The following is a 47,010-nucleotide window of genomic DNA, read 5'->3' on the forward strand; positions in this document are numbered from 1 at the left end:
GCTTTTTTTACGAAGTTGTGTTGTGAATACTGAATTTAAGTATTTGGTATTTAATAGGTTGTATGTGTTTCAACCAATGAGAAGCTTTTCCTGTTTTAAGGAGAGGCTTTTTTTGTTTATAGTTGGTAGTTTACGGTTTACGGTTTTCAGTGGTCAGTGTACAGTTGACAGTATTCAGAGATCAGTTTTTAGTGAACAGTTGGCAGTTTTTGTGAGATCATAGATTTTAGAGTATAGAATCTAGACTTTTGAATTGGGTGAGGGAGTGTTCAGTTGACAGTTTGCAGTGTTCGGGTATTGGGTTTTGAATTGTCATGCAGAACGAAGCGATAGTGTAGTGAAGCATCTTTTGATCCTTCGACAAGCACAGAATGACGTTGGGAAGTTGAATTCGAAATTAAAGTTGAAATTGAAAGATTTCTCGACTCCGCTTGAAATAACGGTTTTTGAGAGATTCTAGAGCATAGAAAATAGACTTTTAGAATTAGTTGAGTAAGGTGTTTTGTGCGCTGGTTCATGGGATTCCGGATTGGGATTGTTCATTTTTTTTCATTGCCCAAGGGTGCATTCCTCTCCCTTGCGGTCGTCGGATGCAATGAAATCTAGGCTTACGAATTTCGTCTAAATTTATTGTTCAGTACCTAAATTTTAGGAACTCGCCCGATTAGAATCGGACTCAAACAGCCTAAAATTTTACGGCAATTTCACTTCAAATTTTACGATAAATTTTCGGTAGGCCGTAGGTTTTCATTCGAACTCAATCTTGCTCCCCTCATTTGAAGGAGGGGTGCCTGAAAGGCGGGGTGGTTGACTTGGGGTGTTCAGTTTACAGTTTTTGTGAGAATATAGATTCTAGAGTATAGAATCTAGACTTTTTGAATTGGGTGAGGGAGTGTTCAGTTGACAGTTTGCAGTGTTCGAGTATTCGTGTTTTTGTGTTGTCATACAGAACGAAGCGATAGCGTAGTGAAGCATCTTTTGGAATTTTACGACTCATCTTCGGTAGGCCGGAGGTTTTCATACGAACTGAAACATGCTCTCCTCATTTGAAGGAGGGGTGCCTGAAAGGCGGGATGGATGTGGATTGTTGGCGGTTTACAGTTTACAGTGATCAGTAGTCAGTAGTTAGTTGGCAGTAATTAGTGAGTGGATTGCAGATTTTATTTTGAATGTTGAATTTTTTATGTTGAAAGATAGACCTATTATTTGAAGTTTAGTTTTATTTAAACAACTATCATTTTTATTAACTACCCCATGAGTATCTTAACTTTGTTTATTATTTACAAAATATAGGTGCAGGAACAATCCAACTTAATATTGCCATTATTGCAATGCCAATAATAATTATAATTGCTGCGAATTTTCGAAAACTCATGGGTTTGCTTTTTATCGAATACTATAGTTACTTAATCTTTTATAGAATTTCAGCTTTAGTTCATAAAAGCTTTTTTCAACACTTATAAATTCAGCTCGTTTCTTCTCATGTTTTTTGGCTAGCGTTAGATCATAATTTCCGTGACCATATTCCAGTTCCTTCAGTAGTTCTTGTTCATATTTACAAAAGGAGGCGAAGCTTATTGTGTTTTCTCGCCTTACTCTTTGTATCTTATTCGCTATTTCTGTTTCCTGTATTATTTGTTTCTGTATGCAGTTAATAGCATCTAACTCTTGATGATTTTCTTCTAGTTTGTTTTGCCAATATTGAAGTTCTATCAAATCTTTTTTTAGACTTAATATTTTGTTAGCACTCATTTGATCAAGAATAGAATTTGAAATCATACCATTTTTTGCGTGATTAGGTTAAACAATACTTCTTTTTTATTTCTGTAGGTAGCTGTGAATTGATCGTATTTGGCTCTATACAGTTCGTGTTCATGAATAAATAACCGATCACAAGCAATGTCATCACATTCATTCCACATAGATAGGTTATTGTGATACTTTTTTAAGGTGGTCACCAATTTATCACTCTCTTGTTCTTTTCTGTCTAACTCTAATTTTAGGGAGTAAACATCTTTTTCTACATGGTTTTTTTTACAAAGTTTTTTTAAGTACCGGATCTCTTTTTCTATAAATAATAAATGTGTAATCCAATTTTCTAGTTCTTTGTTATTTCGTTTGTGAGAAACTAAATGTTCGTTATCATGTAAAAAAATTGACTTTGATTCACTGTTCATCGTTATATGGGGATATTTGCTGTGGTATCTTGTTTGACTTCTTCTATGATATATTGCTCTTCTTTATCTTTAGAAAAGGTTAAATTTACGATGTCTCCTTTAGAATAACCTATGAGCGAGACCGGTAACGGACTTAGTATTGAAAATTTTTGCTTTTTAAGGTCTTCATCCATAGGGATTACAATTTGTAAAGGCATTACCGATGAGTTGCGAAGACATTTAATCTTTACACTACTGTTTATTCTGATAATTTCTAAAGGCATTTCATTTTCCTCTACGATTATCGCATCTTCAATTTTATGCTTTAATTTTTCTAAAGCCAGTTTATGCGCTAACGTATGATCATATCCTGAAATGTTTAGGAGTCTCTTTATATAAACGTACTCCCTTTTTTCGATGATGTAGCTTCCATATTTCATAGCATTTTAGGTATTAAGGAAAAATCCCTCTTTGTATATAGGCCTTTTCAATTCTCTTAATAGCTATGCAATAAGCGGCTTTGCGCATATCGATACTTTCTTCTTGAGAATAGGTATATACTTTGTTGAACGATTCTTCTAATTTTTGATTAAGTTTTACTAGGGTTTTATCTAGTGACCAATGCTCTCCATTTCTATTTTGAAGCCATTCAAAATAACTGGCTATTACCCCTCCGGAATTGCAAAGAATATCTGGAATGATATCTACGCCATTAGCTATTAAAATTTTTTCAGCCTCATTGTCTATTGGACCATTTGCTCCTTCTGCGATAAGTTTAGCTTTGATGCCCGAAGCATTTTCCTGAGTGATTTGATTACCTAGAGCAGCCGGAATTATAATGTTACAATTGATTGAGAAAAACTCTTCTTTCTCGATCATTTCTGCATGAGGAAAACCAGCTATTCGATTTTCGTTGATATAGTTATAATCGTTTAAAGAATTTACCTCTATGCCGTTGGAATTGTATAAGGTAGCCGAAGCATCTTGCACCGCAATTAATACCGCACCTTCATCTTCTAAGAATTTTGAAGCCCAATACCCAACGTTACCAAAACCTTGCACGATAAAGGTTTTATTTTTTAAAGTTTCATTTTGGTTTTGAAGGTATTTTTTAATGGTGATGTATACTCCGTAACCCGTGGCACGATCTCTGCCTTCCAGACCGCCAATACCATCCGGTTTCCCTGTGACTACATGCTGATTATTAGAACGTTTTGCCGGTAGTTGGCTACTCATATAAGTATCTGCAATCCAAGCCATCGTTTGGCTGTTGGTATTTACATCGGGAGCAGGAATATCGTGCTCCGGACCTATATTGTCTCCTAAAGCATAGGTGAATCTTCTAGTAATTCGTTCTAACTCTGCATTAGAATATTTATAGGGATCTAACTGAATTCCGCCTTTACCGCCGCCAAATGGTAATCCTGCTAAAGAGGTTTTCCAAGTCATCCACATAGCTAGGGCTCTAGCGGCATCTATATCTACTGTGGGATGATAACGAAGTCCTCCTTTGTAAGGCCCTAAAGCATTATTGTGTTGCACCCGGTAACCGGTAAATACCTCCACAGTTCCGTCATCCATTTTTACAGGAAAGTGTACTACAATTTCATTATTGGTGATTTTTAATATTTTCTGTATATCACGATGCAGATCAATATATTCTGCCGCGCTATTAAATTGCTCTAATACATTCTGCATCATTCCCTGAGCTACTTTTTTTCCGGTTTTTTTATTATTTATTATCGTTGCATTCATAAATTTTCTAGCTATTTTTTATTGTAGTTAAATCATATTCTTCACAAGACCATACTTGATCTTTTTGAATTGTAAGCACACAATAAGATTGGTGTAAACAATTTTTGCATATAGAATTAATTGGGGCAGTCATCATACATTTTAAAGTTTGAAGACTAAGATTCAATACGAATGCCAGAAAGATTTAGTTTTTGCTAGAAATAAAATAAGTCGCTGAAAAATAGCGACTTATTTGTTTAGGAATATTTGTTTGATTATTTTGAATCGGGGTAAAATGTATCGGCCGGGAAAATTTACCCCATTTTATTCGTTAAGCTTGAGTCTAATGGTTTTGCGATCGATCCCTAATATTTCCGCAGCTTTAGTTTTATTATTATTAGTAGTTCTCAAAACTTTTTCAATGTATTTTTTCTCCATTTCTTTTAAAGTAAGAAGAGTCTCTGCTTCAGGAAAATCAATTTTATATTTCAAATGATCTGGGAGGTGATCTATTTCAATGATTTTATCACAGAGGATTACTGCTCTTTGAATAATATTTTCGAGTTCTCTAATATTTCCCGGCCAATCGTATCTTTTTAAAACCTCTAATGCTGCAGGGTTTATTTTTATAAATCTATCTTTATATTCTAATCCATATTTGAGTAAAAATTTATCGATAAGCATTGGGATGTCTTCTTTTCGATTACGCAGCGGAGGTACTTTAATTTCTACCACAACCAGTCGATAATATAAATCTTCTCTAAAGAGCTCTTTTCTGCTCATTTCTTTTAGGTTGCTATTGGTAGCTGCAATAATTCTTACATCGATTTTTTCTGGTTTTTGAGCACCTACTTTAATAACTTCTTTTTCTTGTAGTACTCTTAATAATCTTGTTTGAACACTAAGTGAAGCATTACCAATTTCATCTAAAAAAATAGTTCCGCCATTGGCTGCTTGAAAAAATCCATTTCTATTTTTTTCTGCTCCGGTAAAAGCTCCTTGGGTATAGCCAAAAAGTTCAGCTTCAAGCAAATTTTCGGGGATGGCTCCGCAATTTACTGCTATAAAAGGTTGTTTTGAAAATTTCCCTTCGTAGTGAATTGCTCGAGCGATGAGCTCTTTACCGGTACCACTTTCTCCTTCTACAAAGACGGTGGCTTTATTGTTCTTTACTCGTTCTATCACTTCAAAAATTTCTTTGATTGCTGAAGATTTTCCTATAATTTCTTTGGGAATTTCTATAGGTGCAGATTCATTAACGTTTGATTTATAATGAATAGATTTTTCGACCGCCTGTTTAAGTTCTTCTTTAGTAAAGGGTTTGGTAAGATAATCTGCAACCCCATTTTTAATAGCTTTTAAGGAGTCTTGAACAGAAGGGTAACCCGTTACGATGAGTATTGGAATGTAGGGATAATTTTCTCTTACAAAAGTCACTAGTTCAAACCCATCTATCTGTGGCATTTTTAAATCGGTTACAAGTAAATCTATTTTTGTATCTTTTAGTATGGTGACCGCTTCTTTTACAGATATTGCTTTAAATACGTGGAACCCCCACTTATTTAAATGCCGATGTAACAGTTCTAGGATCGAAAGATCATCATCTACGACTAATATGTTTTCTTTTAATTTCATTTTAAAAAGTTGCCGGTAGCTTAATTTTAAATGTTGCTCCTTGATGAGGGTTGTTGTTCGCTGTAATTTTTCCTTTATGGCTAGCTATAATCCCATGTACCACACTTAGGCCTAGACCCGACCCTTCTCCTACCGGTTTAGTAGAAAAAAAAGGTTCAAAAAGTTTAGTTTTTGTATTTTTATTAAATCCGATACCTTCATCAATTACCTTAATAATGATGTTTGTTTTGGTTTTGTAAGCCTTGATTTTTATGGTCCCATTTACTGGTGTAAAATAAATGGCATTCATTACTAAATTAAAAATAACCTGAGTGATTTGTAAAACATCTGCTTTTAGTACTAAATGATCTTCTATGTCTAATACACAGTTTATTTCTTTTTTTCGAAGACTAGGTTTCAACAGGTCAATAGCACTTTTTAAGGTTGGTTTTATGTCTGCTATTTGCCATTCTTGTGGCATTTTACAAGAAAAAAACATTAGTTTTTTTACTACTTCTCTTGAATAGATCGCGTTTTTAATAATTTTATCTAAGTCTGTATGAAAATCACTTTTCTCTGGAAAATTTTCTTGCAGTAATTCAGAAAATCCTAAAATATTGGTTAAAGGTGTATTTAATTCGTGTGCGATACCTGCGGTTATTTCTCCTAAGATGTTTAAACGATCTGTATGTTCAATTTGTCTTCTTAAGGATTTTTCATTTTCTTTAATTTCTATACGCTCAAGAAGACTACTCATCTTTAAAGCTATACTATCGATTAATTGTTTTTCTTCCTTTAAAAATGAGCTTTTATTGCTAGTTAAGCTAGCTGTTAGTTCTCCTTTAGGTTGGTTGAATAATTGAATTTTGCTACTTATGGTAAGTTGATCATTTAATACTCCGGTTGCATAATTTACATCCTTATAAACCACTGAAATTTCTGTAGCACTTGGAAATTGAAAGGCTTTTTTAATACTTACTAAAATAGCTGTTAAACTTGTTTCTAATGAGTCTATATCTGTATTGCTGATAATGGAAGAAACTTCATAGAGACAGGTAAGCTCTTTAATGCGTTCTCTTAATTTAAGTTCAGTAGTTTCCATAGGCTGCAATTTTTCAATTTGAAGATAATTATTTTTAGCCGTAACTGATATATGAAGTTACCAATTTGTAGAATATTTTGATGAAGAAACCCCCCAGACTGAAAGTTAAGAGGAGTAAGTTTTAGAGTTTTTTTAAGGGGGAGTTTGGCTTCTAGAGAATAGAAGATAGACTTTTGTTTGTTTAACAGGGAGTATAGTTAAGTAGCGGTGGCTGTTATTCGAGAGTGGCTTTAGAATTTTTCGGGTCATCTTTATTTTTTGTGATAACTTTTTTTGAAGTCAATCGGGCTGGTTCCTGTTTTCTTCTTAAAATATCTAGAAAAGTACGCGTAGTCTTCAAAACCTAAAGTTTCAGCAATCCTCGCCAAAGGATTTTGCGAATGCACGATTAATCTTTTAGCCTCTAAAATAACCCGTTCTGCAATCAATTGGTGAGTGGTTTTGTTGAGTGTTTCTTTGGTTACTCTATTTAGGTGTTTTGTAGTGATGTTGAGTAAACCCGCATAATATTTAGGAAGTTTCTCTTGGTGATAATATTCTTCTATATATTGTTCGAGCTGTTCTAGAATTTTTAGATAATTTACACTTGCATAGTCTGCTAAGTTAAGCGTTGAAGTGTAGGCTCTAGTTAAGATAATGTAAATATCGTTGATACTATTGACCATTTTTAAATTTCTAAAGGCTTGCGTTTCATGATACTCTTGTAATAGTTCTCGAAACTTATTTTCAATACCTTTTAATGAATCAGTAAGTTCTAGTACAGGTGGGTTTTGGTAGGAGTAATAAAAAGGAAAATTACTCAATTGATGCGTGAGGTAGTACATTTCGTAAAATTCTTTTGAATGAAAAAAAATGAATCCGTTTGGAGGTGTTTTAAATTTCCAGAAATGTGTTTGTCCAGGTTTTAGAAAAAATACTTTTCCGGGAGAAATAGAATAGCTTTTAAAATCAATTTCGTGCACACCGCTCCCTTTCGTGAAGATGACACATAAATAGAAATTATGACTATGAGGAGTACTGGTTAAATGCTTATTTATTTTAATGTGATTCGCAAACGAGTTCACATATACCTGATGCACTTCTTTTGAGGATTGAAATTGCTTGATATTTAAAACGGGAATCTTCATAGATGTCTTAAAAGTACAAATAATTGAGTGAAAATTATAAGGTTAATGTTATGGGTTGTATTTAGCTTTGTCTGGTAAAGATATGAGGTTATGAATGATATTATAGGTATTTTAAAGGGAAAATGCCCGAATTGTAAGCAAGCTGCTATTTTTGAAACCAAAGGAAATATTTTTCTGTTACGTATGCCGGTGATGAATAAAAGGTGTAAAGAGTGCAATTTTAAATTTGAAAAGGAAACCGGATTTTTCTTCGGAGCTATGTTTGTAAGCTATGCATTAGCGGTTGCAGAGATGATTGTTAGCCTTGTTCTTTTCTGGCTTATCTTCGATTTACAGCCTTTATACGTTTTTTTCATTATTACGGGAATGGCTTTTTTAGGAAGTACTTTTAATTTTAGGCTTTCAAGAACTATCTGGATCTATTTGTTTTATTGATTTAATATTGAAGTAGTACAGGATGATCCTTCGACAAGCTCAGGGTTTGAGTAAGAGGGGAGATATTAGAGGCTAGAGCCTAGACTTTTTGATTTGTGTGAGGGAGTGTTCAGTGGTCAGTTTGCGGTGAGCAGTGAGCGATTAGCTTTTAGTGTTTGTCCTTCGACAGGCTCAGGATGACAGTTCTATTGGAGAGTTTAGAACCTAGAGTATAGAAGTTAGACGTTAGATTTGGTTGAGGAAGTTATTTTGTGCGCTGATTCATGAGATTCCGGGTTGAGATTAGAATGGCGGAGTTGTGAGTTCGAGATAAAACTTATCTATTAGAAAATCTAATCGTATAAAAATCTCATTAAATCTTCATATAAAACCGCCAAAGGCTTATTATTTCTCTATAAAAATTCTATTTTCGCTTTTTTAAAATTTAAATCAATTTTTATGAAAGAACTTATTGAAAACATCAAAACTGAATTCGAATCTTTTGATAACGATGCTCAAGCACAATTAGAAAGCGGTAACAAAGCTGCAGGAACTAGAGCAAGAAAATCTTCTTTAGCTTTAGAAAAGCTTTTAAAAGAATTTCGTAAAGTTTCGATTGCAGAATCGAAGAAATAAAAACAAAAACCCCTCGACAAGAGGGGTTTTTTATTGGTCTTTCTTACAATATCTAGGTGATTAGATCAAGCCTATGTCTTTGCTGAGTGCAATGAGTTGGTAGGTGTTTTTAGCGCCTAAATGTATTTTTAATTTACTTACCCGTTTTTCTACCGAGCTTAAGCTATTGGGTGAAATATTTTTTGCTTTCAATTGTTTACTGATCGCATCTTGGCTCAGGCCTTCTGCCAGGTTATTTAATAAATAAATGTCGTATTCTTCAATCTCAAAATCGGCTTTGGTTGCTATTATTTTTTGGATTTGTGGCGACAAATAGGTTCTATTGTTAGCCGTTTGTGTAATGGCTTCTTCTAATTCTACGAGTCCGTTACGGTCTTTGCAAACATAAGCTTCGATGCCTTTTTTTAGCAATTGCTCGATTTTGGCTTTGCGGTCTTCTATCGAATAAGCAATAATTTTAAGCTCAGGATGTTCTTCTTTTAATTTGGTGATCAACTCTTTGCCCGAATTAATTTGTTGCGGTCGATAATCGGTTTTAAACGATAAATCGGTAATTAAAAGTTGGTAAGGCTGTTGTTCCTGAAACGCTTTTTTAATCTTTAGATACGCCTCTTCACAATACTGTACCTGGTCTATTTCTTCAATTTGTAATTTTTTAGCCAGTTGAAGAATTCCTTCATTAATACTTCCTAGATCTTCTGCAATTATAATTTTATCGTACATCCCCTAACAAATTATTTGAACTTTAAAGCCTTTATTAATTTCTGTTTCAAAAGTAATACTTCCTTTAATGGCTCGAATACGGGATTCCGTATTTACCAGTCCGTTTTTCTTTTTTAGCTCACTTCCTTTACCGTTATCGGTATAATTGATCACTAGTTTTTTTCCTTTTTGCTGAAAGTCTAATAGAACTAAAGAAGCTTCGCTATGTTTCTTCATATTGGTGAATAGCTCTTGTATAATTCGGTATAAGGTCGCTTTTTTTAAGGCTGAAGTATGTTTCCAATCGATCGCACTAAGGTTTTTCGTGATAATTTTAATGGTTTGGGTTTGGTAGTGGCTCAACATTTCTTGTAAGACTTCCGTGAAATTTTCCTGTGTCGGAAAACTTTTATTTTCCCGAGAAATATTTCTAGAGGTATGGTAAATATCTTCCAAGCGATCTAAAGTGTCTTCTTTTTGATAGGTTGAATTTTGAAGTTTTGCCATTAAGTAATAAATATCGTTAGCTACTTCGTCGTGAATTTTTTTAGCAATGCGAGATTCTGTAGAGAAAACCTCTTCTATTTTTTCTTTGCGATGTTTAATTTTTAGGTAGGCAAAAATGGCTAGGGCTAAGATAAATACTAAGATCCCAATCAATTGAAATAAAAATGTTTTTTGCCTTTCCTTTTCTTTTTCAACTTGTAATAAAGCGGCTTCCCGCTCTGTTTTTTGAAGTTGAAACTGAATCGCCAAATAGTTGCTTTCTGCTTTCTTGTTCAGCCTATCTAAGCTATCTTTTACCCGAAGGTAGTTTTTTACTAAAGGCATTTCGGTTAAGCTTACTAATTTTTTAAGCGCACTTTCTTTATACTTTAAATTTTTGAATTGCTCTGCGATGTCTTGTGCTTTTATAAAATAGGCTTTGGCGAGTTGCTGTTGTTGCTGAAGTTGATAATATTCACCTAAATGAATGTAGCTGGTAAATAAGCCTTCTTTTAATTGTAATTTTTCTCTGAGCGCAAGAGCAGATCGCATTTCATTCAAGGCTCTTTGAGGTTGCGAAACTCGAAACAGATAGCCTAAATTATCTCTGGCTCGAGCTAAATTTTCTAGATTCTCGGTTTGTTCGCTTAAAGCGATGGCTTGGGTATAATAATCTACAGCCGTAGAATCATTTTGTTGATCGCGTGCGATATTTCCGAGGTTATTGTAAAGGATCGCTTTTTGTTTAGCAGAAGCATTTGGAACTGCTTTTTTATAGAAATATGAAGCTTGTTTAAGCTTCCCGGTTTCTTTATATAATTTACCTAGGTGATTGTATAAGGTATTTTGGTATGCTTTTTTAGTTGAAGAGGAAGCAGTTTTTTCTAAAACCTGAAGCGCCTTTGTTGCTGTTGCCTCACTCTCTTGTAAAACCCCTAGTTTTTGTTGAATTCTGGCAATATAGATGAGGTGATAAACCTCTGAAAGCTCTGATTGATCGTTCTTTGCTTTTGCATTAAAATACCTAAAAGCTTCTAATAATTCTTGAGGCTTAGCCGAGTTATTTACCTTACTAACATAGTTGTTGAGACTGTCTGAAGGCGTAGTGTTCTGAGCATTAAAATTATTACTAAAAAATAGCAGTAATAGCGATATAAGTAGGGAATATCTCATTCTACTAAAATAGTGTTTATTAGTAAAGGCATTGTAAAAACTAAGCTTTTGTTATTGCTATCAGCTTAAATTGAATATTTTAATGAGTATATCTTTCTTACTTCAACATTTCCGGAGTAGCAACGGTTCTAAAGCCAACGTGGTCAGATCCCGAATCCGGACTCATTCCCATTTTTGCTGAAATTCGAAAACTTGCACAGTAAGAAGCATGGCATAGAAAACTACCGCCTTTAATAATTTTTTCCTGTTGATAAGGGTTTTGTGGGCTATATCCTTTTTCGGCTCCACGTGGATTATTAATTACTTGTGCTGTATCTAGTTCTTTATAATAGTTTACATTATAATAATCACTCGTCCACTCCCACACATTTCCTAACATATCATAAATGCCGATACTGTTTGCAGGGTAAGAAGCTACCGGTGCAATATAACTGTAACCGTCTTGTGATTTGTTTTGGGTAGGGAAAATGCCTTGCCAAGTATTGGCTTGATCGTTTAATACCGAAACATCATTTCCCCAAGTAAAAATCTGATCGTTGTTGGAACCTTGAGCAGCAGCTTCCCATTCAGCTTCGGTTGGGAGTCTTCGGCTAGCCCATTTACAATACGCTAATGCATCTTCGTAAGCAATATGTACTACCGGTAAATCGTCTTTATTTTCAATAGTGCTTCCTTTGCCATAAGGTTGTTTCCAATTTGCACCTAATTGCCACGTCCACCATTGCATATAATTATTCATTGAAGCTACTTTTTCGATCGATTTATCAAATGTCAAGCTTCCCGGCTGTAAGACAGAGTCGGCAGGTTTAGGCGTATTGGGTGGGAGTTGCTTTTTCATCGCTTCCCAATCAATAGGTCTTTCCGCAACAGTTTTATAATTAGTCGCATTTACAAACGCTCTAAACTCTTTATTTGTGACCTCGTGAATGTCTATAAAAAAACCATCGACAAATACTTGATGCGCAGGTTTTTCGTGTTGCATTGCATACTGATCATTTTCTTTAGCACCTTGAGTAAAAGTTTTGCTTGAAACCCAAACCATACCATTTGGAGTCTCGATATCCGTAGGTTTTGCAATTGTTTGAGATAAAGATTCTTTAATTGTTTTTTTTTGAGAAGTATTATGATCTGATTCTTTTTGTTTGCAGTTTGTGAGTACAAGAGCAATTAGAATTAATAAATTAATTCTTATATAGAATTTCATAGAGAGAAGTTTTTTTGAAAAAATAGTATTCAAATATAATGTTAACTCGTTAGACAATCCTAATCGAATTTATTCACATCCTACAAATTCTTTTACCTTTGAAGTTGCACTAAGAAAAATTGCATTTTATGCGCCTTCAAAACGCTACACAAAATAACCTTAAAAATATTTCTTTAACACTTCCTGAAAACCAATTAATTGTGGTTACGGGGCTTTCCGGTTCGGGCAAGTCTTCGCTGGCGATGGGCACGATCGCTAACGAAGGTTATCGTTATTTTTTAGAAAGTTTACCGGCTTATTATCAACAAAACAGTATCGCTATTCCTACGGCAGAAGTCGATGCGATTAGCGATTTGCCTCCGGTAGTGAAGGTAGAACAATCTAAACGCTTTCAATCCATCAAAGCTACTTTTGGTACGTTGTCTGAACTCGCCCCTATTTTTAGAGTTTTATTTGCGCGTTATGCCGGTAAAGAGAAGATGAGTAGATCGTTATTTTCTTTTAACCATCCCAAAGGGGCGTGTGCCCAATGTCGTGGGATTGGAGAGGAAGAATATATTGATATCAACAAACTGATCGGTGATGAAAATAAAACCCTGCGTGAAGGTGCGATTGTCACCACTTTACCTAACGGTTATATTGTCTATTCGCAAGTCACCGTTGAAGAGCTCAATAAAGTTTGCCAAGCGCACGGTTTTCACGTCGATATGCCTTGGAAAGACTTAAACAAAGAACAAAAAAATGTAATTCTCTACGGCAGTGATCGCCTTCAGGTGTTTTATGGCAAACACAGTATTGAATCGCGTTTGCGTTGGCAAGGCTTTAAGGCCAAACCCCGAGAAGAAGGCTATTACAAAGGTGTAATGCCCATTATGGAAAACATTCTTCGACTCGATCGTAACAAAAGTATTTTGCGTTTTGTGAGTTCACGAACCTGTCCCAACTGTGGGGGAGCCAGAATTAAACCGGAACATTTAGCATTTCAGTGGCACGGATTAAATTTTCAAGAATGGATGCAACTTCCGTTAACCGAACTGTATGAGCGCTTGCAAACGTTAGAACTTTCAGCAGGCGAACAGGTTTTGGTCGATAAAATGAATACCCAATTGTTCGATTTTATTCGATTGGGAATGGAGCATTACCGTTTAGCTACGCCGAGTACTGAGATTTCTTCGGGCGACGGCCAGCGCATCAAACTCATCAAGCAAGTGAACAGTAGCTTGCAAGGTATTTTATATGTATTTGACGAACCGTCGATCGGACTTTCAGAAGCTTATCAAAAACATCTCCTTCATATTTTACGCCGACTCATCCGCAACGGAAATACCGTGATGGTGGTCGAGCACGATCTCGAATTTATTCGATCGGCAGATTGGGTGGTCGAGTTAGGTCCGGGAGCGGGAGTTGAAGGCGGCGAAGTCTTGTTTAATGGTCAATTAAAAGATTTTTTAGCTGCGGAAGAAATCACTACTCCAACGAAAAAAGCTTTTGATCGTGATCGTTTGACTGTTGAAAAAGTTAAAGCGGTACAGCTAAAAGATTTTCAACCTCAGGTGGAAGGTTTGCATGTGATCAGTAAAAAAACGAAAGCGGTTACCGAGAAAATAGTTTCTTTTTGTACGAACAATGATTTTCAATTGCATCAGGTCGACGATCAACCCATTGGGAAAACTCCCCGAAGCAATCCTGCGACTTATACCGGTTTGGCTGATAAGATTCGGGATTTGCTAGCCAAAACTACTGCTGCCAAAGAAGCGAAACTCACAAAAAGTGCTTTTTCTTTTAATAATAAAGCCGGGCGATGCCCGCATTGTGAAGGCGCCGGTGTGATCACTTTATCGATGAGTATGCTGGGAACGGTGAATCAAACTTGTCCGCATTGTTTAGGAAAACGCTTTCAGCCTGAAGTCTTAGCAGTCACTTGGAACCAAAAAAACATTGCCGATATTTATGAGCTGAGCATCGATGAAGCGCTCGATTTCTTTTCCGAAGAAAAAAAATTAGCAGCCATTTTATCGTTAATGCATCAATTGGGCTTGGGTTACCTCAAGCTCGGGCAAGCCTCGAACACCTTGTCGGGAGGAGAAGCACAGCGTATTAAACTCACAAAGCATTTTGCCAAATCGGCTAAGAAAACCTTGTTGTGGTTAGAAGAACCCAGTATTGGTTTGCATCAGCAAAATGTAGCCCAATTACTGGCAGCCTTGCAGCAATTAAAAGCCAAAACAGCCGGGATTATTTGTGTGGAGAATCATCAACTTTTTCAGCAAGCGGCCGATGTTTGGCTCAATAATGCTGAAGTGATTTCGTATCAAGAACCAACCCTTCCTTCGGTTCAGCGGCAAGATGTCATTTCGGTAAGAGGAGCGCGAACCCATGCTCTGAAAGATTTGAATGTTGAATTTCCGAAGCAAAAATTATCGGTGGTGACCGGTATTTCAGGTTCAGGTAAATCGTCATTGGTGATCGATACCTTACACGGTTACGGTTTGCAAGAAATGACCAAGCAATTTTCAAGTTACGAGCAATCTCGTGTTGGTGTTAATTTTCAGCTAGAAGTGGAACATATTGAAGGTTTAACGCCCAGTATTTGCATTAGCCGAAAAGAGAAAAATTTTACCGAACGCTCCGATCTTGCTAAGCAAACCGATATCGATAAAAGTTTACGTTTTGCCTTTTCGAGAAAAGCACAATATGAAGGAAAAGATTGGACGGCGAGTCACTTTTCTAATCAGCACGAATTAGGAAAATGTGTGGTTTGCGATGGCTTGGGAGAAGAGCAATTGCCCGACCCGCAAAAAGTGGTGATCGATGCGCAGAAAAGTATAGCAGAAGGTGTTTTTACCCATAATAAAGCGCTGGCGTATTATGGGCAACCTGATAGTCAATATATGGCGGTGTTGAAGGAAGTAGGGAAGGCGAATGCTTTCGATTTGCAAACGCCTTTTGAAGACTTAACGCCTGCGCAACAAGAAATCATTTTCAACGGAATTCCCGATAAAAAGTGGAAAGCTACTTGGGAGTTTAAAACCAAAACCCGAACCGGAACCCAAGAACTGCAGATGGTTTGGGAAGGATTGTTTACCTATTTGCGTGATGAATATCTAAAAACGCGAAAGAACAAACGCATAAAAGCTTTGCAGGCTTTACTTTCTGCACAAACTTGTAGTCATTGTCAAGGTAGCGGCTTAAAGCCGGAGCGATTAGCCATTGAAATTGGTAGCAAGTCGATGCACGATTTAAAATCGATGAATTTTGAAGAATTTGCTGAATTTTTAAATGAAACTTCTTCATTTTCCAAAATCGATCGAGATCTAGTGAAGCGTTTAGCCGAACATTTACAAACGACACTTTTACGCGCGCAGCAATTACATATCGATTATTTACAGTTGAACCGAAAATCGAAAACACTAAGTGGGGGTGAACAGCAACGCGTCGCATTGATCAAGCAATTAAATAGTCCGTTGCAAGGCATCACCTATTTGTTAGATGAACCTTCGGCCGGTTTATCGCAAGCTAATATTCCCGATTTAATTCGGTTGTTGAAAGAATTGGTAACGAAAGGGAATACGGTGATCGTGATCGAGCATCATAAAGATATTATCTTGGCGGCCGATCGCTTGTACGAGATTGGCCCCAAAGCCGGAAGTTTAGGTGGTGAGTTGATGTTTGAAGGGAGTCCGCAAGCATATTTGAAAGCCGAACATTGTCATCCATTTTTGAAACAAGTTCCCGAGGCGATTCAGCTTCAACCGGGAACGAAACAAATTCAGCTTCAGCAATTAGAAAAACACAGTTTAAAGAAAGCAAATTTAGCCATTCCTGTGGGCGGAATTACCGCCATTTCCGGAAAATCGGGCGTAGGAAAAACCACGTTGGTCAAAGAAATTTTAATTCCCAGTATGGAACGAGGAAAACCGGTGAATTGTGCGCAAATTGAATTTCCTACTAGTTATGCCGGCGTTGATTATTTTGAACCTAAAAAATTACGCGCGCATCACAAAACCTTGTTGGTCGATTATTTAGATCTCCTGAAAGTAATCACCAAAGTATTTGCTGATCACAGCGAACAACCGTCTCGCTATTTTTCTTATAAAACCAAGAGCAGCCAATGCCCGAACTGTAAAGGCAAAGGATTTGTAGAAACCAGTTTAGATGTGGTGGCTAATGCTGTGGAAGTTTGTGAAGTTTGCGAAGGCAAGCGCTATCAAGCGGAAGTTTTGGCTGTGAAGGTCGAAGCGAAAAGTATTGCCGATGTTCTTGCGTTTAGCATTTCAGCATTAAAAGATTGGCTGCAAAACTTTGCTGTAAAATCTACTACAGAAAAATTCCTGCAGCAGCTCACCGATATTGGTTTAGGACATTTAGCGATCGATCAAGCGGTTACTTCACTTTCTTCCGGAGAAAAACAGCGTTTGTTATTGCTAAATTGGCTTCAGCAACCTGAAGAAAATCAATTGTATATTTTAGATGAACCCAGTACCGGATTGCATTATGCCGATATTGATTTGTTGTTCAGTATTCTTCAGCAACTCAGTACCACTAATGATTTGCTAGTGATCGATCACAATCCTTATTTGTTAGAAAAAATAGGTGTTGGAATGATCTTGGTATAATATATCCTCAGGGAAATTTTTCAATTTCCCTGAGGATTGCGTTTAGTTTTTCAGTACTTTTTGTGACCAACTAGCTCCACTAATATCGGTGAGTTTAAGTTGGTAATTGCCTTTAGGTAATTGTTTAAACTTTTTGTTGGTAAAGCTTAAAACTGCTTTTGCTCCTAACGGAATCACTAAACTATGTTTGCCCGGTTTTACTTTAGCCACATATTTATTTTTAATTTGATGGCTGCTAAGTTGGGCTAAATCTTCTTGTTTGTAAGCCATCACTATTTTGTTTTCGGTATTCAACAGTTCTACTTTAATAAGCCAAGAGCCGTAAACATCAACGCCTTCTGTTCTGTAAACTTCAAAAGAAAGGTTTTCTTGGTTGATTTTTGCTTGGCTAATTTCTAATTTGGGTTTAACCGATTTGTTATGCAACTTGCCCCATAAGCCACCGTGAAAAATTTGATTGGTACTCAAGGTGATCGCTAAAATTACCAATGAGCCTACGAGTACAAATTTTGGTAAAAGCTTTATGTTTAACGGGAAGTCACCAGAACCTAGCCACGCAAAATATTTGGTTTGGGTGAATTTAACTTGTTGCTGAAGCCAATAGTGATCGATCGAGTAGGTGCTGCTTCCGGTGAGAAACAGTACGAAACCTGCTGCAATCCCTAAAACTCCAATTTGCCATTCGTCGAGGCAGGTCGTGCCAATCCACCCCGAACCTAAAAGAATACCCATTGCCAATGCCATCACACCGATACTCATTAATCGAGTAAATGCACCGAACATTAAACATAAGCCTACTAAACCTTCGATAATGGTAAAAATGAGCATATGTAGCCATAAGGCCTCTGGATGTTCTACCAAATATTCGATAAAGGGTTGTATACCGAGTGCGTTAGGCAAAAAGTGATTAAATTTTTTACCGATGTAACCGGCAAATTCAGGATCGAGTTTTGGAGCTAAGATGGTTCTGCGCCAAAATGCAGAAAAGTACGTCCAGCCCACGACGAGTCTTAAAACTAAAGTGAACAGTCCGCTATTGTGATTGAGATTTATATTTTTCATCATTAAATAGTTAGGGTTAAAAATCCTTGTTTTTGAAGTTGAAAAGCGTGTAAAATTCCGTTTTCGGTAATTGGTAAACCAGGCGGTACATCTTTTTTGCTCAGGTTGAATTTGGTTAATGAAATTCCGCAGGCAAAAATCTTCACCCCTTGCTTTTTTGCAGTTTTTAATAGAGCCGCAAAGTCTTGGTTTTGTGGGATATTTTGAAGGGTTTTTCCGCAGAAAATCACCTGAAATTCTCCAAATAGTTCACCATCTTCATTTTCTAATGCAGTGGCGGTTTGTAAAATAGCCGGTAGTTGTTGAATATTTTTAGAAAGCACCGCATACTTATTTTTTTCAAGTTGAGTTTGTGCTTTTAAACTTGAGGTTGCCATTCCGAAGAAAAAGAGAGAACAGCATATCATGATCGTATTTTTCATTTGATAAACGATTTAAAATTTGATATTAATAGTTGTGAACCCTTACGTGAGGTAAGCGTTTTAAAAAGTTGGAAAGTAGCTTAAGTGAGCATTGAAATTTTAGGTATAGCAGAAAGCCCTTTTTATAGGATGAATAAAAAGATATACGTAAAAAAGCTTCAGCTTAAGCTATGCGAAATAAGAAGGATGATCTTTAAAATTCTGGTAGAGAATGTAGAGCGGGACCGGTTCATTTCTCAAAATTTGAGAAGTCAGCACCGAGCCAGCTTCCGTTTTTATTTCGGTGGAATAAAAACCGGCAGGAACTGAAGATGGCAAAACGGCAAGCGTTTGAAGTGCGCTATCATTTTTTAGCGTAGTTGCAGTAACTTCTTCAAAAACTACACAACTTGCCGGACTGAGTGTCGCTTTACTTTTATTGGTAGCTTCGGTGGTTTCTACACCAATCTGATCCTGAATTAAATTACGAACCTTGCAGGGTGAAAGTAATAACAAAGCCAAGCATAACGCCATCGATGCGTTACGAAAAAAGCCGATCTGTTGATGATTTACTTTCAAAATGAAATTTTATTGATAATCTAGTTCTGCTAAAATACGAGCTTTATCGTTAATAATGCTCGAATCAGTTTTTTAATCGTCATTCTTGTTCTTCTTCTACCGTATATGTAAACTCTCGTACTTGCGAAAGCCTAAAATAGCCCAAGGCATAGTTGTCTTCATTGGTCTCATTAATAATATTGCCTCTAATATTGGCCGGTGGTGTAACAAAAGGATTTGCGCTGGTGCTTTCTAGAATAAGACTCATATAACTATGAAATTGCTCTGAGATCGCTCTAAATCTGATGGCAAGCGTATCGCCCGGTTCCAGATCTTCATTAGAAAAATCGCTATCCATTTCGTTGCCGTTGAAAAAGTCGTCACTCGTAATATCGTATTCCGGTAGCGGCAGAAAATCTACTTCGACATCGGTTAAGTAAAAGTTTTCTTCTTCAGCAGGATCATCGTAATAAAAAGTGACTTCATAATCTTCTCCTAAAAATCCTCCATCGGCTTCTTGTTCGATTCGGTTAATTTCCGGTGTAGTAATTAGACTTTCGGTTGCCGTAAAGGTTTCATCATCGACACTTACAAATAGCTGATAGGTTTCCTGAAGTTGAGGAACAAAATTGTTACATTGGTAGGTGCCGGCTTCATTGGTTTCCGTAAACGTGAAGGTATCGCCCAAAGTATTGGTGATGTAAACTTCAGCATTCGCAACCTTAGTCGTTTCGGTTTCATAATAATTGGTGAGTCGGCTTAGGTAGATTTGTTGAACATTTCCTGAAGTTGCTGTATCCCAAAGGATTTCTGCATCGATCACTAAACGATTATCACTCGATGCCAAGTCAACTTCTACCACATCTTCACAAGAAAACAGAAAAAGGCTTAAGGCGAATAACGATGAATAAACAACACATCTTGATTTTATATGATGAAAGAATTTCATAAGCTTTTAAAATTTGAAGTTATAAGAAACACTTGGCAAAATACCGAAAATAGAAAGTCGGCGAGCTTCGTTTACGCCGCTATCTTCGTTGGTGGTAAATCGGATTGAAGCGGCATTGCTCCGGTTATACACGTTATAAATACTAAATACCCAGTAGCTTTGCCAGCCTTTTTTCTTATCGGGTTTTGGAGTAAAGGTAGCGGCTAGATCTAAATGATGATACGCGGGTAATCGATTTTCATTTCGGTTAGCATAATTAGGAACCGGAATGCCGCCTAACTCATAATAGCCGTTGGGGTAGGTGACCGGTTGCCCCGATTGTAAGGCAAAATTGGCGCTAAACGACCATTTTTTGGTATGCTCGTAACTTCCTGTTACGCTCAAGTTATGGAGTTTGTCGTAAGGCGAAAGGTACCAATCGCCATTGGCAATGCCCGGTTCTTCCGGCGAGTTGCCTTCTGTACGTTGTTCGGCACGAGATAAAGTGTAGGAAACCCATCCGGTTAATTTCCCGGTGTTTTTTCTGAATAAGACTTCTAACCCATAAGCTCTGGCTTCCCCATTCAGCAAGACTTGTTCGATATTGTTGTTGGCGATAAGATCGGCGCCATCTACATAATCGATTCGGTTTTGAATGTCTTTGTAAAATACTTCGGTTTCTAATGAATATTTTTTATTGCTGAAATTTCTAAAATAGCCCAACGCATATTGATCTAGCAATTGAGGCTCGATAAACGAACCGCTCGGCGTCCAGATATTTACCGGAGTAGGCGATTGACTGTTAGAAACGATATGTAAGTATTGCGCCATTCGATTATAACTTGCCTTTAAGGAGGTGTCGTCGTTTAATGCAAAAGATAGTGCTGCACGAGGTTCTAGGTTATTAAAATCTCTAATCACTTCACCGCTATCGTAAAGAGTACTGCCAATTGGCGGAGCTTCTTCATAAATACCAAAATCAGGATTATAGATTACAGGATTATTGTTGGCATACCTGCTTATGGCTTGCGGACCAAAGCGGTAAAACATACTATAGCGCAAGCCATATCTCACATTGAGTTGCTCAGAAATTTGATGAGAAACATCGATATACGCAGAAGGCTCTAATGCATATTTTTTATCGAGTTGTCTAAAGTTTACCGAAGACTCGGCATTTGGAGCCAAGGTACCCGGATTTACTTCATAGTTAATAGCTTCTGCACCGTAATTTAATTGCACTTCTTCTGAGAGGTAATGTTGCCAGTCGTAGGTGAGTCCGTAACTTTCTATGGCGCTTTGCCACTCGAAATTTTGGCTATTCAGCTCTAGGTTAAAGCGGTAATCGCTATAGAATACAGCCAAATTGGTAAGAATATTTTCGTTAAAACGATGTTCCCATTTTAGATTAGCCATCGTATTGCCATAGGTACTGGAAAAGCTATCGCTAATATCGAACAAGTCGTTCCCGTAATACCCGGAAAAGCTCAATGCGTTTTTATCGTTGAGGCGATACTTTAAGCGTGTGTTTAGGTCGTAAAACATAGCCGAGTTTTCGTTATCGGCAAGTTTTAAGAAAAGATGTGCGTAAGAAGTTCTTCCGCCGATCATAAACGAGCCTTTTTCTTTTTTAATTGGTCCTTCAAGCATTAATTTGCTAGAGATGAGTCCGATGCCGCCGGTTGCTTTAAATTCTTGATCGCTCCCAGTGTGTTGGTGCACATCGAGTACTGAAGAAACCCGACCTCCAAACTGTGAGGGAATTCCGCCTTTGTATAATTCTAAATTATTCACCACGTCGGCGTTAAAAACAGAAAAGAAGCCAAACATATGTGAATCGCTGTAAATTGGTGTTCCGTCAAGTAGAATTAAATTTTGATCGGCTGCACCACCCCGAACATTAAAGCCAGAAGAACCTTCGCCGGCATTGGTGACACCCGGTAAGGTAAGTAGTGATTTTAAAGGATCGGGTTCTCCCAAGGCTACGGGTATTTGTTTGATCTCGTTCATATCGAGCGTATTCATGCTCATTTGCGGTTTTTTAATATCTACCGCTTTGGAGTTTTGTGTGATCACCACTTCTTCTAAACTTTCGCCATCTTCTTCCAACTGGGTAGTAATGCTAATGTTTTGATTTAAATTTATCGTTTGGGTTTGGTTCATAAAACCAATATAGCTGATGTTTAGCGTATAGGTTCCTGCCGAGAGTTCTAGAGAGAATTTGCCGTTTTCATCGGTAGAGGTTCCGGTGCCGGTTTCTTCTACATAAATATTTGCTCCTAATAAGGGTACGTTTGCAGGATCGGTAATCGTTCCCGATAAGGTATAGGTTGTTTGAGCATTGTTTTGCGCTGCTTCTTTCACCGTAATGGTATTGCCAATAATTTCATATTTGTAAGCATTTTTCAGGTTCAATTTTTCTAAGAGCTGTTTTACTTCCATACTGGCAGGGAAAGCTTCAGCATCCAGAGCCCGATTGGTTTGAATGTTATTGCTATAGGCAAAGCTATACGAGGTTTGTTCTTCCACCAGACTCATTAATTCTTTTAAAGTGGTAGGAGAGGTTATAAACTGTATGGTTTGCGCTTTTGTTGGTAAATTACTAACTATGAAGAGCAGTAATAAAAGCCATTGCTTCATAAGAGGTTAAGTTTTTAGAGGTTGTTAGTTGTTGGTGGCAAAATAAATTTTTTGATCAGTGTTGCTTTTTTGATAGCTATATTGATAAAGCTGTGCTACGATCGCTATTATATGCTCGAGCGGTTCTTGTCGGTTTAATTTTAGTGTGATTTTTTTATGACTAATATCGTCGGGAAACACGAGTTGAAACCCGTAATTTTTCTGAATATAAGTTACAAAGTCTTTTAGAGGAGTTTCTTTAAATTCTTTAAAAAGTTCGAAACTCTCGATATCGATAGCATCATTTTTAAATACAAAAACTTCTCCCGGGGCAATGATCCAATTCTTATCACGACCTTCAACTTGCAATTGAACGCTTCCTTCGTATAAATTGACTTCGGTGTGTTTAGCCGATAGGTTTTTTACTTTAAAAATCGTTCCCAAAACTCGGGTAGTGGTTAATTGACTTTTTACCGTAAACGGATGTGCTGAGTCTTTTTTGACTTCAAAAACCGCTTCTCCCTTAAGTTCTACATTACGGTGCGTTTTAAAATTTTCAGGAAAGCTTAGTTGTGCATTTGCAGCTAAATTAACCTTAGAGCTGTCGGGTAAAAAGATGGTTTTAATATGTGTTGTTGGGTTTTCAATAATTTGGTAAGCGCTAGTGTTGGTAGTTGCTAATTTATTTTTCTGAAATAAGACTCCGGTAAGTGTTGCTGCGATTACTAGAAATGAAGCCGCGATCCCGTAATACCATTTTTTTGGTTTTTGCTGCGGAAACTTTTCTGCTTGAAATTTTTTCCAAGAAGCTTCTTTTTGCCCATCAGAAGCAGGATTGCTGTTGCCGGCTTGCCAGCTTTCATTTATTTTCTTTTCGATTTCTTCTTCATTCATCCTTTGAAAGAATTCAACCTAGATGAGGTTCTTTTAATAATAGACAAACAAGAAATAAAAAGTTCCTAAGCTTTTTTTACTTTTTTTAAAATAAATTGATGGGCGAGGTAAATATGATTGGCGATCGTTTTACGAGAAAGTCCCGTAAAGTCTGAAATTTCTTGGTAAGAATAATTATCAATTTTATGAAGCCGAAAGATTTTTTGACGCTGCTCAGGCAATTGCGCTATAAGTTGGTAAAGTTGTTCTTTTTGAAGTTGAATATTTTCTGAAATCACTTTTTCTTCGATTTCTTCCTTCAAAAAATTAGGTTCTAAGCGTATCACTTTTTGTTCACGCTGAAGGTGATTGAGAATAAGATTTTTACAGATCACAAAAAGTTGCTTCTCGAAGGCAACCTCTTCTTTTAAAAGTTTTCTGTTATCGTAAACTTTTAAAAAAGTTTCGTGTACAAAATCATCTGGAGTTAATAACTGAAAATTAAAACGTTTAGCTACGCCAATAAGGTGGTCGTAATAGTGAAAGTATGCTTTTTTAAAGCTCGCTTCTTTTCCTTTTTTTAAACCTTTAATTAGTTTTTTTTCTGAAAAAACTCGCTTCATACTTTTTTGTTCGTAGGTATATAACTGCCGTAACCGAGAATTATTTTATTACTGAAAGATAAAAATTTTTTGGGTTTAGTTGAAAATAAAAAGCCGAACTGCTATGAATTTCATAAGCATCCGGCCCTGGGGTAAATGAACAAAAACAATCAATCTAACATTAATCTTGTTTGATAAATTGAGCGTTTACAATAAGCTTCACTTTATCTGAAACGACTACGTTCCCTGCTTCGGTCACCGCGCTCCATGAAAGTCCGAAATCTTTACGGTTCAAACTTCCGGTAAACTCAAAACCTGCTTTGGTTTGCCCGTAAGGATCTTCTACAATCCCGTTGTAATCTACTTCAAGGGTAATTTCTTTGGTTACGCCTCTTAAGGTGATTTTTCCTGTTAATTTTTCTCCGTCAAAGTCTGTTGAAGTAAAACTAAGCTCCGGATGCGCTGCTGCATTAAAGAAATCTTCCGATTTTAAATGTGCGTCACGATCGCTGTTTTTAGTATTGATCGAGTCTACTTTTGCAGAAAATCTCATTTCAGCATTTTTAAAATCTTCCTGTTCTGTTTCGATAGAAGCTTCAAACTCGTCAAAATGTCCCGTTACGGTCGAGATCATCATGTGCTTTACTTTAAAAGACACTTCAGAATGAGAAGGATCTAAAATCCATTTTGTAGTTGCCATATTTTTTCTTTTTTATAGTGTGATTTAATTCATTGGGACTTCCATCAATAAAAGATGAGCGTCTTCTAAAATTTCTATGTTGAAAGCTGAAGTTTCCCAAACGCCAAGCCCATCTCTTTTAGAAAGCTCTTGATCTTCAATTTTAATTTTTCCGTCAATTAAGAAAGTATAAACTCCGTTATTCGAGTCTTGAAGTTGATAGGTGTTTTGCTCTCCTTTTTCAAAACGACCTATATGAAACCAAGCGTTTTGATGTATCCAAGCGCCTTCATCTTCAGGGTTAGGAGATACAATTTGCTGAAATTTATTTTTACTGTCTTTAGCATTCAATTGAATTTCGTCGTAACGCGGAGTAACTTCTTCGGTATGTGGGATTACCCAGATTTGTAAAAACTTTACAGGATCGTGAGCGCTGCCGTTAAGCTCGCTATGTACAATTCCCGTTCCGGCAGACATTACCTGTATTTGATTAGGCTCGATAATGCCGCCATTGCCCATATTGTCGCCGTGTTTTAAATCCCCTGCTAATGGGATGCTAATGATCTCCATATTTTTATGCGGGTGTTTGCTAAAACCCATTCCGCCGGCAACATGATCGTCGTTAAGCACTCGTAAAGCACCAAAATTTACTCTTTCAGGATCAAAATAGTTCGCAAAACTAAAAGTGTGGTAACTTTTTAACCAGCCGTGATCGGCATAACCTCTACTGTTTGCTTGGTGAAATACCGTTTTCATCTTCTTTCTCTTTTAATTTCTGGTCAAAATTAAGGTAGAAAAAAGCATTGTGCATTGACCTATGGTAAGAAGTGAAAATGCCTAAAATTCTTTATGGGCTATTTTTTTGCGAACACGACTTAAACTCTCTGGCGTGATGCCCAAATAAGAGGCAATAAGTCGTAAAGGAACCCGCTTACTTAAATTAGGGTAGAGTTTTAGAAAATCGACATATCGTTCTTCGGCAGAAGCGCCTAGCAATAAATTAATACGGTGGTTGAGGTGACGAACGTGTTTGTGTAGCAAAGCTTCGTTTCTCTCTCTAAAATTAGCGCAGAGTTTAGAAAGTTCGTCAAAAAAAGATTCGTTAAAAATACAAACTAATGAGTCTTCGATAGCTTCGACATAAAAAGAAGAACGCTCTTTAAGATGAATACTTCCGAGGTCGCCAATAAGCCAATTTTCGGGCGCAAATTGTAAAATGTGCTCTTTACCGTTGCTGGAATACGAATACGATTTTAGCAAACCACTTTCTACAAAATAATATTCATTACTAAATTCTTCTATCTGTAGTAATACTTCGCCTTTTTCTAAGCTTCTTTTTTCGTAGAAATTTTGAAGTTTTAAGGTGTCTTCTTCAGAAAGTCCCCATTGTTTTTTTATGTACCACTGGAAGTTTGAGCTCATCATAAAATTTTCAGCCTTTAAAATTATAAAATCTTTCTGAAGAAAGCCTTACTTCTATTCTGTTGAATTGAGAAATAGATTTATTTAACTTTTTCTTAGACTAGGTGATTTTACGAATGCACTATCTTTAAAAACCTTGAAAAGGTAAATCACTTCCCCACATTAGCTTATAAAACTGAATCTATTATTTGAAAATATGTAGAAATGATGAATAGAAAGTGTAGAAATATTCCTCAGTTTATCGGCTTTAAATTTTATTCAAAAAAAATACAAAGCTGTGAATGCTTGTTGTAGAAGCGATTATGTTTTGTTCTTTGATTTTTAACCAAATAGGTTTAATAATTGTTCAAGCACTAACCAAATTACTTTACTTACACGCATTATGAAAAATTATACTTACAAAAGTTTGAGCGTTTATGGTTCGATGATGATGGCCGTGATGCTTTTTACCACTTTTATTTCATGTAAAGAAGAAGAGAAACCCGATGAAGGTTTGCCTTTGCCGGTAATGGCGTTAAAAGAGCAAAATGCCGCCAAAGGGTTTGAATATATTGGTTCGATTGAAGGAGTTGAAACCGTAGAAATTCGTCCGCAAGTCGATGGAATTTTAGAAGAGATTTATGTAGATGAAGGAGATTTTGTCGAGAAAGATCAGCCGCTTTTCAAAGTAAATAGTCAACCCTATATGGAAGATTATAAAAATGCGATGGCGAACGTTGCTTTAGAACGCGCAAAAGTTGAAAAAGCAAAAAGTGACCTAGAGCGTTTACAGCCCTTAATTGATAATGAAGTAATTTCTGAAGTAAGAAAAAAATCAGTCGAAGCCGATTACCAAGTCGCTAAATCTTCATTAGAAAGAGCGCAAGCGCAAGCCGCCAATATGCGTATTAATTTAGATTTTACGACCATCAAAGCTCCTGTAAGTGGTTTTATAGGAAGAATACCAAAATCACCCGGTAATGTGGTAAAACAGACCGATAGTGAACCTTTAACCGTTCTTTCTAAAGTCGATAATATTTATGTGTATTTCTCAATGAGTGAGTCAGACTATTTGTATTACGAGCGTTCTAAAAACGATACTTTATCTAATAAAATGAATAGCAAGGTAAAACTTGTTTTAGCCGATGGTTCTATTTACGAACATCCCGGTCGTGTTGATGCCAACTCAGGTCAAATCGATAAAACGACCGGATCGATCACTTTAAGAGCAAGATTTAATAATCCCGATACTTTATTACGATCAGGAAATACCGGTAAAGTTTTAATGGAAGAGCTTTACCCGAAAGCCATTTTGGTTCCGCAGCGATCTACTACCTACATTCAAGACAAAAAGTTCGTGTTTGTTTTAGATGAAAACAATATCGCTCATCGTCGCGAGATTGAAACCGAAGGGAGATCTGGCGATAATTATATTGTGAGTCGCGAAAGCCTTTCTCCCGACGAGCGCATTGTAGTTTCTGGTTTAGATAAACTCGCTACCGGTATAAAAGTAAAACCTATTAAACGTGGTCGTCTTTTAAGTACAAGCAATTAATAAAATTATTCAACCGACTTTTTCTTCAACAAAACCATTCAACTTTTTACGATACGCTATAAGCCATGTTTAAAAAGATTATAAAAAGACCAGTACTTACACTTGTCATCACTATTATTCTCATTTTAGCCGGAGTTGCCAGTATCTCTACTTTGCCGGTAGAGCGTTTTCCGGAGATTGCCCCACCAAGTGTAAGTATTCAAGTTTATTATCCCGGTGGTAATGCAGAAACGGTAGCCAAATCTGTACTTCTTCCTATAGAAGAAGCAATTAACGGTACCGAAAATATGAGTTATGCCAACTCTACCGCGACCAACTCGGGTCGTGGGCGAGTTACCGTATATTTTAAGCCGGGTACAGACCCTAACGCTGCGGCAGTCGATATACAAAACCGAATATCTACCATCACTTCAATGATTCCGCCGGAAGTAAATGAAGCAGGAATTTCTGTAGTGAAGCGGATGAAAGGTAGCATTATGACCATTAATATTTTTAGTGAAGACGACTCTTACGATGAAACCTTCCTAAATGCCTTCACTCGTATTAATATTCGTAGAGAATTAAAACGTATCGACGGGTTAGCAGAAGCGTCAATCTTAAGACAACGTGATTATGCGATGCGAATTTGGCTGAATCCGCAAAAAATGGCGAGTTACGAGTTAACACCAAGAGAAGTTTACGAGCAGATCGAAGATCAAAATTTTGAAGCCGCTCCCGGAAAATTTGGAGAGAACTCTGATGAGCTTTTTGAGATCGTGATGAAACACGACGGTCGGTTTAACGAACCCGAAGAATATGAAAATCTGGTTATCAAATCGAATAAGCAAGGAACTTCACTACACTTAAAAGATGTTGCTCGAGTAGAATTTGGTGCTTCTAACTACACCAGTGAAAATAGATTAGACGGGAAACCTTCTGTGACGATCGATATTGTGCAGATGAATGGGGCTAACGCCAAAGAGATCGATGAGAATATTCGAAAAGTTTTAGAAGAGCAATCACGACTATTTCCTGAAGGTGTCGATTATGAAATTACCTACAGTGTACGTGATCAGATCGAAGAATCGATGAGCCAGGTTGAGCATACGCTGGTAGAAGCTTTTATTTTGGTGTTCTTGGTAGTGTTTATCTTCTTACAAGACTTTAGAGCAACCTTGATCACCGCGATCTCGATACCGGCTTCTTTATTGGGTACTTTTTTCTTTCTTAATATTATTGGCGCTTCGATGAATGTCTTAAGTATGTTCTCCCTAGTATTAGCCATTGGTATTGTGGTTGATGATGCGATCGTTGTGATGGAAGCCATTCATGAGAAAATGACGCATCAAGGCTTACCGGTAAAGAAAGCGGTTTCTTCTGCGATGGATGAAATTACCGGCGCCATTATTTCAATTACGGTAGTAATTGCTGCTGTGTTTTTACCGGTTGCTTTTTTAAGCGGTCCGGTTGGGGTATTCTATCAAGAGTTCGCTTACACGATTATTTTTGCCGTGCTTATTTCAGCTATTAATGCTTTAACGCTTACGCCGGTACTTTCTAAAATTTTCTTCGGAAAGAAAAAGAAAAAATCGAAAAGCGGAGTTTCTAAAGCGGTTTCAGAATTTCGTCAGGTAAGAAAAGCAAAAGTTACCAAGCGTAAAGGTTTACGTAAATTTGATTCTCTTTTTGAACGATTTACTAATAAATATTTAGTGATCGTGAAGTGGATTTTAAACCATACTTGGATTGGTTTAGGAGCACTTTTACTCATTATTGCCGCAACCGTTTTTCTAGGCAGATCAACGCCTAGCGCTTTTATCCCTACAGAGGATGATAATTTTTTAATTATGTCTTTAAAAATGCCAGAAGGTTCTTCACTGCACAGAACCAATGCTGCGCTTCGACAAGCCGATTCTATTTTACAGTTAGATGAAGCGGTAAAAGGTGTGAACACGGTTTCTGGTTTTAATGTAGTCGATAATGCAAATAGTCCGTCTTCTGGATTGGCTTATATTCAGCTGAAAGAAGGCAGTGAACGTGGCGAGATTGAAGATATACAAGAAGTGATTAAAAATCTGCTCAAAAAATTAGAACAGGTAAGTGAAACCGACGTGAACATTTATCCGCGCCCGACCATTCAAGGTTTTGGTAATTTTGATGGAGTACAGTTTATGCTTCAAGATCGTGCCGATGGTGATTTAGGTGAATTTGGGCAAATTGTAAACGAGTTTATCAATACGTTGGCCAACGAAAAAGAAGTTGAAAATGCGTTTACGTCTTTCAACCCTAATTTTCCACAGTATCGTTTAGCTATCGATTATGAAAAAGCCAAAGCTTTAGGAGTAAGCGTAAAAGATATGATGTTTACCATTCAGTCTTATTTTGGGCGAGTGCAACCGGGAGATTTTAACCGTTTTAGCAGGCAATATGGAGTGTATATGCAGTCTGATATTCAGTTTAGAGAATCGCCAGAATCGTTTAATAGCATTTTTGTGAAGAATGATTTAGGAGAAATGGTTCCTGTAAATACCATTGTAAAACTGAAACAAACTTATGGCCCGGAGGTGGTGAATCGTTATAACTTATACAATTCAGCAAAAATCAACGTGACTCCGGCAAAAGGTTACAGTACCGGTGATGTAATGAACAAGATTGAAGAGTTGTCTGAAAGTAAACTGCCGGCAACACTTAGTTACGAGTGGACGAGTATGAGTTTAGAAGAAAAAAACTCAGGCGGCGATACGATGATCGTTTTTGTGATCATCATCATATTGGTCTATTTTATTCTCGCCTCACAATACGAAAGTTTCTTGTTGCCGTTAGCGGTAATGCTATCGTTACCTTCCGGAATATTGGGAGTGTTCTTAGCGATTAATCTTGCCGGGATCGATAACAATATTTACGTGCAGATCGGTATTATCATGTTGATTGGTTTATTGGCTAAAAATGCGATTTTGATCGTAGAATTTGTTGCGCAAAAACGGCGATCGGGACTTCCGGCCTTCGAAGCGGTTATTGAAGCCAGTCGATTAAGAATACGTCCGATTATTATGACCTCACTAGCATTTACCGTTGGTTTAGTACCGTTGATGTTTGCCAAAGGTTCTTCGGCACAAGGAAATCATTCAGTTAGTATCGGGACCGCCGGCGGAATGATAAGTGGTATTGTTTTAGGAATATTTATAATTCCGTTATTGGCCTATTTATTTCAGAAATTACACGACCGTAATAATTTAGAACGTTTTGGTGAAGATGATGAAGAATAAGCAATTAGTTATGAAAATTCAACAATTAAAAAATAGAAGCATTCTAGTTCGTAATTCTCCTAAAACATTTTTAGGTCGAAGTCTATTCGTATTCTTTGTCTTCATAAGCATGGTAAGCTGTAAAGTAGGAGAAGATTATGAGCGCCCCAAATTTGATGAGGTTTCAGAAGATTTTTATCAAAAAGATTCGTTGCTGGCACAAACCAAAGATACGATCGATGTTACGCAAGATACCATCCCGATGTCTAACATTCCGTGGAAAGAATACATTGAAGATCCGGTGCTGGAGCGTCTTATTGATACAGCTTTGGTGAATAATATCGACTTGCAAAAAGCGTTGCGAAACTTGGCGATCAATGAAGAAGAATTAGCGCAATCGAGAGCCAATTTTCTACCTTCATTAAATTCGACTCCCGCAAGCTATCGCAGAGAATATTATTCTGAAAACTATAATAATTACGGTTCTAATCGAGCCCGAAGAAATCACGGCGAAAACGTACCCGAAAGTTTTTATACCGAACGATTAGAATATTCAACCGCGTTGCAAGCTAATTGGGAATTGGATATCTGGGGGAAATTACGCTGGCAAAAAGAAGCTGCTAATGCCAGGTTATTACAATCAAAAGAATTTAAGAAAGCCGTGCAAACCGCTTTGGTAGCAGAAGTAGCATCTACCTATTACAATCTGGTTACCTTAAAATCGCAAATTGAAGTAGCAGAGAAAAACTTTGCGCTTAACGATAGTACGTTAACCATTGTGCAGTTGCAATACGATGCAGGTGAAGCGACTTCGTTGGCAGTGCAGCAAACCAAATCGCAAAAGTTACGTTCCAAATCACTTATTCCGCAGTTGCAGCGTCGATATACCATTATGGAAAACCGATTGAATTATTTATTAGGAAGATCGCCGCAAGCTATCGAAATAAAAGAGTCGTTTGATGAGGTTCAATTTCAGAATAAATACCAAATCGGGGCTCCGTTAGAATTGATAAAAAACCGACCCGATGTTGCTATGGCAGAATATGAATTGATGGCTAAAAATGCTGAAAGCGGAATTGCTGAAGCGCTAAAATATCCTTCATTAAGTATTGGTGCGAGTGCCGGATTAAATTCATTTCAGTTAGGAGAATTTTTAGATCCGGTAAGTTCTGGTTTTGCTTTGCTGAATGGTTCTGTTTTTCAGCCTATTTTCAATAATCGTAAGTTAAAAACGAACTATCGCGTAGCCTTAACTAAAGAAGAAATAGCACAGCTCGATTTTAAAGAGAAGCTTATTGGTGCTATCGAAGACGTCTCGAATGCTTTAGCTAGAATCGATAAATTAAAGGAAGAATATAGCATTGCAGAAGAGCGTATTGAAGTTACTCAAAAAGGTTTGAAAGATGCCGGGATGTTGTTTAGAGGTGGTTATGCCAATTATTTAGAAGTGATCACTGCACAATCTGATGCTTTAGAAAGTGAGTTAGATTTAATCACCATTAAGAAAGAATTGCTTATTGCTAATGTAGAATTATACCGAAGTTTAGGAGGCGGCTGGCAGTAAAACTTTAAGAAACTTTTATTTTAGGTTTTACAGCATTTTGCAAATAAACTTTAAAGTTAGAGCCTTTATTTACTTCACTCTCTACCTCAATTTTTCCGCCTAAAGCTTCAATCTGATTTTTGGTGATAAATAAACCAATACCTCTCGAGTCTTTGTGCTCGTGAAAGGTTTTGTACATTCCAAAAAGTTTTGATTCGTGCCTCTCTAGGTCTATTCCTAAACCATTATCTATGATTTGTATTTCAACATTATTATTTACTTCTTCAGCAATAATCTGAATACTTAAATTACGTTCTGGCGCTTTGTATTTAACTGCATTGGTAAGTAAATTAAGCAGAATGCTTTCTAGATAAGCAGGAATAGCTTTTACTGTTATCGTTTTATCTACTACGATATCTAATTTAGCTTCAGAAGATTTGAGCAAAGCAGAAATATTTTCAATCGTTTTTTCGATATAATGATGCAGGTTTAATTGTTCGATATTTTTATCATCACTATTGTGCATCGCAACCACTTCATTTAAATGCTCAATAGTTTCACTTAAGTTATCTACTGACTGACCTAAGAGCGGCATTAACTCGTTTTCTTTAAGCTCAGGATAATCGATATCCATCAACTCTAGTAACATTGATAAGTTATTCGAGTGAGATTTTAAGTTATGCGAAACAATATGCGCAAAATTTAATAAGCGCTGGTTTTGATCTGAGGTAATATCTAAATACGAAGTGAGTTTTTGTTTACTTTCGTATTGCTCGGTAAGATCTATTATTTGCGCTAAATAGCTAATAGGTTTATCATTTTGATCTTTAATAGAAGTTAAGACCAAATGCACATACACCAAATTACCATTTTTATGAACGTATCTTTTTTTAGTGGTGTAAGTTTCAATTTCGCCCTTCTTTAATCTTAGTACACCATTTTTAAATCGCTTTGCGTCTTCGTGGTAAATAAGGTCATTAATGTTAAACTTTTTAGCTTCTTTTAGATCGTAACCAACAAGTTGGGTAAATCCGTGGTTAATGTCTTTGATCATGCAATGCTCATCAGAAAGTACAATACCAACACTTGTGTTTTTTAAGACGTGGTTGATAAATTGAACTTGCTTATGAAGTCGTTCTTGCTTTCTTTCTTCTCGATCTATGTCTTGAAACAAACCATAAACACTCGTACATTCATTGTCTTCAAAAACAGGAATACCAATGGCACGTACCCAAATTTCTCTACCTTTCCCCGTCGTGATCTTTATTTTAACATCGTATTCTTTATTCTTACTAATAGCTTCTTCAATACTTTTAGTAATAAGTTCTAAAGATTTAGGATCTTTGTAAAAGCTTAGGGCTTGTTCGAGCGTGTAATTATAATCTTCCTCTACTTCGTGTATAAATTTAGTCACCTTACTCCAATAGACTTTTTGTTCGCGCAGGTCTACTTCCCAACTACCCATTTTAGCGTAAGTAGCTGTTTTTTCTAGTAACGATTTATAGTCTTTGTGGTGGTGCATAAATGTTTTTTGTTATAAACGAAGTTTTTTGAATTTAGGATTTAAAATTTAGTTTCGAAACGGTAAATATCCATATTAAAATGTTATTATTTTAAGCCTTAACAATACTTTTTAATTATTAAGAAATATGGCTAATGATGATTGAAATATTTAGTCGGAAAATTTACGTCGAATAGAAATACTGACGTAAAAAACAGATGAATGACCAATTATCTGTGTTGAAATTCACAAAAGCCCATTTTAATTGGCTAAAATGAATTAATAGGAAGAAATTGTAGAGTAATTTTGAATGTTTCTAAATGCAATTTAAGTATCAAAGAATATTAATAAAATTAAGCTTCAATTTTATAAGCGCAACGATGAGCACCGGCAAGTATATGATTAACGCGTTTAATTTTTAGGTCTTCGCCTAAAACAGTTTTAAAGGTTTGAAGCTCTGCTTTACAAAAGCCTTGACAAATTTTTGCAGCAGCACAAATTGGGCAATGGTTTTCTACCAGTAAATAACTGCCATCATCTTGTTTTTCATAATTTGCCATATAGCCTTCTTTAGATCTTGCGGTTGCTAATTTTTTAATTTTTTCTTCTAGATCATCGTGAGCGGTGATCTGCTTTTGGTATTTTTCGGCATTATCTTTACCGGTAGATGCTATAATTTTGTCTAAGGCTTCTTCTCCTAAATTCTCTCTTATTTTTTCGATAAGTTTAACCGTAAGTCCGGAATGCGTATCAGGGAATTTTGCGTGGCCTTGCTCGGTTAGTGACCAAATTTGTTTAGGACGACCACGACCTTCAGACCTGCTTTCAGATTTTACAAAGCCTTCATTAGCTAATTTGAGTAACTGAAAACGAGCACCTTCTGTCGTTACTGCTAATTCTTTCGCCATTTCTTTCAGCGTCATTTCTCCTTCATTTTTAAGGATGAATAGCGCTTTTTCATTTTCAGGAATCATATTATTCATAATAAACAAAGTGTTTATTTGGTTTATTAAACAAAAGTAGTATATTTGTACCGTAATTAAAAGTTTAATTTTTAAATCTACAAGTTATGAGTTATAAATTGCCAGAATTACCCTATAGTTATGATGCATTAGAACCACATTTTGATGCGGCAACCATGGAAATTCATCACAGTAAACATCACCAAGGTTATACCAATAAATTAAATGCTGCTTTAGAAGAAGCAGGTTTAACCGATAAAAATATTGAAGATCTTTTTGGGACCACTTCTAAACTTTCTACCGGTATTCGCAATAACGGTGGTGGTTTTTATAATCACAGTTTATTTTGGAGTGTTTTAAGTCCGAACGGAGGAGGAGAGCCTAAAGGTAAAGTAGCCGAAGCGATCCAAGAGACTTTTGGATCTTTTGATGCTTTTAAAGATACCTTTAATAATGCTGCGGCTACTCGTTTTGGTTCAGGTTGGGCTTGGTTAATTGTTGATGAAAACAAGAAACTTAAAGTAACTTCTACACCAAACCAAGATAACCCATTAATGGATGTTGCTACCGATAACGGAACTCCAATTTTAGGATTAGATGTTTGGGAGCACGCCTATTACTTAAACTACCAAAATAAGCGTCCAGATTATATTCAGGCATTTTGGAATATTGTGAACTGGGACGAAGTTGAAAAGCGTTATTTAGCAGCTATTTCATAATTTTTATTCCACTTCTGGTTAGACTCGGCTTTTTCTGTTAAGTCGGGTTTAGCTCTTTTTATATTTTTAATTGAATGCTTTTCTCTATACCTAGAGAAAAGCAGTTTTTAGAAATTCTATCGATAGAATTTCACTCTTCCTTTTTTAATTCAACATATATTATGAGTGATTTGCCCATCCGTAATCGAGTGGCAGAAGCGGGGATCTACGAGCTAAATTTACTGGAACTTCAGCCTGAACTTGATATAGAAACTTTAGATATAAGTCAATTTCTACACGAAGGTTTAATTCTTATTGAAAAAGAGTTTAAAGCTGCTATGCAACAATTTGACTGGTCGGTTTTTTCTGAAAAGATCGTGTGTTTAACCTGTACCACCGATGCGATTATTCCGCAGTGGGCGTATTTAATATTTGCTGAAAAGTTAAAAGGTATTGCGCTAGAAATTAGTTTAGAAAAGCCGGAATCAATTCAGCATAAAAAATGACAGAACGCTATTAGAGATGAAGATTTTTCAACCTATAAAGATCAGAAAGTAACTTTAAAAGCGTCGGCAGAAGTTCCCGAAGCCATTTATCTCACGGCCGCTTTACAACTTATGCCTATCGTAAAAACATTAATGTATGGCGAGCCGGGATTACCAAAAGTAGTTTTTAAAAAGAAATAATATGAAAGTTTTACTCTTTAACGGAACCTTGAGTTCTGCACAAGATACTTCTGAACAAATCACCGATTACCTCAAAAATCATTTAGAACATTTAGGTTTTGAAGTTGTTGTTTTTCGACTTGCGGCGCACGATATTCCTTTCTTTGATCCTCGCATAAAAGAAACTCCGGCGGCTGTAAAGCAAATGCTAGAAATTTTTCGTGAGTGTGATCGCCATATTCGGTTAACTCCGCTTTATCACGGCGGGATGGTTGGTGCCATGAAAAATTGTTTAGATTGGTTAGTGCTAAGTGCACAAGAAAATTTTCCTTATTTAACATCAAAAGTCGTCGGTTTAATTTGTTGGGCTTATGGCGGCAATGCTGCTACAGGAATCGATGCTTTACGAACGATTGTTGCTAATTTACGTGCCTGGACTTTGCCTTATAGCATCCCGATTGTGCGCGAAGATCTATATGAACATCAAACCGCTAGTTTCACTGTTCTTTACCAAGAACGTTTTAAACGATTGAGTGAATTATTAGTAGAAGATACCTTACCCGTTTATGGCCGCTAAAGTAAATTTGAACTACCTGCAACAATTAATTAGGGAAACGATTTTGTATCCTAGTTTGGGAACTTTACCGTACACGATTATTGTTTTTTCTGCGGAAGAGGTTGAAGAAAAATACCCTTTTCAAGAAGAAGTTGCGTTTTACTTGGCATTTTATTTTTGGGATGAATATAATGAGGAAGACCTGGTCGACTTTTATAAAAACACCAAAGAAGCGCTACAGTTAGAAGGGCTGCAAAAAGCTTTATATGTAGAAAAAATTTTTCTTCAATTGCAAAACCCTGAAGAATATGAATTTTGGTTATCTAAACAAATTGCCTCTGCGATCGGGAGGTTAAGCGGAAAACTTCAGCCTTATTTTCAATTAAAAGTCACCAATCCTAAAGAAACTTCAATTTTAGAAAACGAACAATTGCTCACTCAACATCCAAAAATGAGTTTGTGCAACGTGTTGTGTTTAAAAAATAAAAAAGAGCTATCTGTAAATTAGATAGCTCTTTTTATTCAGTAGTAATGGTAGTTGAATTTACCTCTTACTGAAAAAGTATTTTAGAAACCCCGTAGTTGGTTTGTTCACTGTTAATCTTTAAAAAGTAAACTCCGGTTCCCACATTTGGAGTAATGCGAAGGTCGTTTCTTCCTTCTTCTAAATTCATTTTTTGTACATAGACTTGTTTACCGGTAATGTCGAACAAACTAATCTCTGCAGAAGATTTTTCTTCACTATATAAAAGACAATTTAATTCTCCGTGTGAAGGGTTTGGGTAAACAATAAACTCATTACTCATATTCAGTAATAAATCTTCGTAACCAGATGGAGCTGTTTTTGCAAAAGCTACATTTTCGATCGTAAGATCTAAATCGTTCGTTCCTGCTTCCATGGGTAAAAAGGTAAAGCTAAGCATGGTGAGATCGTCTGCTGTGAGCTTTTGGTTAGTTCCTGTAGAAGTGAAAAACTCAAATGGAATGTAATAAGTTTGCTCGCTACTTTCTACATTTATATTGGCTTTGTATTGTTTGCTCCAATCGTCGATCGAAGATTTAATTAAGCCTAATTCTAATAAGCCGCTACCTTTTGCTGTAAACGTAAGGTAATTGTAATCGCTATAATCGGCAGCTAAACTTCCCGGTAATAAAGATTTATAAAGCGTTAGGTAATCATATTCACTATGCGCTTTGATACGCACATTTCTATGAACAGCTAATTGATCTTCTTCGTAAACTCTTTCAAAATTGTTAGAAACCCTATATTCTTCAATCGTGGTATAAGTTGCGTCGTAATCTAAGCCCCAGTTACCATCGGCGTGATAGAATACATCTTGAATTTCACCATCAACCCTAATTCTTCCGTCGTATTCGTAACCATCTTTAATGTCGATGCTAATGTTTTGAACAGCTTCAGATTTAAACGGATTGTAACGCAGCGCAAAACCGTTAGTTTCACTATAAACTTCATCCATATCAATTTCTACACTTTTATCAAGTTGGGTACTTTTCAGCTTTAAATTTAAAAGTGTATTGTCACGAGAAACTTTTGCGGCATAAGTGCGCGGCAGCTTTTCTTCTTCGTTTTGGATTACCGGTTGGTAAGCATTTAAGTTATCTAAAATATCTTCAACCAATTTTACGGTGTAATCCGGTTTTGTAGACCATACCTGAAAATTATAAACCTCATTTGAGTTGAAGTAGCCATTTACATACCAATTGCTTTGCAGGCTGTAAAAGTCGTCTGTTAAATTTTCACCAACTGCAAAAGAAATAGCATATTCGGTAACTCCGTTTCTTTGCTTGATGGCTTGCATAATGAAATGATAACCTTCAATATTTTTTTGTTGAATAGTTAAAATCTCAGCTCCTTTTAATCGGTCACAAGAAGCTTTAGTATGGTTGTAAACATCGTCGATGGTTTTGATGCCTAAAACAACTCCTTTAGTTTTTTCTTCAACAGAAAAATCTACACTTAATACTTCGTCGGCAACCGTATAATCTAAAATGTCTGTAGGTGAAGAAATATTCGCAATATTGCCGGGTGTTAATTCTTCCGGAAACATTTCTAATAACGTAAGACCGCTTTGTCCACGATGGGTTAGTTTAGAAGTAAGTGCCTTTTTGTTGAATTGAGCTGCCTCAGCTTTATTGAATTTCGTAGGAACACTTTTTTTCTTACGTTGTAGGTACTGTCTTGCAACGGCATCACCTAAGCTTTCACTTTCTAAACCACCGTCATTTCCGGTATTTACCTCGTCAGATTCGATCGTTACAGGAATGGTTGTAGTGTTTTCGCATCCGTTATTGTCGGTAGTATGTACATCAACTTCAAAATATCCTGCTTCTGTAAAATCGAAAGTTACCGTATTTTGGTTTGGGAAAAAGTTGCTATTTCCGTTAGAAACTTCCCAGTAATAATTGCTGAATTGGTTACTGTTCGTAAGTACAAATTCTTTAGTGACAACTCCAGAACCACTAGCGATAGTCGTTGCGGTAACCACAGCTTCTACTGTTGGAAAAACTTCAACCTGAATAGTTTTTGTGTCTGAACCATAGGTGTTCGTCGTGGTAAGTGTAACCGTGTAAGTTCCTGCAGCGGCATAAGTTTTTGTTGGGCACATTAAAGAGCTTGTGGTCCCATCTCCAAAATCCCAATGATAAGAAAAAGGAGCTTCAGGTTGATTGGTGCTTTCTGTATGTGAAGTATTGTCGAATATAAATTCTTGGTCGTTAAAACATTGCTGCGTAGCGTTAATATTGAAATCTGCCGTTGGCGGAACTCCAGCTACCGGAGCGCAACCCGGTAAAGATGGTTCAAAAACCGCGTAATGCATCTCACCACCACTATGGATTAAAGATCTACCGATAACTTGCCCTTCGATATTCGATTGATTTACTGTTTTTACAATGTCTGCAAATGGCGCGTAAACAGTACCTTCGATCGTTGAGTTTCCTTGTATGTTTAAGGTGGTTGTATTATAAAAGTTATAAAGAATATACGGGCAGTTTTGTAAACCAATTCCGGCTTGATTCCATACATTCCAGTTAAATGTACCGGCAGCATCTACATTAATAACAAGTACTTTAGAAGCACTTGGTTGATGGTTATAGGTGAAAACTTGTACATTATTTAAATCGTTACCGGTAACATTTAGGTAATTGATGCCGTTCTGTAGATTGATCTTTACCTGATTGGGTAGGTTGGTTGTTGGTATTGATTGTCCGTTAGGATTAGTAAGTTGAGCGTTTTCTGTACACTGAGCAATACTTGAAGATAAAGTACGCATTTCTTGAAAGGCACTTGCAAAATCTACGAGATTACCTTCGAAAACGGGATTATTGTTTACGCCAACATTTAACTGATTAGAATTTGCTTGTAACATAATTTTTGGAGAAGAATTATAGTTACTATTAGGCGTAATACGAATAGGAGATGCGGCATTATTTTGATCGTAATACCAAACGTAAGAACCTTGGCCGTCTCCAATTTTAATATATGTGTTTTGGTTGACCTGAAGTGCATTTCCTGAATTGTAATTCACTTTACCGCCAACAAGTAATCCTATGTTATTTCCGCCAACTTCAAAATTACCGGTATGGTTGGTGGCGACTTGATAGTTGCCTTGTAAGGTTAAATCTTTTCCTAAAGCTAGCGGTCCGTCGGTTTCATTAGTAGCTAATGTAGCATTTTCTTCAATAAAAACATTAAAGCCTTTGGCAGGATCTGTAGGTGATTGGCTATATGATGGAAAAGATAAGCCAATTGCGAAAAGGGAGAACGTAATTAGCGTTTTGGTAATGTTGTGCATCTTAGATTGGTTAATTTTTCACAAAAATAACTAAAATAGTTATGGGGTAAGTTACCTGATCTTGAAATGTTTATTGGTCTCAGAAATGGGTTTAAAACCCTGCAATTTTATTGCAGTACTTTAGTAATGCGAAAAAATATGTATAAGTTGCTTGAAATATTTCGTGTTGACAGTTTTTAAATAATAGGACTTTCAGTCCTTAGTCAGTACCAACCTCTGCACTTTTAGTGCAGAGTGATTTAGTTATGAAGCAAAAAGTTAATAGATGCGTTGTTGTTTTTTAGTTGATGGTGTTTCGTTTGAAGAGTAATTTATATATTCAGGAACCAAAGATTTTAAAGATTTTATAGTTCGTTCTTTTTCATTTAAGTTGATGAATTCTTCCAATTCAGCTAAGAGTGAACTTTTAGAAATATCAAATTCATAAGAAGACTTGGCAATCATTATTTTTTGATGATGAGTAGCAAGTGTAGTTTCTTTGTCTGCGAGTAATTCTTCATATAGCTTTTCACCAGGACGTAAACCAGTAAATTCAATTTTAATATCTTGGTTAGGAACTAAGCCTGTTAATCGGATCATATGTTGAGCGAGATCTATAATTTTAATAGGAGACCCCATATCGAATACATAAATTTCGCCTCCTTTACCCATAGCTCCTGCTTCTAGCACTAATTGGCAAGCTTCATCAATCGTCATAAAATAGCGTGTTATTTCTGGGTGAGTGACAGTAACCGGGCCGTTATTTTCAATTTGTTTTTTAAAATGGGGGATTACTGAGCCGTTAGACCCAAGAACATTTCCAAATCGGGTGGTAATGAATGAAACTTTATTTTCAGGATTGCTTGCTAGTGATTGTATATATAATTCTGCAGCTCTTTTAGAAGCCCCCATAATATTGGTTGGGTTGACAGCCTTGTCTGTAGAAACGAAAACAAATCGCTCAACTTCATAAGCCATTGATAGATCTGAAATATTTTTGGTTCCTTTAAAGTTAACACTTAAAGACTCTAGAGGGTTGGCTTCCATCATCGGTACGTGTTTGTAAGCGGCACCGTGAAAAACTACTTCTGGAGTATGAGTTATGAATACCTCTTGGAGTCTGCTCTTGTCTCTAACGTTTGCGATAATCGTTTCAAAATTTAGAGTAGGATGTAATTTTAAAAGTTCAAGTTTTAATTCGTGTAAAGGAGTCTCTGCTTGATCTAAAAGAATTATTTTTTTAGGAGTGAAATTTATTAATTGTCTTACAATTTCACTGCCTATAGAGCCTGCCGCTCCAGTTACTAAAATTGTTTTATCCTTGTAAATTTTGAATAACTTTTTGTTATTTAGTTTAATAGGGTTTCGTTGAAGTAAATCCTCAATATTAATTGCTTTCAGATTTTTAAAATCGGTGTGATCCCAGTCTTGTAATTTGGGGAGTTTGTAAATTTTAATTTTTAATTCTAAAAAATCGGTAATAATGGTATTTGAAGATTTTTGTAACTCCTTTAGTTTATTATCACTTACAATGATCGATTTTGCATAATGAGTAGAATCTCTTACTTGTTTAAGATCATAGATCGGAAGATTAAAAATACGGTTATGTGATTTAGATTCTTTTTTAGTCGGGTTTATAAAACCAATAATATCAAAGGAGCCAGAATTTTGCGATATTAAACCTTCTGCCATCGCCACATCAGAAGACGAAGTGCCTAAAATATAAGCTTTTGTAGATGGTTTTTGGGTTGCATTTAAAATTTCATAAATACGTTTAACTACAATACGAAAGAAAAATAGTAGTGAGTAAGCTATAAAACCGTAAATAAAAACCCCCGCATCTACGATGAGTTTGTGTTCAAAAAAGTAATAATCTATTCTGTTAAATATTAAAACTGTAAGAGCGCAGCTCATAGTTACTTGCAATTGCTTTATAGCATCTTTAAAGCTAGAATACCTAACCAAGCCCATATAAGACTTGTAAATAACAAAATAGAAAGATTGAATTACCAATAGAATTAATAATTCCCAAGTAAGATAAAATATTTTAGAAGGAGAAGAGTCAACCGTAGAGATTAAAAAATACGCGCCGTTTGCGGCAACAAGACAAAGAAAAAGATCAATTAAGAAAATAATCCATCTTGAGACGTAATTTTTTACAACTCTTCGGGCAATTTTAATAAGCCCTTGTTTTATGTATTTAAAAATCTTCACTGGACGCTAATAAAATCGAAAAGTACATATATTATTTATGGTTTCAAAGGACTTTACGGCTTATAGATTATTTTGCGGTTAATTGTAATTTTTCTAATTAATGATTTATCACTTTGCTAACTATAAAACTTACTTATATTTGCTTTTATGAAAAAACTTTTGCTATTCGTAGGTGTTTTGTTTTTAGTAAGTTGTGCTTCACGAAAAAATGTAGTTCAATTTCAAGATGCAGAGAGCTTACCAGAAATTAATATTGATAGTATTTATCACCATCCGGAAATACAGGTGAATGATATTTTGAAAATAGATTTAACGGCTTTAGAGCCTGAAAGTTTAATGCCTTTTCAATTTGAAAAAAGTTTAACGGGATCAACCGGAGCAAGACAAATCGAATTATTGAAGCTGGAAGGTTATTTGGTAAGTAAAGAGGGAGTAATTAATTATCCTGGTTTAGGCGAAGTCGCTGTTGAAGGGAAGACTACCCAAGAAGTACAGGTTCTATTAAAAGAAAAACTTTCAAGTTTTGTGAAAGATGTAGAAGTGAAGGTACGTTTATTGAATTTTAAGTTTACGGTCATGGGAGAGGTGAAAGCACCAGGAACGTATACGATTTCAGAAGAAACCGTTACACTTCCACAGGCATTAGGGATGGCTGGAGATTTAACCATTCAGGGAGAACGAAAGAATGTGTTGATTTTTAGAAATAATCAGGGAGTAATTACCTCTAAGCGTATTGATTTGACTTCTGTAGATTGGATGAATTCTCCGTATTATTTTCTTAAGCAAAACGATATGGTATATGTAGAGCCTAATAATCCTCGGGTTAAATCTGCAGGTTTTATAGGTAACGTGGGGAACTTAATTTCTGTGGTGTCTATTGTAATGAGTGCTGCGGTTTTAATCTTTAGATAATTGATTTATGATGAATGCTGAAAATCAACGCCAATATACAGAAGAAGAAAATGAAGATTTAAAGTTTTTGATTTTCAAATACTTAAAAAATTGGCCTTACTTTTTAATATCAGTGATTATATTTATTCTTATTGCTGTATTTTATCTTAAATATTCGACTCCAATTTATCAAACTTCTACTTCGGTTAAGGTGTTGAAAGATGATGAAGGTGGTGTTGATTTGTCGGGTTTAAGTGCTTCTACAACCTTATTCAATTACAGTAAAGTGAATCTTGAAAATGAAATTCAGATTTTCAAATCAAGAAGAATGTTAGGAAGGGTTATCGATAGTTTACAGCTGACGACCACTGTGTATAAAGTAGGGAGTTTGCGAGATGAATTACTATTTGGTGAAGAAATACCATTTAAGATTGAGTATATAGAAAATGATGTTGAAGAAAGATCAACAGCTACATTTAATTTTAGTTTGAGATTTAAAGCTAATAATAGCTTCGAAATTCATAATGATGAAAGGAATATTTCAGTCTTAGCATCTTTAAATGATACTATACGAGAATTTGATGAAGATTTTATAATTAAACCTACTGTGTTTAACCATAAAATTAATAATTCAGATGAATATAAGATCTATAAAATTGATAGAAATTCATTGCTGTCACGGCTTTCAAATGAAATTAGTATTGAAGCGGTTGGAGATAAGAGTGATGTACTGAGGGCAAGTGTTAAAGGTGCAAATAAAACTCGAAATGAAACCATTTTAAATACGCTTGTAAAGGTTTTTAATCAGGATGGGGTAGAAGATAAGCGATTAATTTCTAAACGAACCAAAGAGTTTGTAGAAGAGCGTTTAAAAATATTGGTACAAGACTTAGATACTGTAGAGTCCGGTTTGGTCGAGTTTAAAAAAGATCGAGGCGTGGTGAATGTTGAAGCTAGCGTAGAAGAATTATTTACGAAAGAGGCAACTTCAGAATCTGAGAAATTTAATATTGAAACACAATTAGCGATTTCTAAGGATTTTAGAAATTTATTAGTCAATCAATCTGGGTATACATTACTGCCTGCTAATTTGGGTATTGAAAGTGAGTCTGTTAATCGACTTACAAATACCTATAATGAGCTAATAAGTAATAGAAACCGTTTACTTTCTTCGTCGACAGAAGAAAACCCGATGGTGTTGAAGCTAAATGAAGAGTTAGATAGAATTCAGGATAATATTTTAGTGAGTTTAAAGACTTATTTGCAAGCTTTAACCACTTCATACCAGCGATTGAGATCTAGGGAAGGAAGGTATACCGGTGAAATTAATAACCTTCCTCAAGTCGAAAAAGAATTAAAGGGAATTTTACGTCAGCAAGGAATTAAGGAACGTTTATATGTATTCTTACTGCAAAAGCGAGAGGAAGCGGCGTTGTCTTATGCGATCACTTCACCAACTATTAAAATCGTAGATTTCGCTTACACTGGTTCAACCCCTATTTCTCCTAAGCGAAATATGATTTTATTAGGAGCATTTTTAATAGGGCTAGGGTTGCCTTTCGGTTTTTTATATTTAAAATTTTTACTAGATACAAAGGTGAATAATCGAGCTGAAATTGAAAAAGAGTTAACCGGTCTTTCAGTTTTCGGAGAAGTTCCTCAGTTGTCTAATTCACAACCCAAGATGCTGAAAAGAAATGATCAATCTGCTTTAGCGGAGGCGTTTAGAATTTTTCGAACAAATTTATTACATCAATTGAAGTTTTCGAAGAATCAAGATCCAGCAACGGTTAATAGTAAGGTGATTTATGTTACTTCATCGATTAAAGGAGAAGGAAAAACTTTTACTGCAAATAACTTAGCTAGGGTAATTGCCTCTTCTAACAAAAAAGTGCTTTTAATTGGGGCAGATTTAAGAAATCCACAAATACATATGTATTATGATTTTGATAGAAATTTACCGGGGGTTTCAGATTATCTTTTTAATGAAAATTTAGATATCCGTTCGATTATTCAGAAGGATAAATCAGATTTTAAAAATTTAGATATTTTATCATCTGGTAGCGTTCCTCCTAATCCTGCAGAATTATTAGTAGAAAACCGATTTGAAGAGCTGATCGATGTAGTGAAGTCTATTTATGACTATGTAATTGTTGATACTGCTCCCACAATTTATGTGACCGATACTTTTTTGATTTCTAAGTATGCAGATGTTACGGTTTACGTTGTTAAGCAAGGGCTTACAGAGAAAAAATTATTACATCACATAAAAGAAGTGAATAATAAGAAGAAATTAAATCATATAGCTTTAGTTTTAAACGGAGTGGTAAGTGATACGAATTTTGGCTACGGCTACGGTTATGTTTATAATGATACAAAAAAGCCTTTCTATAAGTTTTGGTAAGGCTAATTGATGATGATCTTTGTGTAAAATAATCTATAGATATATCCATTTCGAAAATTGAATAAAAAAGCCATAGTAACAACTATGGCTTTTTTATTCAATGGAGATAAATACGTTTCGGGTGAAAATAGTAATCTGCTCGAGTAGACATTTTCGTAAAAGTCATAATGAGTCTTTGTTATTATAGCATTTGGTGTGTTCAATGGAGGAATTTCGTCGATTCGTGTTGAATTCAAAAGTTGATTGAAAATTAAAAAAGAAAATGTATCGAAATTCAGGGTAGATATGAAGTTCACTTTTTTGAAATAGGATCAGATCGGATAAGAATCACGTTCATTTTTTTGGTTAAACAGTGTTTCCGTCTAAATTCCAGTAAAGTTTTTAGGTTAATTAAAAGTATGTTGCTTGTGAAATTGCCTCTCAAGTTTGTGGTGAAATCTGAGTATTATGGGGTGGAGCTTTTTGGGCTAGTGCCTTTTTTTATTAATGCTGTGCATAAGAATAGTAGTGAGTATGTTACAGCTGCGTGTGCGAAAACCAATGATTTGAAAAGGATTATTGAGTTTTGCATAGAAATAATGATATTATTGATTATCCGTTATTTGTAATAATTAATTTCTGCGTCATTCTGAATTTATTTCAGAATCTCATATAATGCTAAAAATCAAAGCTTATCAGATGAGACCCTGAATCAAGTTCAGGGAGACGAAACATTTTATGATGCATTACGGACATTCAAAATGATATTCAATTAAATCTATTCTAAACTAATGTCTCAAGGAATATTTGCAAATATCATTTGTTCTTTTATCAATGTTTTTATGCTAGTAACCTACTATTTTCTATTAGTCTGGCAGAATAAGGTAAGAAGTGGTATTTGTCGGACTACTACAGTCTAATGATCATTGATTTTATCTCT

At 36.0% G+C, this 47,010-nt stretch carries 35 protein-coding genes and 1 pseudogene; 12 read left to right on the top strand and 24 right to left on the bottom strand.

Annotated elements, in window-relative coordinates:
* Positions 1-1,386 precede the first annotated feature (1,386 nt).
* From G551_RS0111205 to G551_RS0111235, 7 genes are all read right to left on the bottom strand, one after another.
* The gene (locus G551_RS0111205) at positions 1,387-1,779 is read right to left on the bottom strand and encodes a hypothetical protein (protein ID WP_027885668.1); all 393 of its coding nucleotides are present in this window, start codon (positions 1,777-1,779) and stop codon (positions 1,387-1,389) included.
* Complete coding sequence (locus G551_RS15735; RefSeq protein WP_051191375.1) at positions 1,776-2,177, bottom strand: hypothetical protein; 402 nt, start codon at positions 2,175-2,177, stop codon at positions 1,776-1,778. The genes G551_RS0111205 and G551_RS15735 overlap by 4 nt, the downstream gene beginning before the upstream one ends.
* Positions 2,178-2,179: 2 nt before the next feature.
* Positions 2,180-2,596: a GreA/GreB family elongation factor gene (locus tag G551_RS0111215; RefSeq protein WP_027885669.1), complete on the bottom strand. Its 417-nt coding sequence runs from the start codon at positions 2,594-2,596 to the stop codon at positions 2,180-2,182.
* A gap of 13 nt (positions 2,597-2,609) precedes the next feature.
* The gene (locus G551_RS0111220) at positions 2,610-3,911 is read right to left on the bottom strand and encodes a Glu/Leu/Phe/Val family dehydrogenase (RefSeq protein ID WP_051191376.1); all 1,302 of its coding nucleotides are present in this window, start codon (positions 3,909-3,911) and stop codon (positions 2,610-2,612) included.
* Positions 3,912-4,214: 303 nt separating this feature from the next.
* Positions 4,215-5,525: a sigma-54-dependent transcriptional regulator gene (locus tag G551_RS0111225; RefSeq protein WP_027885671.1), complete on the bottom strand. Its 1,311-nt coding sequence runs from the start codon at positions 5,523-5,525 to the stop codon at positions 4,215-4,217.
* 1 nt (position 5,526) lies between these two features.
* On the bottom strand, positions 5,527-6,606 hold the full coding sequence (locus tag G551_RS0111230; RefSeq protein WP_027885672.1) for a sensor histidine kinase: 1,080 nt from the start codon (positions 6,604-6,606) through the stop codon (positions 5,527-5,529).
* A 251-nt stretch (positions 6,607-6,857) separates the two neighbouring features.
* Positions 6,858-7,733 (bottom strand): AraC family transcriptional regulator, encoded by an 876-nt coding sequence (locus G551_RS0111235; RefSeq protein WP_027885673.1) that lies wholly within the window; start codon positions 7,731-7,733, stop codon positions 6,858-6,860.
* Positions 7,734-7,823: 90 nt separating this feature from the next.
* Here G551_RS0111235 and G551_RS0111240 point away from each other — a divergent pair, with 90 nt between their 5' ends.
* Together G551_RS0111240 and G551_RS0111245 are read left to right on the top strand one after the other, a co-directional pair.
* Positions 7,824-8,168, top strand: coding sequence for a DUF983 domain-containing protein (locus tag G551_RS0111240; protein WP_027885674.1), 345 nt, complete (start codon positions 7,824-7,826; stop codon positions 8,166-8,168).
* A gap of 438 nt (positions 8,169-8,606) precedes the next feature.
* Positions 8,607-8,783: a histone H1 gene (locus G551_RS0111245; protein ID WP_027885675.1), complete on the top strand. Its 177-nt coding sequence runs from the start codon at positions 8,607-8,609 to the stop codon at positions 8,781-8,783.
* Between the two features lie 60 nt (positions 8,784-8,843).
* Here G551_RS0111245 and G551_RS0111250 read toward each other — a convergent pair whose 3' ends face one another.
* The 3 genes from G551_RS0111250 to G551_RS0111260 form a co-directional block, all read right to left on the bottom strand.
* The gene (locus tag G551_RS0111250) at positions 8,844-9,506 is read right to left on the bottom strand and encodes a DNA-binding response regulator (RefSeq protein ID WP_027885676.1); all 663 of its coding nucleotides are present in this window, start codon (positions 9,504-9,506) and stop codon (positions 8,844-8,846) included.
* A gap of 3 nt (positions 9,507-9,509) precedes the next feature.
* Positions 9,510-11,144 carry a tetratricopeptide repeat-containing sensor histidine kinase gene (locus G551_RS0111255; RefSeq protein ID WP_027885677.1) on the bottom strand — a complete coding sequence of 545 codons (1,635 nt, stop codon included), beginning with the start codon at positions 11,142-11,144 and terminating at the stop codon, positions 9,510-9,512.
* 97 nt (positions 11,145-11,241) lie between these two features.
* Positions 11,242-12,348, bottom strand: a complete 1,107-nt coding sequence (locus G551_RS0111260) for a formylglycine-generating enzyme family protein (protein WP_027885678.1) — start codon at positions 12,346-12,348, stop codon at positions 11,242-11,244.
* 128 nt (positions 12,349-12,476) lie between these two features.
* Between G551_RS0111260 and G551_RS0111265 the strand changes: the two genes are divergently transcribed.
* Positions 12,477-16,964, top strand: coding sequence for an excinuclease ABC subunit UvrA (locus G551_RS0111265; RefSeq protein ID WP_027885679.1), 4,488 nt, complete (start codon positions 12,477-12,479; stop codon positions 16,962-16,964).
* 42 nt (positions 16,965-17,006) lie between these two features.
* Here G551_RS0111265 and G551_RS0111270 read toward each other — a convergent pair whose 3' ends face one another.
* The 10 genes from G551_RS0111270 to G551_RS0111315 all read right to left on the bottom strand — a co-directional run bounded on the left by G551_RS0111270 (position 17,007) and on the right by G551_RS0111315 (position 26,105).
* A complete protein-coding gene (locus G551_RS0111270; protein WP_027885680.1) occupies positions 17,007-18,026 on the bottom strand; it encodes a TQO small subunit DoxA domain-containing protein in 1,020 nt (339 codons plus the stop codon).
* 2 nt (positions 18,027-18,028) lie between these two features.
* Positions 18,029-18,448: a DsrE family protein gene (locus tag G551_RS0111275; protein WP_027885681.1), complete on the bottom strand. Its 420-nt coding sequence runs from the start codon at positions 18,446-18,448 to the stop codon at positions 18,029-18,031.
* A gap of 168 nt (positions 18,449-18,616) precedes the next feature.
* Positions 18,617-19,006 carry a hypothetical protein gene (locus G551_RS0111280; protein WP_027885682.1) on the bottom strand — a complete coding sequence of 130 codons (390 nt, stop codon included), beginning with the start codon at positions 19,004-19,006 and terminating at the stop codon, positions 18,617-18,619.
* 79 nt (positions 19,007-19,085) lie between these two features.
* A complete protein-coding gene (locus G551_RS0111285) occupies positions 19,086-19,934 on the bottom strand; it encodes a DUF4249 domain-containing protein (protein WP_027885683.1) in 849 nt (282 codons plus the stop codon).
* 6 nt (positions 19,935-19,940) lie between these two features.
* Positions 19,941-22,550 (bottom strand): TonB-dependent receptor, encoded by a 2,610-nt coding sequence (locus G551_RS0111290; RefSeq protein ID WP_027885684.1) that lies wholly within the window; start codon positions 22,548-22,550, stop codon positions 19,941-19,943.
* A gap of 24 nt (positions 22,551-22,574) precedes the next feature.
* The gene (locus tag G551_RS16245) at positions 22,575-23,423 is read right to left on the bottom strand and encodes a FecR family protein (RefSeq protein ID WP_027885685.1); all 849 of its coding nucleotides are present in this window, start codon (positions 23,421-23,423) and stop codon (positions 22,575-22,577) included.
* Between the two features lie 65 nt (positions 23,424-23,488).
* Positions 23,489-24,025, bottom strand: coding sequence for an RNA polymerase sigma factor (locus tag G551_RS0111300; protein ID WP_027885686.1), 537 nt, complete (start codon positions 24,023-24,025; stop codon positions 23,489-23,491).
* A gap of 160 nt (positions 24,026-24,185) precedes the next feature.
* A complete protein-coding gene (locus G551_RS0111305; protein ID WP_027885687.1) occupies positions 24,186-24,704 on the bottom strand; it encodes a YceI family protein in 519 nt (172 codons plus the stop codon).
* Between the two features lie 24 nt (positions 24,705-24,728).
* Entirely contained in the window at positions 24,729-25,439 is a 711-nt protein-coding gene (locus tag G551_RS0111310; protein ID WP_027885688.1) for a pirin family protein, read from the bottom strand.
* An 81-nt stretch (positions 25,440-25,520) separates the two neighbouring features.
* Positions 25,521-26,105, bottom strand: coding sequence for a Crp/Fnr family transcriptional regulator (locus tag G551_RS0111315; RefSeq protein WP_051191377.1), 585 nt, complete (start codon positions 26,103-26,105; stop codon positions 25,521-25,523).
* A 382-nt stretch (positions 26,106-26,487) separates the two neighbouring features.
* Between G551_RS0111315 and G551_RS0111325 the strand changes: the two genes are divergently transcribed.
* The 3 genes from G551_RS0111325 (at position 26,488) to G551_RS0111335 (ending at position 32,427) form a co-directional block, all read left to right on the top strand.
* Positions 26,488-27,639 (top strand): efflux RND transporter periplasmic adaptor subunit, encoded by a 1,152-nt coding sequence (locus G551_RS0111325; protein ID WP_036243753.1) that lies wholly within the window; start codon positions 26,488-26,490, stop codon positions 27,637-27,639.
* A 65-nt stretch (positions 27,640-27,704) separates the two neighbouring features.
* Entirely contained in the window at positions 27,705-30,884 is a 3,180-nt protein-coding gene (locus G551_RS0111330; RefSeq protein WP_027885691.1) for an efflux RND transporter permease subunit, read from the top strand.
* A gap of 10 nt (positions 30,885-30,894) precedes the next feature.
* Complete coding sequence (locus tag G551_RS0111335; protein WP_051191382.1) at positions 30,895-32,427, top strand: TolC family protein; 1,533 nt, start codon at positions 30,895-30,897, stop codon at positions 32,425-32,427.
* A 4-nt stretch (positions 32,428-32,431) separates the two neighbouring features.
* Here G551_RS0111335 and G551_RS15745 read toward each other — a convergent pair whose 3' ends face one another.
* Both G551_RS15745 and G551_RS0111345 read right to left on the bottom strand, forming a co-directional pair.
* A complete protein-coding gene (locus G551_RS15745; RefSeq protein ID WP_051191378.1) occupies positions 32,432-33,928 on the bottom strand; it encodes a PAS domain-containing sensor histidine kinase in 1,497 nt (498 codons plus the stop codon).
* A 332-nt stretch (positions 33,929-34,260) separates the two neighbouring features.
* Positions 34,261-34,890, bottom strand: coding sequence for a helix-turn-helix transcriptional regulator (locus G551_RS0111345; RefSeq protein WP_027885693.1), 630 nt, complete (start codon positions 34,888-34,890; stop codon positions 34,261-34,263).
* Positions 34,891-34,976: 86 nt separating this feature from the next.
* On the opposite strand from G551_RS0111345, the gene G551_RS0111350 reads away from it, so the two are divergent.
* The 4 genes and pseudogenes from G551_RS0111350 (at position 34,977) to G551_RS0111365 (ending at position 37,296) form a co-directional block, all read left to right on the top strand.
* A complete protein-coding gene (locus G551_RS0111350; protein ID WP_027885694.1) occupies positions 34,977-35,588 on the top strand; it encodes a superoxide dismutase in 612 nt (203 codons plus the stop codon).
* Between the two features lie 161 nt (positions 35,589-35,749).
* Positions 35,750-36,253, top strand: a pseudogene (locus G551_RS16840) (DUF2480 family protein).
* A gap of 1 nt (position 36,254) precedes the next feature.
* Positions 36,255-36,809 (top strand): NADPH-dependent FMN reductase, encoded by a 555-nt coding sequence (locus tag G551_RS0111360; protein WP_027885695.1) that lies wholly within the window; start codon positions 36,255-36,257, stop codon positions 36,807-36,809.
* Entirely contained in the window at positions 36,799-37,296 is a 498-nt protein-coding gene (locus tag G551_RS0111365; RefSeq protein WP_027885696.1) for a hypothetical protein, read from the top strand. The genes G551_RS0111360 and G551_RS0111365 overlap by 11 nt, the downstream gene beginning before the upstream one ends.
* Before the next feature lie 43 nt (positions 37,297-37,339).
* Here G551_RS0111365 and G551_RS16250 read toward each other — a convergent pair whose 3' ends face one another.
* Positions 37,340-40,603: a collagen-binding domain-containing protein gene (locus G551_RS16250; RefSeq protein ID WP_051191379.1), complete on the bottom strand. Its 3,264-nt coding sequence runs from the start codon at positions 40,601-40,603 to the stop codon at positions 37,340-37,342.
* A 258-nt stretch (positions 40,604-40,861) separates the two neighbouring features.
* Positions 40,862-42,496, bottom strand: coding sequence for a polysaccharide biosynthesis protein (locus G551_RS15760; RefSeq protein ID WP_229797309.1), 1,635 nt, complete (start codon positions 42,494-42,496; stop codon positions 40,862-40,864).
* Positions 42,497-42,943: 447 nt separating this feature from the next.
* Between G551_RS15760 and G551_RS0111380 the strand changes: the two genes are divergently transcribed.
* Complete coding sequence (locus G551_RS0111380) at positions 42,944-43,708, top strand: polysaccharide biosynthesis/export family protein (protein ID WP_027885697.1); 765 nt, start codon at positions 42,944-42,946, stop codon at positions 43,706-43,708.
* A gap of 10 nt (positions 43,709-43,718) precedes the next feature.
* Positions 43,719-46,091 carry a GumC family protein gene (locus G551_RS0111385; RefSeq protein WP_051191381.1) on the top strand — a complete coding sequence of 791 codons (2,373 nt, stop codon included), beginning with the start codon at positions 43,719-43,721 and terminating at the stop codon, positions 46,089-46,091.
* The last annotated feature ends 919 nt before the right edge of the window (positions 46,092-47,010 follow it).

The sequence above is a fragment of the Mesonia mobilis DSM 19841 genome, assembly GCF_000423405.1.
GTDB lineage: Bacteria > Bacteroidota > Bacteroidia > Flavobacteriales > Flavobacteriaceae > Mesonia > Mesonia mobilis.

Coding starts and splice junctions, on each gene's coding strand:
- G551_RS0111205 (WP_027885668.1), bottom strand. CDS start 1,779: ATGATTTCAAATTCTATTCTTGATCAAATGAGTGCTAACAAAATATTA.
- G551_RS15735 (WP_051191375.1), bottom strand. CDS start 2,177: ATGAACAGTGAATCAAAGTCAATTTTTTTACATGATAACGAACATTTA.
- G551_RS0111215 (WP_027885669.1), bottom strand. CDS start 2,596: ATGAAATATGGAAGCTACATCATCGAAAAAAGGGAGTACGTTTATATA.
- G551_RS0111220 (WP_051191376.1), bottom strand. CDS start 3,911: ATGAATGCAACGATAATAAATAATAAAAAAACCGGAAAAAAAGTAGCT.
- G551_RS0111225 (WP_027885671.1), bottom strand. CDS start 5,525: ATGAAATTAAAAGAAAACATATTAGTCGTAGATGATGATCTTTCGATC.
- G551_RS0111230 (WP_027885672.1), bottom strand. CDS start 6,606: ATGGAAACTACTGAACTTAAATTAAGAGAACGCATTAAAGAGCTTACC.
- G551_RS0111235 (WP_027885673.1), bottom strand. CDS start 7,733: ATGAAGATTCCCGTTTTAAATATCAAGCAATTTCAATCCTCAAAAGAA.
- G551_RS0111240 (WP_027885674.1), top strand. CDS start 7,824: ATGAATGATATTATAGGTATTTTAAAGGGAAAATGCCCGAATTGTAAG.
- G551_RS0111245 (WP_027885675.1), top strand. CDS start 8,607: ATGAAAGAACTTATTGAAAACATCAAAACTGAATTCGAATCTTTTGAT.
- G551_RS0111250 (WP_027885676.1), bottom strand. CDS start 9,506: ATGTACGATAAAATTATAATTGCAGAAGATCTAGGAAGTATTAATGAA.
- G551_RS0111255 (WP_027885677.1), bottom strand. CDS start 11,144: ATGAGATATTCCCTACTTATATCGCTATTACTGCTATTTTTTAGTAAT.
- G551_RS0111260 (WP_027885678.1), bottom strand. CDS start 12,348: ATGAAATTCTATATAAGAATTAATTTATTAATTCTAATTGCTCTTGTA.
- G551_RS0111265 (WP_027885679.1), top strand. CDS start 12,477: ATGCGCCTTCAAAACGCTACACAAAATAACCTTAAAAATATTTCTTTA.
- G551_RS0111270 (WP_027885680.1), bottom strand. CDS start 18,026: ATGAAAAATATAAATCTCAATCACAATAGCGGACTGTTCACTTTAGTT.
- G551_RS0111275 (WP_027885681.1), bottom strand. CDS start 18,448: ATGAAAAATACGATCATGATATGCTGTTCTCTCTTTTTCTTCGGAATG.
- G551_RS0111285 (WP_027885683.1), bottom strand. CDS start 19,934: ATGAAATTCTTTCATCATATAAAATCAAGATGTGTTGTTTATTCATCG.
- G551_RS0111290 (WP_027885684.1), bottom strand. CDS start 22,550: ATGAAGCAATGGCTTTTATTACTGCTCTTCATAGTTAGTAATTTACCA.
- G551_RS16245 (WP_027885685.1), bottom strand. CDS start 23,423: ATGAATGAAGAAGAAATCGAAAAGAAAATAAATGAAAGCTGGCAAGCC.
- G551_RS0111300 (WP_027885686.1), bottom strand. CDS start 24,025: ATGAAGCGAGTTTTTTCAGAAAAAAAACTAATTAAAGGTTTAAAAAAA.
- G551_RS0111305 (WP_027885687.1), bottom strand. CDS start 24,704: ATGGCAACTACAAAATGGATTTTAGATCCTTCTCATTCTGAAGTGTCT.
- G551_RS0111310 (WP_027885688.1), bottom strand. CDS start 25,439: ATGAAAACGGTATTTCACCAAGCAAACAGTAGAGGTTATGCCGATCAC.
- G551_RS0111315 (WP_051191377.1), bottom strand. CDS start 26,105: ATGAGCTCAAACTTCCAGTGGTACATAAAAAAACAATGGGGACTTTCT.
- G551_RS0111325 (WP_036243753.1), top strand. CDS start 26,488: ATGAAAAATTATACTTACAAAAGTTTGAGCGTTTATGGTTCGATGATG.
- G551_RS0111330 (WP_027885691.1), top strand. CDS start 27,705: ATGTTTAAAAAGATTATAAAAAGACCAGTACTTACACTTGTCATCACT.
- G551_RS0111335 (WP_051191382.1), top strand. CDS start 30,895: ATGAAAATTCAACAATTAAAAAATAGAAGCATTCTAGTTCGTAATTCT.
- G551_RS15745 (WP_051191378.1), bottom strand. CDS start 33,928: ATGCACCACCACAAAGACTATAAATCGTTACTAGAAAAAACAGCTACT.
- G551_RS0111345 (WP_027885693.1), bottom strand. CDS start 34,890: ATGAATAATATGATTCCTGAAAATGAAAAAGCGCTATTCATCCTTAAA.
- G551_RS0111350 (WP_027885694.1), top strand. CDS start 34,977: ATGAGTTATAAATTGCCAGAATTACCCTATAGTTATGATGCATTAGAA.
- G551_RS0111360 (WP_027885695.1), top strand. CDS start 36,255: ATGAAAGTTTTACTCTTTAACGGAACCTTGAGTTCTGCACAAGATACT.
- G551_RS0111365 (WP_027885696.1), top strand. CDS start 36,799: ATGGCCGCTAAAGTAAATTTGAACTACCTGCAACAATTAATTAGGGAA.
- G551_RS16250 (WP_051191379.1), bottom strand. CDS start 40,603: ATGCACAACATTACCAAAACGCTAATTACGTTCTCCCTTTTCGCAATT.
- G551_RS15760 (WP_229797309.1), bottom strand. CDS start 42,496: ATGAGCTGCGCTCTTACAGTTTTAATATTTAACAGAATAGATTATTAC.
- G551_RS0111380 (WP_027885697.1), top strand. CDS start 42,944: ATGAAAAAACTTTTGCTATTCGTAGGTGTTTTGTTTTTAGTAAGTTGT.
- G551_RS0111385 (WP_051191381.1), top strand. CDS start 43,719: ATGAATGCTGAAAATCAACGCCAATATACAGAAGAAGAAAATGAAGAT.